Here is a 57,671-nt window from a genome sequence, read left to right on the forward strand (position 1 = left end):
GCCGCTCCGGGAGTAGACCGCCACGTAGTCGACGAGCATCGGCCGGCCGGACACGGTCGACGCGGTCGGCGTGGCGGAGCCGGCGACGCCGTTCGGGAAGCCGCCGCCCATCGCCACGTTGAGCAGCAGGAAGTAGCCGGCGTGACTGGTCATCTGGGTCCAGTACGGCTCACCGACCTGGGTCTGGGTGACGGTGTGGAACTGCTGGCCGTCGACGTACCAGCGCAGTTGCTGCGGGCTCACCGAGGTGTCCCACTCGAACCGGTAGGTGTGGAACGCCGACTGGCAGGTGCTCCCGGGGCAGGCCCGGGACGCGCCCCGGCCGTTGAACTCGTCGCACGGGCCGCCCGGCGCGACGCCGCAGTGCAGCACGCCCCAGACCGAGTTGATCCCGTTGACGTTCTCCATCACGTCGAACTCGCCGATGCCGGGCCAGTTCTGGTAGTTGCCCCGGTAGGGCGAGCCGAGCGCCCAGAACGCCGGCCAGTAGCCGGCCGCCGCCGCGCCGGTGACGTTGGGCATCTGGATGCGACCCTCGATCGCCAGCACGCCGCCGCTCGCCGGCTTGAAGTTGCTGCGTACCGTCTCGATCCGGGCCGAGGTCCAGCGCCCGGCACTGTCCTTCAGCGGGGTGATGCGCAGGTTGCCGGCGCCGTCCTGGGACAGGTTGGCGGTGCTGGAGGTGTAGGTCTGGATCTCGCCGGTGCCCCAGTTGGCCGGGCCGCCCGGGTAGCTGGTGCCGGTGTCGACGATCCAGTTGGCGGACGAGGGCAGCGTGCCGGCCGCGCCGGTGAAGTCGTCGCTCCACACCAGGTTCCACCCGGCGGGTGGGGACGGCACGGCCGCCTGGGCGGTCATCTGGACGCCGGCGAGCGCGGTGGTGGCGGCGACCACGGTCGCGGCCAGCACGAGCCGGCGGCGGGACCGGGGCACGGTGGTGGGGGCGGCCGGGGCCGCCGGAATCGGGTTCATCGGGGTGCCTCTCTGCGGGGACGGGGCGGAGAGCGCTCTCTGAGAGCGATTTGTACGCGCCCGCCCCCGCATTTGTCAACAATCTTCAATGAATGCCGGTGCCGGTGACGGTCAGGACGACTCGCGGACCAGCGGGAAGGGCAACGTCTCCCGGATCGAACGGCCGGTCAGCAGCATCACCAGGCGGTCCACGCCGAGCCCCAGCCCACCGGTCGGCGGCATCGCGTACTCCAACGCGGTGAGGAAGTCCTCGTCCAGCTCCATCGCCTCCGGATCGCCGCCGGCCGCCTGCAACGACTGCGCGGTGAGCCGCCGCCGCTGCTCGGTCGGATCGATCAGCTCGGAGTACGCCGTGCCCAGCTCCATCCCGTACGCCACCAGGTCCCAGCGCTCGGCCAACCGGGGATCACGCCGGTGCTGCCGGGTCAACGGCGACACCTCGGTCGGGAAGTCGAGATAGAACGTCGGCGCCTCGGTTCGCGCCTCGACCAGCCGCTCGTACAGCTCCAGCAGCACCGCGCCGGCCGACCAGCGCGGATCGAACGGCACCCCGGCCGCGTCGGCCAGCTTGCGCAACGCGGCCAGCTCGGTGTCGGCGGTGACCTCCTCGCCCAGCGCCGCCGAGACCGCCTCGTGCACCGTGACCGCCCGCCACTCGCCGCCCAGGTCGACCAGCTCGCCGCCGGGCCGGCGGGCCACCGGCGCACCGTGCACCGCGGTCGCCGCCGCCACGACCAGCTCCCGGGCCAGCACCCGCATGTCCTGGTAGTCGGCGTACGCCTGGTATGCCTCCAGCACGGTGAACTCGGGATTGTGGGTGGCGTCCACGCCCTCGTTGCGGAACGCCCGGCCCAACTCGTAGACCCGCTCGATGCCGCCCACGGCGAGCCGCTTCAGATACAGCTCCGGCGCGATCCGCAGACTCAACCGCAGGTCGTACGCGTTGATGTGGGTGACGAACGGGCGGGCGTTCGCGCCACCGTGCACCCGTTGCAGGATCGGCGTCTCCACCTCCAGGAAGTCCCGCCCGGCCAGCCCGGCGCGCAGGCTGTGCAGCGTCGCGCTCCGGGCCCGCACCATCTCCCGGGCCGCCGGGTCCAACGCCAGGTCCAGGTAGCGCTGCCGGACCCGGGCCTCCGGATCGGCCAGCCCGTGGTGCTTGTCCGGCAGCGGGCGCAGGCACTTGGCGGTCAGCTCCCAGCCGGCCACCCGCACCGACACCTCGCCACGTCGGGTCGCGTACACCTCGCCGGTGGCGCCCACGTGGTCACCGATGTCGACGGTCGACCGCCACCGCTCCAGGTCGTGCTCCAGCAGCACCTGAAGATCGCCGCTGCCGTCCCGGATCGTGGCGAACAGGACCCGCCCGTGGTCGCGGACCAGCAGCACCCGGCCGGCCACCGCCACCGTCTCGCCGGCGCCGGTGTCCGGGGCCAGCCCGGCGTGCCGGTCCCGCACCGCCGCGCAGGTCGCGGTGCGCGGATAGCCCACCGGGTACGGGTCGACGCCGGCAGCCCGCAGCCGGTCGAGCTTCGCCACGCGTACCCGGATCTGCTCCGGCCGGCGCGCGGCGGGCGGCTCCGGCGGGACGGCCCGGACCGCCGCGGCGGCCGGTGGCACGTAGCCGATCCCGCCGCCGGCCGGCGGCACCCCGTGCAGCGGCGTGGGCCGCCCACCCGGCAGGGCCAGGAAGCCCTCCGCGGCGACCGCCGCGAGACCCACCCGGGCCAGCTCCCGGCGCTCGGCGAAGCAGAGGTAACGCGGCGTCCAGTGCGGTTGGTACTTCGCGTTGGAGAGGTAGAGCGACTCCAACTGCCACCAGCGGGAGAAGAAGAGCAGCGTGTGCCGCCAGGCCCGGATGATCGGACCGGCGCCGATCCGCGCGCCCTGCTCGAACACCGACCGGAACGCGGCGAAGTTGAGCGACACCCGGTCGACGCCGAGGCGCGGGCCGGCGGCCAGCAGCGCGGCCACCATGAACTCGGTGACGCCGTTCTCGGCGGCGCGGTCCCGGCGCATCAGGTCCAGCGAGACGCCGTGCGTGCCCCACGGGCTGAACGAGAGCAACCCGCGCACCCGGCCCGCGCCGTCGCACGCCTCGACCAGCACGCAGTCACCGTCGGCCGGGTCGCCGAGCCGGCCCAACGCCATCGAGAAGCCGCGCTCGTGGCCGGTGTCCCGCCACGCGGTGGCCAGCCCGGCCACCTCGGCCAGTTCCTCCGGCGGGATCTCGGCGTGGCGGCGGACCCGGGCGGTGTAGCCGGCCCGCTCGACCCGGTGCACCGCCTGCCGGACCGGCCGCATGTCCCGGCCGTCCAGGTCGAACTCCCGGGTGTGCAGGATCGCCTCGTCGCCGAGCTGGAGCACCTTCAGACCGTGCCGGCGGTACGCCCGCGCGCCGGCCTCGCTGGCGCCGAGCACCGCCGGCGTCCACGCGTACGCCCGGGAGTGCTCCAGCCACGCCTCGATGGCCGGCCCCCACGCCTCCGGGTCGCCGACCGGGTCGCCACTGGCCAGGCTGACGCCGTTGACCACCCGGTAGGTGAGCGCGGCCTTGCCGCTGGCCGAGAAGACGGCCGCCTTGTCCCGCCGGGTGGCGAAGTAACCGAGCGAGTCCCGTTCGCCGTGCCGGGCCAGCAGCTCCCGGATCCGCTCCTCCTCACCGGCGTGCAGCACCGCGTTGGCCCGCTGCGAGCGGACCAGCGTGAACAGCGCGGCCAGGAACGCCGTCGCGCCGAACGCGCCGAGCAGCAGGTTGACCCAGCCGGGCGCCTGCCCCCGACGGGTCAGGTCCAGCGTGATCGCGCCACCGAAGACCTTCTCCACCGCGTAGCCCAGTCGGTCCGACCAGGTGTGCAGGCTGCCCGGCTCGACCAGGAGCAGCAGATAGCCCAGGCCGACGAAGACGGCGGCCAGGCCGGCGAGCACACCCAGCGCGCGCCAGGTGCTGCCGGGCCGGACCCGGGCGTAGAACTCCCGCCGCGCGGCCACCAGCAGCGCCACCGCGGCGGCGGCGAACGCGATGCCGACCCAGACGCCGATCGTCTCCAGCGTGCCGAAGAGACGCTGACCGGCGGCGTGGTTCAGCTCGTTGGCGCCCACCATCAGCAGCAGCCCACCGGCGGTGGCCCCGACCACCAGCGTGAGACTGAAGTAGACCAGCAGCACCCACCAGGCCAGCCGCTTGCGCCGCCGCGCGGCGGCGGCCAGGACGCCGAGGAAGACCGCGTACGCGAGGTTCGCCGGCGCGGGGACCAGCAACGCGTCGATCGCGGTGCGGACCGGTTGGACGTCGGCGGCCACCGCGCTGCTCAGCGCCGCCAGCGCGCACACCGCCGCGATCACCGCGAGCAGGATCGCGAAGCCGCGCGGGACCTGGGCGCGAACGCCGGTCACCGTGCGCGACGTGCCGTTCGGAGTCACCACGACCTCCTCCGGCCCGGCGACCGCCCGCCGGGCCGGCTCATCGTAGTCCCGCGTCCCGTCACCCGACGGCCCTCCGGGGCCGGGCGGCGCACGACCGACCGGGCGGATCGGGCCGACACGCCGTCCGACGCGTTTCCGGGCATCGACACGGTGGGTAACAGGGCGTCGACCACGCGGCACGGTGTCGCGGCCGGTCGGAGAGAGACGGTGGTGGCGATGAGCGGCTCAGTGGCGGAGCAGGAACGGCACGCCGCCGAGGGCGGGACGGACCTGCTGACGGTCGGCGTGGAGGAGGAGTTCCTGCTCGCCGATCCACACACCGGAACCGCCGTGCCCGCCGTCGATCTGGTGATGGAGCAGGTGCCGGCCGAGCTGCGCGGGCAGGTGGAACGCGAGTTCCAGACCAGCCAGATCGAGATCGGCAGCCCGCCGGGGCTGGAGCTGTCCTCGATCCGGCACTCGCTGGGCGTGCTCCGCGCCGAGCTGGCCGACGCGGCCGAGCGGGCCGGCGTACGCCTGCTGGCGATCGGCACCGGGCCGGTCGACGGACCGGTGCCGGCGGTGGTGGACAAGCCGCGCTTCGACCGGATGATCGAACGGTTCCGCCTGCTGGTGCCCGGTCCGGGCAACAACGGCATGCACGTGCACGTCGGCGTGCCGGACCCGGACACCGGCGTGCAGGTGCTCAACCACGTCCGGCCCTGGCTGCCGATCCTCCAGGCGGTCACCACCAACTCCCCGTTCTCCCGGGGCGAGGACACCGGGTACGCGAGCTGGCGCTCGATCGAGTGGGAACGCTGGCCGTCCGTGGCGCCCACGCCCTACCTGGAGTCGCACGAGCACTACCAGCGGCTGATCCGGCAGCTCATCGCCAGCGGCGTGATGCTCGACGAGGGAATGCTCTACTGGTACGCCCGGCTCTCCGCCAAGTACCCGACCGTGGAGCTCAGGATCGGCGACGTCTGCCCGTCGGTGGACGACGCGGTGCTGGTGGCGGCGCTGGTCCGGGGCCTGGTCGCGACCGCGCTCGCCGACATCGCGGCCGGCCGGCGGGCCGTCAACACCGACCACCACCTGCTGGTCGCCGCGCACTGGCGGGCCGCCCACGACGGGCTGGAGGGCCAGGGCGTCGACCTGACCGACGGCGAGCTGCGCCCGGCCTGGGAGCTGCTGGAGCGACTCGTCGACCGGCTCCGCCCGGAGCTGGAGCGGCACGGCGACCTCGACCGGGTGACCGAGCTGCTGGACGGGCTGCGCCGGCACGGCAGCGGCGCGGCCCGGCAGCGGGCGGTGTTCGCCAAGACCGGCAAGCTGGTCGACGTGGTCGCGGACGTGGCCCGGCAGACCCGTGGTTGAGCCGCCCCGCGGCCCGGTCGGGGCGTGACAGGATGAGCGGCGTGGCGGAGCGGATGATCGTCGTCGGCGGGGACGCCGCCGGCATGTCGGCGGCCTCCCAGGCGCGGCGTCGCCGCGACCGGGCGGACCTGGAGATCGTCGCGTTCGAGCGGGGACACTTCACGTCCTACTCGGCCTGCGGCATCCCGTACTGGGTCAGCGGCCTGGTGCCGGAACGCGACCAGCTCGTCGCCCGCACCCCGGCCGCGTTCCGCGACGACTTCGACATCGACGTCCGGACCCGGCACGAGGTCACCGCCATCGACCTGGACCGCCGCGAGGTGGTCGCCCGGGACCTCGACGGCGGCGGCGAGGTCCGCGCCGGCTTCGACACCCTGGTGTACGCCACCGGCGCCACCCCGGTGCAGCCGGAGTGGGCCCGCGACGACGTGGCCGGCGTGTTCGGCGTGCAGACGCTCGACGACGGCGCCGCGCTGCTCGACTGGCTCGAACGCGAGCCCCGGCCGCGGCACGCGGTGGTGGTCGGCGGCGGCTACGTCGGCGTCGAGATGGCCGAGGCGCTGGTGCAGCGCGGGCTCACGGTCCACCTGGTCGAGCAGGCCGCGCAGCCGATGGCGACCGTGGACCCGGACATGGGCGAGCTGGTCGCCGAGGCGATGCGCCGGGTCGGCATCGGCATCCGCACCGGGCTGACCGTCACCGGTCTGGAGGAACGGGACGGCCGGATCGCCGCGGTGGTCACCGACGAGGGGCCGATCCCGGCCGACGTCGTGGTGCTGGGTCTCGGCGTACGCCCCAACACCCGGCTCGCCGAGGCCGCCGGCCTGCCGCTCGGGCCGTCCGGCGCGATCCGGGTGGACCGCCGGATGCGGGTGCCCGGCGTGCCCGGCGTGTGGGCGGCCGGCGACTGCGTGGAGAGCCTGCACCGGGTCAGCGGCATGCCGGTGCACGTCCCGCTCGGCACGCACGCCAACAAGCAGGGCCGGGTCGCCGGGATCAACATCGGCGGCGGGTACGCCACGTTCCCCGGCGTGATCGGCACCGCCGTCACCAAGGTCTGCGAGTTGGAGGTCGGGCGCACCGGCCTGCGCGAGCGGGACGCGACCGAGTCCGGGTTCGAGTTCGTCACGGTGACGGCCGAGTCGACGAACCGGGCCGGCTACTACCCGGGCGCGCAGAAGATGACCGTGAAACTGATCGCCGAACGGCCCAGCGGACGGCTGCTCGGGGCGCAGATCGTCGGCTGGACCGAGGCGGCCAAGCGGATCGACGCGTTGGCCGTGGCGCTGTGGAACGGCATGACGGTGGACGAGATGACCGCGCTCGACCTCGGTTACGCGCCCCCGTACGCCCCGGTCTGGGATCCGGTGCTGATCGCCGCCCGCAAGGCCGTCGACGCCCTCGCCGCGACGTAAGGAGGGGCCCCCTTCTCGCTTTCCGTATAGGCGGGGCCCCTTCTTGACGCCTTCCGCCGTTACGGGGCGGACGCGTGGCACCGGGGCGCGGTGGGATCGGCGGGTGCGGGCATCCGGGGACGACGCGTCACGGCTGGAGTGGTTGCTGCTCGGGCAGTCCGGGGTGCTCACCCGGGCCAGGCGACGGAGGTGTTGACGCCGGGCCGGGTGCGACACCTGGTGGCGTGCGGTCGCTGGCACCGGGTGTGCCGGGGCATCGTGTGCGCCGCGCCGGGCGGGCCGTACACCCGGGAGCAGCAGTGGTGGATCGCGGTGCTGGCGGCGGGCGACGGCGCGGTGCTCGCCGGGCTGGCCGCCGCGCGGGCCGGCGGCCTGCGCGGCACCTGGCGGTACGACGCGCTCGACGTCCTGGTGCCGCACGACCGCCGGGCGGCCGACCTGCTGCGCCGGCTGCCGCCGGGCCTGCCGGCGGTGCGGGTCCACCGGGCCCGTCACCTGTCCCCCGCCGACCGCCGGCCGGGCCGACCGCCGCGTACCAGCATGGCCCGCTCGCTGGTGGACGCGGCGGGCTGGGCCGGCACCGACGACGAGGCGCAGGCGATCGTGGCGGCCGGCTGCCAGCAGCGGCGGACCACCCCGGCGGAGCTGGGCGCGGTGCTGGACCGGCTGCCCCGGGCGCGACGGCGCCGCCTGATCCGGCAGACGCTGCACGACGTGGCCGGCGGCGCGGAGGCGCTGTCCGAGATCGACCTGGTACGACTCTGCCGCCGCCACGGCCTCCCCGTGCCCGAGGGACAGGAGCACCGCCGGGACGCGGACGGCCGGCAGCGCTACCTGGACGCGTACTGGCGGCGCTGGCGGCTGCACGTGGAGGTGGACGGCGCGCACCACATGGACGTCCGGCACTGGGCGGCGGACCTGCGCCGGCAGAACCGCGTCTGGATCGAGGGCGACCGCATCCTGCGCTTCACCGCGTTCGACGTGCGGCACCGTCCGGTCGAGGTGGCCGCCCAGCTCCGCGCCGCCCTGACCGCCGCCGGTTGGCGCCCCTGACCTTTGGGTGCACTTGTGGTCGCCCCGACGACAAGTGCACCCACATCGACGGCCGGGCTCGGGGCAGGATGGCCGGATGCGGTGGGAGATCCCGGAAGGGTTGCGGTGGACCGAGCGGACGCCGCTCGGGCGGGCCTGGCTGGCGGCGCTGCCGGATCGATTGGCGGAGTGCGTGGCGCGGTGGGAGCTGACGGCCGTCGGGCCGCCGTTCGCGTACGCGTTCGCCTCGCTGGCCCTGCCGGCCGAGCTGCCGGACGGCACGCGGGCGGTGCTGAAACTCCAGTACCCGGACGACGACAGCGTCCACGAGGGCGCCGCGCTGGCACACTGGGCCGGCCGGGGCGCGATCCGGCTGCTCGCCCACGACGCCGACCGCCGCGCGCTGCTGGTCGAGCGCTGCGACCCGGGCGTACCGCTGCACACGCTGGCGCTCGACGCCGCGCTCGACGCCGCGGTCCGCCTGCTGCCCCGGCTCGCGGTGCCGGCCGGCCCACCCTTCACGCCGCTCGCCGAGGAGGCGGCCGGCTGGGCCGAGCGGATGCCGGCCAACTGGCGGCGGACCAACCGGCCGTACGAGCGGCGGCTGCTCGACGCCGCCCTCGGACTGCTCGCCGAGCTGGCTCCGGACCAGGGCGAACAGGTGCTGGTCAACCAGGATCTGCACGCCGGCAACGTGCTGGCGGCCGGCCGCGAGCCGTGGCTGGTCATCGACCCGAAGCCGCTCGTCGGTGAGCGGGAGTTCGCGGTGGTGCCGCTGGTCCGGGGCGCCGAGCTGGGGCACTCCCCGGCGGCGGTGCGGCACCGGCTCGACCGGCTCAGCGCCGAGCTGGGCCTGGACCGGGCCCGGGTCCGCGGCTGGGCGATCGGCCAGACGCTGGCCTGGAGCGTCGGCGGCGACCAGGTCTTCCCCGGCAACATCGAGGCGGCCCGCTGGCTGCTCGACGAGACATGACCCAGCCTGGAACGAGACGTGGCTCAGCCGGCCTGGCAGGTGGGGCACCAGTAGAGGTTGCGACCGGCAAGCGTGCCCCGGCTCACCGGGGTGCCGCAGACGTGGCAGGGCTCGCCCGGGCGGCGGTAGACGTACACCTCGCCGCCGTGCCGGTCGACGCGCGGCGCCCGCCCGGTGGCCTCCGGCAGGTCCGCGTCGCGCACGGTGTCGATCCGGCCGCGCCCGACCGCGCGGGTCATCAGCATGACCAGGTCCGCCCAGAGTTCCGCCCAGCCGGCCGGGGTCAGCTCCCGTCCGGGCAACAGCGGCGGCAGCCCGGCGCGGAACAGCGCCTCGGTCACGAAGATCAGCCCGGTGCCGGCCACCACGGACTGGTCCAGCAGCAACGCGGCGAGCGGGGTGGGGCTGCGCCGGATCCGCGCGTACGCCCGGTCCGGGTCGGCGTCGGCGCGCAGCGGGTCCGGGCCGAGCCGGCCGCGCAGCGCCGCCACCTCGGGCGGGGTGAGCAGCTCGCAGGCGGCGGGGCCGCGCAGCTCCAACCAGTTGCGGTCGCTGTGCAGGCGTAGCCGGAGCTGGCCGACCGGGGCCGGCGGCTCCCCCGGCCCGTCGGCGAACCTGCCGTACAGCCCGAGGTGCACGTGCAGCGTCAACTCGCCAACGTAGTGGTGTAGCAGGTGCTTGCCGTACGCCTCGGTGCCGTCCAGGACGGTGCCGGTGAGCCGGGCCGCGCCCTCGGCGAAGCGCCCCTGCGGGCTGTCGGCGTGCACCTTGTCGCCGGCGAACAGCTCGGCGTGACGCGCGGCGAGTCGGTGGATGGAGTGTCCCTCTGGCACAGGTGCCAAGCGTAGTCAGCGGTGCTCACCGCTGCCGGCTGACCGCCGCCAGGTCGAGCAGGTGGGCCAGGCGGTACCGCAGCACCCCGCGAGCGCGTGCGGCAGATCCTCCGCTCCCACGGCATCGCGCCCGACTAGTCCACACTCCTCGCAGCCGCGACCACGGCACGGGACGCCATTGAATCGACGTCTGTCGAATGCCAGACTGGCTCCGGTCGCGCTCGGGAGCCGGTGCGAGCCGCTCGATCCAGCAGGAGAGTGACGCGCGGGGTGGTGCGCCACCCGGCGCCGGGCAGTCCTCTCCGGCAGTCCGCCGTGCCACCGTCGCGCCGCCGGGCCGGTTGAACGCCACCACCGCCGACCGCGCCACGGGGGCCGCAGCTCAGCTCAGGAGCGCAGATGATTCGTACCCTCGGCGCGGCTCTGGCCGCCGCCCTCACGCTGACCGGCCTGGCCGCCTCGACCGGCGCCGCCCGGCCACCCGCCTCCGCCATGACGACGCCCGCGCCCACTCCGACGGTGGCGTGCCCGCCGGCGCTGCCGGTCAGCGGACAGGTGACCGGCACCACCGCCACCAGTCTCACCATCACCTACTCGATGCTGCTCAGCCCGCCCTGCGGCTACGACCCGCCGATGGTCGTCACGCTCTTCACCAGCCGCGAGGACGCCACCGGTTGGCGCAACCCGGCGGCCGAGGCCGTCTCCGGGCCGGAGCGGTACGGGACGGTGGTCATCAACGGGCTGACGCCCGACACCGACTACTGGTTCCGGTTCAGCGACACCCACGGCACCCGCGACCCGTACATCATCGGTGGGCCGGCGCGGACGCAGCCGGCGTCGACGTGCACCGCGACGACCACCATCGACAGCCGGTGGTACGGCGGCTTCATCGCCACGGTCACCGTGCGCAACACCGGGACCCAGTCCACCAGCGGCTGGGTCGTCTCGTGGCGGTGGACCGGCGACGAGCGCATCGAGTCGATCTGGGGCGGGGTGGCGGAACGCGTCGGCGAGAACGTCACGGTCCGCAACGCCTCCTGGAACGGGACGCTGGCGCCGGGCGGCTCGACCACGTTCGGCGTGCTGGTGGCCGCCAGCAGCGCGTCCGCCGGCATCTCGCCGGTCTGCGGTCGGTGACCGGCATGCGGTCGACGGATCGGGCGGTCCGCCACGGGCGGAACGACCGGACGAGCCGGGGCGGACGACTCGGAGCGGCCCTGGCGGCGCTCACCGTGGCCGTCGCGGCGGTGCTCGTCGGCCCGGCCACGGGCGCGCAGGCGGCGCCGGTGACGGTCGCCAACGGCACGCAGTTCACCGACACGAGCGGCGCGGTGGTGCACGCCCACGGCGGCGGCGTCCTCAAGGTCGACAACTACTACTACTGGTTCGGCGAGAACCGGAACCCGGACAACACGTTCCGGGCGGTCTCCGTTTACCGCTCCACCGACCTGCGCACCTGGGAGTTCCGCAACAACGTGCTGACCCAGGCGTCGGCGACCGAACTCCAGCGGGCCAACATCGAACGGCCGAAGGTCATCTACAACGCCGGCACCGGCCGGTTCGTGATGTGGATGCACAAGGAGAACGGGTCCGACTACACCGAGGCGCGGGCCGCCGTCGCGTCGTCGGCCACGGTGGACGGCACCTACACGTACCACGGCAGTTTCCGGCCGCTCGGGCAGCACATGTCCCGGGACATCACGCTCTACAACGACAACGGCACGGCGTACATGATCTCGGCCGCGAACGAGAACCGCGACCTGCACATCTACCGGCTCACCTCGGACTACCTCAACGTCGCGAGTCTGGTGGGCAACTTCTGGGCCGGCGCGACCCGCGAGGCGCCCGCGATGTTCAAACGGGGCGGCACGTACTTCCTGCTGACCTCCGCCGCGACGGGCTGGAGCCCGAACCAGGCCCGGTACGCCACCGCGCCGAGCATCTCCGGTCCGTGGAGCGGCTGGACCGACGTGGGCAACGGCACCACGTTCAACTCCCAGCCCGCCTTCGTGCTGCCCATCCAGGGCACCGCCACCACCAGCTACCTCTACCTGGGTGACCGGTGGGCGGGGGCGTGGGGCGGGCCGGTCAACGACTCGCAGTACGTGTGGCTGCCGATCTCCTTCCCGACCAGCACCAGCATGAGCCTGACCTGGTACCCGTCGGTCACCATCGACACGGCCGCGGGGACGGTCACCGGCGACACGCCGGTCTCGTACCGGGTCACCGCCCGGCACAGCGGTCGGGTGCTGGACGTGATCGGCAACTCCACCGCGAACAACGCCGAGGTCAAGCAGTGGGCGTGGAACGGCGGCGGGAACCAGCGGTGGGAGTTCCAGGACGCCGGCGGCGGCTGGTTCCGCCTGGTGAACGCCAACAGCGGCAAGTGTCTCGACGTCGCCGACGCGTCCACCGCCGACGGCGCGAACATCATCCAGTACACCTGCGGCGGCGGCGCGAACCAGCAGTGGCAGTGGGCCGCGGTCGGCGGCTGGTTCCAGCTCCGGGCCCGGCACAGCGGCAAGTGCCTGGACGTGGTCAACGCCGGCACCGGCGACGGCGCGGACGTCCAGCAGCTCACCTGCGGCGGGGGCACCAACCAGCAGTGGTCGCGCACCCAGTCCTGACGACGACGCCCGCGTGACGGTGACCGGGCCCGCCCCGGCCGGCACGACGCCGGCCGGGGTGGGGCCCGGTTCCGTCGTCGGGTGTCGATTTGCGCACGCCTGGGTACCTCCTTCCTGTCATGCGCGGCCTCCGCGCCTGCATCAGGAGGTACCAAGGTGAACATCTTGTCCCGCCGGAACTCTCCGGCGCGCAGTACCGATGTGAACGGCGACGGCGTCGTGGACGCCCGCGACGAGATCCCGGCCGCCGACGGAACCCCGGTCGCGGACGAAACTGCCGGCCGACCGGTGGTGACCGACCGCGACGCGGCACGGACCACGTACCGCAGCGGCGCGACCGCCACCGAGGCGGAGCGGGCCGCCGACACCGGACCGGTCGCCGACGCCGGACCGGCCGCCGACGCCGGACCGGTCACCGGCCCCGGACCGGTCACCGACGCCGCACGCGTCGAGACCGCGCCCCGCACCGGTGAGGCGGAGCGGCGGGCGGCGCAGCGGGCCGCCTCGGCCCGGGCGGCGACCAGCCGGCCGCTGGGTCGGAGCACGCGGACCGTCGACCCGGAACCCACCCGGGAGCAGACCGTCGACCTGAACGGGGACGGCCGCCCCGACCGTGCCGTCGACGTGGACGGCGACGGTCGCCCGGACCGTGCCGTCGACCTGGATCGGGACGGCCGCCCGGACCGTCCCGTGGACCTGGACGGCGACGGCCGTCCCGACCGGGAAATCGATCCGGAGCTGACGAAGAAGCCGCGGGCCAGCATGCTCGCCACGCTCGGTCTGATCGTGTCCGTGGTCGGCGCGCTCTTCGTGCTCTCCGGCACGCTGGCCGGCTACGGCATCGGGCTCGGCGCGGTCGGCGCGGTGCTCGCGGTGCTGGGTCTGATCGCCACCCGACGCCGGCACGTGGCCGGGAAGACCGACGCGCTGATCGGCATCCTGGTCGGCCTGGCCGCCGTGGTGCTCGGCATCGTGGCGATGACCGGCCAGTTCGACTGGCCGACCACGGACGGCGAGTGGGTCGGCCGGTTCCGCGAGTGGCTTGATTCACAGTTTGTCGATCGATTCTGAGGGCACTATCCCGATCGCCGGCAGCGACCGGCAGCCCGACAAAGCTCCGGTGGTTCACCGGGCAGCTCCGGTGGTTCACCGGCAGGGCAACACCCTTTCGGGGGGCGGCGATTCGCCGCCCCCCGAAGTGTTTTCACGGTCGGGAAGCGCGTGGACGCAACAATCAGCCGATGAAGCGCCGCTAGACGCAACGATTAGCTGCTCGACGCACGGTTTCGTGGTGGAAGTCGACGCACCGGGCCGCATACGGTTGACCCACGGCGCCAGCCCGTGGGCCGACCGTGGCCGGGCGCGCCCGACCCTGGGAGCACCACATGACGATGGACGTTACCCGCCAGCGCTTTCTGATGTGCCGGCCGACGTACTTCGCCGTCGACTACGCGATCAACCCGTGGATGGACCCCACCGCCCCGGTCGACGCCGACCTGGCGATCCGGCAGTGGGAGCAGCTCCACCAGACGTACCTCGACCTGGGCCACGAGGTCGAGCTGATCGACCCGGTCGCCGGCCTGCCGGACATGGTGTTCGCGGCCAACGGCGGCACCGTGATCGACGACAAGGCCATGGCGGTGCAGTTCCGCGACCCGCAGCGCGCCGACGAGGCGCCCGCGTACCGGGCCTGGTTCGAGGCCGCCGGCTTCGAGATGTACGACCCGAAGCACCTCAACGAGGGCGAGGGCGACGTCCTGCTGGTCGGCGACCACCTGCTCGCCGGCACCGGGTTCCGCACCGCGCACGCGTCGCACGCGCAGCTCCAGGAGGTCTTCGGCTACCCGGTGGTCACCATGCAGTTGGTGGACGCCCGCTTCTACCACCTGGACACCGCGCTGACCGTGCTCGACGAGCGGACCGTGGCGTACCTGCCGGAGGCGTTCTCGCCGGGCAGCCAGGCGGTGCTGCGCCGGCTCTTCCCGGACGCGATCCACGCGACCATGGCCGACGCCGAGGTGCTGGGCCTGAACGCGGTCAGCGACGGCCGCCACGTGGTGCTGCCGGCGCAGGCCACCGACCTGGCCGCGAAGCTGCGCGACCGGGGCTACGAGACCATCGGGATCGACCTGTCCGAGCTTCGCAAGGCCGGCGGCGGACCGAAGTGCTGCACGTTGCGACTCCGTCAGGGAAAGGCGATCAAGTGATCATCGACGACATGCTGCGGACACCCTCCGCGGTCCGGGACGCGGAGCGCCACACGGCGCACAACTACCACCCGCTGCCCGTGGTGATCTCCTCGGCGGAGGGCGCCTGGCTGACCGACGTGGACGGCCGCCGCTACCTGGACTGCCTGGCCGGCTACTCGGCGCTGAACTTCGGCCACCGGCACCCGAAGCTGATCGAGGCGGCGCACGCCCAGCTCGACCGGCTCACGCTGACCAGCCGCGCGTTCATCCACGACCAGTTCGCCGACTTCTGCCGGGAGCTGGCCGCGCTCTGCCGCAAGGATCTGGTGCTGCCGATGAACACCGGCGCCGAGGCGGTGGAGACCGGCATCAAGGTGGCCCGCAAGTGGGGTTACCAGGTCAAGGGCGTCACGCCGGGCCAGGCCAACATCGTGGTGGCGGAGGGCAACTTCCACGGCCGGACGACCACCATCGTCAGCTTCTCCACCGACGAGGACGCGCGGGCCGGCTTCGGGCCGTACACGCCGGGCTTCACCGTGGTCCCCTACGGCGACCTGGCCGCGCTGAGCGCGGCGATCGACGAGAACACGGTGGCCGTGCTGCTGGAGCCGATCCAGGGCGAGCAGGGCGTCGTGGTGCCGCCGGAGGGCTACCTGCCCGGCGTCCGCGAGGTCTGCACCGAGCGCAACGTGCTGTTCATCGCCGACGAGATCCAGTCCGGGCTGGGGCGCACCGGCGCCACGTTCGCCTGCGACCTGGAGGGCGTCGTCCCGGACATGTACCTGCTGGGCAAGGCGCTCGGCGGCGGCATCGTGCCGGTCTCCGCGGTGGCCGCGAACGCCGACGTGCTGGGTGTGCTCCAGCCGGGTCAGCACGGCTCCACGTTCGGCGGCAACCCGCTGGCCTGCGCGGTCGCCACCGAGGTGGTCCGGCTGCTCGCCACCGGCGAGTTCCAGCGCCGCTCGGCCGAGCTGGGCGAGCGGCTGAAGGCCGGCCTGGAGGCGCTGCTCGGCAAGGGTCTGGTCGCCGTCCGGGTGCGCGGTCTCTGGGCCGGCGTCGACATCGACCCGGCGCTGATGAGCGGCCGGCAGGCGTGCGAGCGGCTGATGGAGCGCGGGGTGCTGGCCAAGGACACCCACGGCTCGACCATCCGGCTCGCCCCGCCGCTGGTGATCACCGCCGACGAGATCGACCACGCGGTGGCGCAGCTCGCCGCCGTGCTGGCCGGCTGACGGCGTACGCGAAGAAGGGCGCCGGGACCACGACGGTCCCGGCGCCCTTCGCGTTCGTGGGTCAGGGACGCGGCAGCCGCATCGCCATGGTCGGCGCCTCGGCCATCACCGAGTTCGGCGTGTACGTCGCGTCGCTGGCCGTCTCGGCGGCCCGCCCGATCTGCACGCCCGGGTACAGCTCGATCAGGTCGCCCTCGCCCAACGCCCGGGACTGCTGGGGCGGCAGCGGGATCCGCTCCGTCTCGACCATCGACCCGCCCGGCCGGACGCCGGAGCCGTTGGTGCTGGTGTCGGTGACCACCACCTCGCCACCGCGCCCCAGGTCGAACCGGACGTGGCTGCGGCTGATCCAGCGGCGGGCCTCGTCGTTGAGCCACTGGCCGAGCGTCACGTTGCCCGGGCCGTCCGGGGCCCGGCCGACCGCCACCGGCTCGGCCTCGCTGAGCACGAACCGTTTCCGCACCAACCCGCCGATCCGCACCGCCAGCACCTCGCTGCGCGGGCGCTGCCCGGCGTCGGAGAGGCGGCTGCCGTGCCGGGGGCAGGTCGGCGCGCCGGTGCGCAACGTGGGCGGCGGCTGCTCGGACGGGGCCCGGTCGATCGCGGCCAGGTCGGCGAAGGCGCCGCCACCCCCGCCGCCACCGAACAGCGCGCAGCCCGGCTCGGGGCAGCGCCACTGCCGGGAGAGCAGCTTGACGCCGGCCGGCGAGCGGGTGCCGGTGACCGGGTCCTGGCCGCCGCCGACGTGCGCGATGAACACCGGCCCGCCGGCGCCGGGCACCGGCGCGAGCACCCGGCCGGCCTGGCCGACCCACGGGTAACGGCCGATGACCCCGTCCAGCCGGGCGCGGGTGAGCACCGGCAGGCCGAGCAGGTCGGCCACCTCCAGCATCCGGTCGCCGGGCTGGTCGAGCACCTCCACCAGGCCGTCGTCGGCCCAGCGGCGGACCACCATCCGCTCGTTGGAGGTCAGGTCGGCGTCGGACAGCAGCGCCCGGTGCACGATCGCGTAGACCTGGACGCTGTCCTCGCCGATCTGCCGGGACAACGCGTCGATCACCATCCCGAGCCGCAGCAGGCTGGCCGGCCGCCCGCCGTCCAGGTTCTGCCAGCGGATCACCTCGGCCAGGTCGACCACGGCCCGCGCCAGCAACGGGTCGGTGCAGACCCGTCCCTCGATGGCGTCCAGCACCTTGCTGATCTCGAATCTCATGCCGCGCTCCGCACCATGTCGTCGCTTGACCCGGCCGGGGCCGGTCGCCCACCGGGCCGCGCGTCACCCCGGCGACGCGCCGTCCCACCACTGCGACGACCCTACCGGCCGCGTCCGACGGCGGCGTTCCCCCGCACGCCGGAAGCGGCGCACGCCACCGGCCGGGCCGGGCGGGGGCACCCCCTCGACGCCCCTGCCCGGCCGCCCGACTCAGCCCGCGCGCAGCGGTCGCCCCACGTCGTGCAGGTGCGCCAACCCCTGCCGGTACGACTCGACCAGCCCGGCCTCCGCGTACGGGATGCCCTGCTCGGCGCAGTACGCCCGGACCAGCGGGCGGGCCCGGCGCAGGTTGGCGCGCGGCAGGTTCGGGAACAGGTGGTGCTCGATCTGGTGGTTGAGGCCGCCCAACGCCAGGTCGACGAACCGGCCGCCGCGCACGTTGCGGGCCGTGAGCACCTGCTTGCGCAGGTAGTCAAGGTCGTCGTCGGCGGTGGGCATCGGCATGCCCTTGTGGTTCGGGGCGAACGCGCACCCCATGTAGAGCCCCCAGAGTCCCTGGTGCACGGCGGCGAAAAGCAGCGCCTTGCCCGGTGACATCACCGCCAGCAGCAGGCCGACGTAGCCGGAGGTGTGTGCCGCGAGCAGCGTCGCCTCCACGGCCCGGTGCCGCACCGGGACGCGCCACCGGCCGTCCGGCTGCCGACCGGCCAGCGCCCGGATGCTCGCCACGTGCAGCGCCAGCCCCTCCAGCAGCAGCATCGGGAAGAACAGCCACGCCTGCCGCCGGGCCAGCCACCGGCTCAGTCCCCGGGTCGCCTGCGCCTGCTCGTACGTCCAGACCAACGCGCCCGCGCCGACGTCCGGGTCCTCGTCGGCGTGGTTCGGGTTGGCGTGGTGCCGGTTGTGCTTCTCCACCCACCAGCCGTAACTCAGCCCCACGGCGAGGTTCCCGGCGACCAGGCCGGCCACCTCGCTGGGCCCGCGCCGGCGGAACATCTGCCGGTGCCCGGCGTCGTGCCCGAGGAACGCCACCTGGGTGGTGGCCACCGCCATGACGGCCGCCAGCGGCAGTTGCCACCAGGAGTCGCCGACGGCCGCCACCACCGCCCAGCCGGCCAGGAACGCGCCCAGGGTGAGCGCGATGCGGACCGCGTACCGGCCCGGCCGCCGCTCGAACAACCCGGCCTCGGCGACCCGGCGGGACAGCCGCGCGTAGTCGCTGCCCCGCCGGCCCTCGGATGCCGCCACCGTCGAAGTCGTCATCCGCCATCGCCCCCGCCCTGCCATGGGCCACATCCAGTCGTGACCCTCGGTGACCAGCCTGTCGAATTTCGTGGCCCTGGGTAATCCCGCCATCCCCCGAACCGCAGGTGGTGCTGTCCCCACCCCGGCGACGGGACCGGTCAGGTCAGGCGGGTGACGGCGGCACGCAGGCGGGCCAGGTCACGCCGGCGTCGCTCGTACGTGGCGGCCAGACCGATCAGCGCCAGGCCGCCCAGCGCGAGAAAGACCCAGCGGGGCAGCAGGTCCCAGCTCCGGGCCAGTTCGTGCAGCGCCAACGGCACCAGCGTGGCCGCGCCCAGCAGGACCGGCGCCTGCCAGCGCCGGACCGCGCCGCCGAGCACCGCGCCGAGCGCCACCACGCCCAGCGCCAGCCGGCGCAGCGGTTGCGGGTCCGGCGCCGCCAGCACCGAGACCAGGCTGGGCAGCAGCGCCGCGCCGAGCCCCGGGCCGAGCGCCAGCCAGCTCGTCAGTCCGGGCCGGCGCCGCAGCGCGAGCAGGCCCGCGCCGAGGGCGAGCGCCGCCGCCGGCACCGTGTACGCCTCCAGCACCGCCACCCCGCCGGCCGCCAGCAGCAGCCAGCCGCCGAGCAGCTCGCTGCCGCCCGCGACCGCCGCGAGAGCGGCACGCCGGGCCGGCGTCTCACCACGGCGCAGCACCCGGACCGCCACGACCACGCCCCAGAGCGCGCAGACCGCCGCCGCGTACCGCAGCGCGCCGCCGGTGAGCAGCAGCGCGAGCAGCGCCACCGCCTGCGCCACCCCCTCCAGCACCGCACTCGCCCCCACCGTCGCCGCCGCCCCCACCGTCCACAGCGTCGATCTTGGAGTTGTGGCGCCCGCGATGTCGGGATCACGCCTTTTGCGAACGACCACAAGTCCAAGATCGACGATCCGAGGGGTGGCCCCCAACGCTGGCGCCGCGTGCAGGGTCACCGCCGCGACGGCCAGCACCGCGAACCCGGCGGTACGCAACGGCAGGCCGCCGGCCAACGGCGCGGTGACCGCGAAGCCGGTGGCCGCGGCCACCGCGCCCAGCCAACCGGCGAGCCGGACCGCGCCCGACCACCCGGCCCGGCCCACCACCACGCCGGCCACCACCAGCGCCCCCAGCCCGGCCAACGTCCCCGCCCGGGTGGCGACCAGCCCGCCGAACCCGAACCCGCCGAGCAGCGCCCCCGACAGCACCAGCACCGGCAACCACCAGCCCGGAGCCGACGCCGGACCCGCCCCCACCGGGTTCGCCGTCGGCGCCGGACGCGCCCCCGCCAGGCCCGGGGCCGACGTCGGAACCGCCGGATTCGCCCCCGCCAGGCCCGGGGCCGACGTCGGAACCGCCCCCACCGGGGCGACGCCGCCGGCACCCACCGTCGACACCGGACGCCCGCCCACCGGGGCGGCCGGCCCCGGACCCACCGCGAACGTCGAAGCGTCGCCCACCGGGGCGGCCGGGCCCGGACCCGCTGCGGCGGCGGTCAGCAGCGCGGCCAGGCCGGTGCCGAACGCCACCGCCGGCACCACCGGCCAGGGCGCGTCGGCCGCCGCGAGCAGCACCGGCAGGGCCACCGCGCCGAACGGCAGCGCCGCCCGCACGCGCCGGCCGACCGGCGTCCCGATCCGGGCGTACGCCGCCGCGGCGACGCCCAGCAGCAGCAGGGTCAACCCGGCCCGGGCCGCCTCCGCCGGAGCCGCCGTGCCGGCCGGCGCCCCGGACCAGGGCCGGACCGACAGCTCCCCCAGCACCGCCAGCGCGCCCGGCGCGGCGGCCAGCCCCGCCAGCCCGGCCAGCGCCGCGCCGACCACCCGCGGGGCGTACGCCGGCCGGGTCGTCCCGCCACCGGCGGCCAGTGCCAGCAGCACTCCCGCCGCGGCGTAGAGCGCCACCGGTTCCCGGCCCGGCACGACCAGCGGCCCGAGGCCGAGTGCGGCGAGCGCGACCGCGAGCGCCGTCGAGGCGTACCCGGTCAGGTCGGGCCACCGGCGGCGGACCGCCGGCACGGCGACCACCGGCACCACGACGGCGACCGCCCCGCCCCGCAGTTGCCACCAGGTCGGCGCGTCCAGGCCGAGCAGCGCGACGGCCACCGCCGCCGGTACGGCGAGCAGCGCCACGGCCAGCGCCAGCCCGGCGACGACCGGCTGGGCGCCCGCACCGCGCCGGCCGAGCGCCGCCACCGCCACGCCGAGCACTGCCGTCACCGCGAGCACCGCGACGGCACCGGCCGGCGCGGCGCAGCCGACCAGCAGCGCATGCCCGACCAGCACCGCGCCGGTCGACGCGGCGACTCCGACGACGACCCGGCCCCGGCGCGGCCGAGCCACCGCGCCCAGCAGCAGCGCGGCGGCGACCGTGAGGTCGGCGACCAGCACCGCCGGCCACGGCGTGCCCACCACGGCCGGCGCGGCGAGGACGGTCAACCCGGCGGTCACGACCCCGACCAGCGGCCGGGCGGCCCGGGGCGTCAGCAGCGCCACCGCGCCGGCGACGAGCAGCAACGCGGGCGGCAACTGCCAGCCCCAGGAGGGAACGGACCCGACCGGCCGGTCCCGGAGCGCGGCGACCGCGACCGCCGCGGCCGTCACCCCGGTCAGCACGACGGTGGCCTGTCCCAGCCCGGCGGCCACCACGAGCGCACCGATCCGCGGCCCGGTCCGCAGCCGCGCCGGAAGCGCCCGGACCGCGCCGGCCAGCACCGCCACCGTGAGCCCGGCCGCGAGCAGCAGCAGCCCGGGACGCTCGGCGGCGACCGGACGCACCAGCGCGGCGGCCAGCACCGGCACCAGCAGCCCGGCGGCCACCGCGCGCCACGTCCGGCCACCGGCCGCGTACGCGCCCGCGACCAGGGCGAGCGCCACCACCAGCAGCGGACCGCCGGCCAGCAGCGGGGTGCCGGCCGCGCGGCCGACCGCCAGCGGCACCAGCGCGAAGCCGGCGGCCAGGGCCAGCGCCGCGCCGTGCCCGAGCCAGCCCAGCACCTGCCCGGCCCACACCGCCCCGCCGGCCGGGCCCGTGCCGGCGCCGCTCCCCAGGCGCGCGCCGCCGGCACGGGCGGTCCGGCGGCGCAGGGCGACCACCACCGCCAGGTCACCGAGCGCCAGCACGGTCAGGGCCAACGCCCAACCGGCCGCCGCCGGCCGGGCCCCCGCCACCGCCAGCGGCAGCACCGGCTGGGCCGCCAGCCACGCCGCGAACCACGGCGCGGTCAGGCGGCTGAGTCGCCCGTAGCCGGCCGCCACGGCAGCGCTGACGGCCGCGACCAGGGCGGCGTACCGGCTGCCCGGCCAGCCGGCCACCCCGAACAGGTCCACCGACCACGCGGCGTACCCGTCCAGGAGCACCAGCAGCAGTCCCACCGCGGCGATCGTCTCGGCGGTGCCGCGCAGCCCGCGCGCCCGGGCCAGCAACGGCGCGGCGAGCGCCAGCACGGTGACGGCGAGCAGAATCAGCGCCCGGCCGGCCACCCCGAACGCGGCCCAGGCGACCGCGGTGAAGACGATCGCGGCGGTGCCGAGCAGCAGCCCACCGAGCACGAAGAGCAGACCCTGCACCGCCCGGCCGGACGTCTCCGCGCCACCGGCGCGGGCCGGCCCGGCGACGGGCGGCACCGGCCGCACCGGCCGCACCGGCCGCACCGGCTGCGGCGGCGTCCCGGCGGTGATCGGCGTCCCGGCGGTGATCGGCGTCCCGGCGGTGATCGGCGTCCCGGCGGTGATCGGCGTCCCGGCGGTGATCGGACGGGGCGCGGGGATCTCCAGGCGGATCCGGGCGGCCAGCGCCGCCCGTCGCTGCCGGACCGTGGACAGCCGGCCGGCCAGCTCCTGGTACGCGACCCGGGCCGCGTCCACCCGTGGGGTCAGCGCGACGATCTCCCGGTCCAGCCGGACCACCTCGGCGGCGGGCGGGTAGGGCGGGCGACCGCAGGCGCGGCAGCCGGCGACGAGGTCGGCCGGTGCGCCGCATCCGGGGCAGGGGTAGCCGGTGTTCTCCACCCGGTCAGCCTCGCCGGTGGCGGGGCGGGCGGACAGAGTAGGGGTACCTAGGGACGGGTGTGTTCGCGTACCCAGGCGGTGTAGTCCGGGTTGCCGCTGTCCTCCCGGGCGACCAGGATCTCCGGCACCTCGTACGGGTGGCTGGCCCGGATCTGGTCGACGAGCGCGTCCACCCGGTCCGGCGTGGTCTTGAAACGCACCGACCACTCGGCGGTGGTCTGGATCGCCGACTGCCACCAGTAGGTGCTGTCCACCGGGCCGCCGACCTGGGCACACGCCGCCAGACGGCCGGCGACGGCCGCAGCCGCCAACACGTCCGCCACCCGGCGGGCATCCACCACCGTCGTCACCACGCAGATCTGCTCCACCAGCGCACCCTACGCGGCGTCCGGGCCGCGCCGCCGCAACCGGGCGCGAAAGCCGCTCAGGCGTCGGCCGTGCCGTCCCGGGTGGCGGCGATCCATTTGTCGATCCGGGCCCACCAGTCGAACAGCCAGTCGATGCGCTCCTGCTCACCGGCGGGGATCTCCTCCGGCGGCACGGACCAGAACCGCATCACGATCCGCTTGTCCATCGGCAGCTCACGCCACACGTCCGCGACCGTGAGCAACTGGTCCAGGCCGGTGTGCGCCACGAAGATCACCCCGGCGTCCGGCGCGGCGTCCAGCGCGGCCAGCAGTCCACCGGGCTGCGGGGCGAGCACGTGCTGCATCCGCTCGGCCCGCAGCGCCATCCGCTCCAGCCCGAGCGACCGCAGCCGGGCGATCGCCCGCAGTCGGCGCGACGGGGTGAAGTTGCCGCCCTCCGGGAAGATCACGAAGGCGTCGTCGTCGTCGAGGCCGGTGGCCAGGTGGCTGATCTGCCGTACCGCCGAGTCCCGGCCGTCCGCGCCGGGCGCGATGAACCGGTTGGGCAGCCGGTTGAGCAGCACGTCGATCGCCGGGTCCCACTGGAGGCTCTCCTTGAGCACGATCCGGGGCTCCCGGTGGAACCAGTTCACCAGCGCGTGGATCAGGATGAACGAGTCACCCGGCCCGGCGTGCCGGCAGAGCACCAGCTCGGGACGGCCGGGCAGCGCGGTGTCCGGATCGGTGCCGACCACGTCGATGCTCAGCCGCAGTGTCCACCGGGCCTGCCAGAACAACACCCGCAGGAAGCGGCCGGCGACCACGTAGTGGGCCCGCTGGAACGCCGGCGACCGCTTGTACCGGCCGAACCCGGCGGCCAGCCAGAGCACGAAGAGGGTGAGCAGCGCGGCGGCGTCCCAGACCAGGTAGACGGTGCCGATCCAGAGCAGCCGCAGCGGGCGCAGCCGCCCCGGCACCAGCGGCGACGCGGCCAACGCCAGCAGCGCCCAACCGGGCAGCGTGGTGACCACGACGACGGCGAGCAGCACGACGCCGGGCGCGAACAGCAGCCGGCGTAACCAGCGGGGTGGCAGCGGCATCAACGCTCCAGCGCGGTGTCCAGGTAACGGCGGGAGGCGGTGTACGCCCGGCTGATCCGCCGCCCCACGGCCGCCATGTCCCGGTACGCCCACGGGCTGTCGTCGCGCGGATCCAGGCCGCCGGTCGGCAGCACGTGCACCTCGACGCCGTCGGGCAGCGCCGCCATCTCCCGGGCGAACCGGTGCCGGCGGGCGATCTCGAACGCGACCTGGGCGACCTCCCACGGCCGACGCGGCGGGCTCAGCTCACGCTCGATCCGGCCCACCTGGAGCACGAAGATCCGCGTCGCGCCGGCCGCCACCGCCTCGCCGACCGGGATCGAGTTGACCACCCCGCCGTCGATGTAGTGCTGGCCGGCGATCTGGGCGGGTGGCAGCAGCCCGGGCACCGAGGCGGACGCGAGCACCGCCGGCACCACCGGCCCGTCGGAGAACCAGTACTCGGCGGCGCGCTCGATGTTCGCCGCGCAGCACCGGAACGGCACGGCCAGGTCGGCGAAGGTGGTCGCCTCACCCAGTTCGCTCTCCAGCAGGCGGCGCAGCGGGCGGGGCGAGTGCAGGTGGGTCCGCGCGGCGAAGCGGCGTAGCTGCCGGGCGACCGAGTCGCCGTACACCTCGCTCGCCTCCGGGGAGGCCCAGAGCCGGACCAGCCGGTCGGTGACCGCCTCGGTCGGGTCGGCGGCGACCAGGGCGCCGTTGACCGCGCCGATCGAGGTGCCGAGCACCAGGTCGGGCCGGATCCGGGCGCGGAACAGAGCGCGCAGCATGCCGACCTCGACCGCCCCCAGCACTCCCCCGCCGCCGAGCACGAACGCCACCGGACCGCCTGCCATGCCGTTCATCCTGGCACGGGGCGCACGGTCCGGCCCGGCGTGCCCGGCCGGGCACGGTGCGCCACGGTCGACGCGCGGATCGTGACGGGCTTCCGGACGCCCGTTGACAGGCCGGACACATTCCCGCAACCTGGTAGCGCTCCCGAGCCCAGGCAGGTGCGAGGTGAAGGCGACACTCCAAGCCGGCCGTCTGCTGGCCCGGCGGTACCGGCTCATCGACCGGATCGGCGCCGGCGGCATGTCGGTGATCTGGCGGGCCCGCGACGAGGTGCTCGACCGGGTGGTGGCGGTGAAGGTGCTCGCCCCCTCGCTCGCCGCCGACGCCCGGTTCCGCGACATGGTGCGCGAGGAGGCCCGCTCGGCCGCGCAGCTCGACCACCCGCACGTCACCGCCGTGCACGACTACGGCGAGACGGTCGCGCCGGACGGCTCGATCACCTCGTTCGTGGTGATGGAGCTGCTCAGCGGCGAGGAGTTGGAGCACCGGCTGACCGAGGGGCCACTGCCCTGGGCGGCGGCGGTGGAGACGGGCGCGCAGGTGGCCGAGGCGCTGGCCGCGGCGCACCGGCTCGGCATCGTGCACCGCGACGTCACCCCGGCCAACGTGATGATGACCGGCGTCGGGGCGAAGGTGCTCGACTTCGGCATCGCCACCCGGGTCGGGGCACCGGACGAGGACGAGGACGGCGGCACGTTCGGCACCCCGGCGTACGTCGCGCCGGAACGGCTGGACGGGGCGCCGGCCCAGCCCGCCACCGACGTCTACTCGCTGGGCGTGCTGCTCTTCGAGACGCTGACCGGCCAGCCGCCGTACCCGGCGGACACCTGGGAGCAGCTCAGCGCCGCGTTGGCGGAGCACGCGCCGCCCACGCTGGACGGCGTACCCGGACTGCCCCGGCCGGTTGCGGAGATCTGCCTGCGCTGCCTGGCCCGCGATCCGCGGGACCGGCCCACCGCGCACCGGGTGGCGGCGGTGCTCCGCGACCAGTTGCTTCCCGCCGATCCGCAGGCCGCCACCATGCTGGCGCCGACCATGACGCTGCCCGCGCTGAGCCGGGCGGCGGCCCCGCCGACCCAGCCGGTCCCCGTCCCGCCCGCCCCGGCGGCCCGGCCCGGCCCGGCGGGCGGACCCGGTCCGGCGGCCCAGCCCGGTTCGGCGGCCCAGCCCGGTTCGGCGGCCCAGCCCGGTTCGGCGGACGGACCGGCGCCGGTCGGAGGGCCGGGCCGACGCCGTGTCCTCGCGCTGACGGGGGCCGGGGTGGTGCTGGTGGCCGCCGCCGCGTTGCTGGTGCCGGCGCTGACGCCGGACCGGCCGGTCGAGCCCCGGGTGCTGCCGACCGCCGGGCCGGTGGAGACACCCACCGGCGTGCCGACCGGTGACGGGAACCCGGCCACCACGCCGCCGCCCGAGCCGACCCGTGCGCCGGCCAGCACCGTCCCGGCCGCGCCGACCGACGAGCCGGCGGACGCGGCCGAGCGGGTGGACGGTCTGATCGAGGCCGGGCTGACCGACGGTCAGATCCGCAGCGACGTCGGGGTGGACCTGCGCAACCTGCTGCGCAACGCGGTGGCCGCGAGCGGCGAGGACGAGGTGACCGCCGCGGTGGAGCGACTCCGCGGCAAGATCGCCGAGCGTCGGCGCGAGGGCAGCATCACCCCCGGGTACGCGCGGCAACTCGACGCCGCGGCGGCGGCGCTCGTGGTCGGGCGCGCCTGACCGGTCAACCGGCGACGAGCGGTGCGACCGCCCGCGGGCCGCCGGTCGTCGCCCGCCCGGCCAGGAAGCTGCGGTACACCGCCTCGTAGCCGGCGGCCATCCGCTCCACCGAGAAGCTCTCGGCGACGTGCGCGACGCAGTCGGCCGGGTCCAGGTCGACTACCGCGCGCAGCGCCGCCGGCAACTCGTCGGCGTGGTCGCACACCAGCCCGGTGACCCCGGACCGGACCAGTTCCGGCACCGCGCCCCGGCGCAACGCCACCACCGGCGTACCGGTCGCCATGGCCTCCACCATCACCATGCCGAACGGCTCCGCCCACTGGATCGGCATGATCAGGCACCGCGCGTCGAGCAGCAGCCGCAGCACCGCCTCGCGCTCGGCGTTCACCACAAGCGTGACGTCCTCGCCCAGCAACGGCTCCACCACCTGCTCCAGGTAGCGGCGCTCGGTCGGCTCGTTGCACTTGCCGGCCAGGGTGAGCGGCAGCCCGGCCGCCCGGCAGGCCCGGATCGCCACGTCGGGGCCCTTGTCCGGGCTGAACCGGGCGAGCCAGAGCACCGGCCCGGCCCCCGGCGCGCGCTTGTGCGGGAAGTCCCGCAGCGGCATCGCGTTGTGCACCGTGCCGACCCACGGCAGGCCCGGATTCGCCCGGCGCTGGGCGTGCGAGATCGCGATCAGACCCACCCCCCGGTCGGTGTTGCTGAGCACGGTGCCGTACTCGCCGACCGGGTTGCCGTGCACGGTCGCCACGGTCGGCACCCGACGGCGGCCGGCCACCATCGGGCCGATGGTGCTGTGGTCGTGCACCAGGTCGAAGTCGGCCGGGTCGACCAGGTGGTCGACGTGCGCCAGGTGGGCCAGCTCGGGCAGCGACTCACCCAACCGGTCGAACTGCAGCTCGGCGCAGGTGGAGACGAACTCGGCGGCGGTGCCGTGCTCGGTGCCGGCGCCGAACAGCGTCACCGCGTGCCCGCGCTCGACGAGCGCGTCGACCAGCCCGGCCACCAGGGTCTCCAACCCGCCGTAGCCGGGCGGCGGCACCGACAGCCACGGCGGGACCACCATCGCGATCCGGAGCGGCCCGGCCCGCACCCGGCCAGGCGGTGGCTGGTCGACGGCCACGAGTCCCTCCCCCGCTGGTCCCCGGCGTACCCGATCGGCGGCGGGTTCCCGACGCGGCACGCGGTAAACGGCGGTTGCGCCCGGACCGGTCACCGGGCCGGTGACCGGCTCACCCGGACCGGGTGAGGCACGAGGAGGGGGGGGGGGGGGGGGGGGGGGGGGGGGGGGGGGGGGGGGGGGGGGGCGCGGGGCGCGCGCCCCCGCCCCCCCCCGCGGCGGGGGGGGGGGGGGGGGGGGCGGCGCGCCCCCCCCCCCCCCCCCCCCCCCCCCCCCCCCCCCCCCCCCCCCCCCCCCCCCCCCCGGGAGGGAGGTAGGTCTTGCGGACTATGACGTTTCGGCGAGCGTTACGGTTGCCGTCTCGTCGGATCCGTTTCGCTTGAACTGAAGTTCGACCCGGTCGCCGACCTTGCCGGCCTGCACGGCGCCGACCAGATCGTTGGAATCGTTGATCACCTTGTCACCGAACTTGGTGATCACGTCACCCCGCTGGATCCCGGCCTTCTCGGCGGCGCTGCCCGGGGTGACCGCGGCGACCATCGCGCCACCGTCCTCCGCGGCGTTCACGCTGACCCCGAGCGACGGGTGGCTGATCTTCTCGCCGCGCTGGAGCTTCTCGGCCACGTCCTTGGCCTTGTTGCTCGGGATGGCGAAGCCGACCCCGATGTTGCCGTTGCTGCCCTGGCCGGCGGTGGCGATCGCGGTGTTGATGCCGATCACCTCGCCCCGGGTGTTGACCAGCGCGCCGCCGGAGTTGCCCGGGTTGATCGGGGCGTCGGTCTGCAACAGGCCGGAGATCGAGCTGGCCCCCTGCTGCGGGGTCTGCTGCTGGCCGCCCTCACCGGCGGAGATGGTGCGGTCGCGGGCGCTGAGGATGCCGGCGGTCACCGAGCCCTGGAGGCCGAGCGGGCTGCCCAGCGCGAGCACCTGGTCACCGACCTGCATGCCGTCGCTGTCGCCGAACTTCGCCGCCTTCAGGTCGCTCACGCCGCTGGCCTTGACCACCGCGAGGTCGGTCTTCGGATCCGTGCCGACGATCTTCGCCGAGGCGGTCTTGCCGTTGGCGAAGACCACCTTCACCGTGTCGCCGCCGGCGGAGGCGACCACGTGGTTGTTGGTCAGCACGAACCCGTCGGCGCTGAGGATCACCCCGGAGCCCTCACCGCTGTCCGTCATGATCGTGACGATGCTGTCCTGCACGGCAGCCGCGATCTTGGGCAGGTCGGCGCTGTTGATCACCGGGGCGGCGGAGTAGGTGCGGGTGACGCCGCCGCCGTCGTCGAGCGCGAGGGCCAGCGCGCCGCCGGCCACGCCCGAGCCCAGCATCAGGGCCAGCGCCAACGCGCCGGCGCCGACGAACTTGCCGGCCCGACTGGGCCGCGCCGGCTGCTGCTGGCCCCACGGCGGGACCGGCTGCCCGGCCTGGTGCGGCTGGTGCGGGGGGTACGGCTGCGCCTGGTACGTCGGAACGGGTCCCCCGGTGTGCGACGACGGGTAGCCGGAGCCGCCCTGCTGCGCCCACCCGCTCTGCTGCGGCGAGCCGTACCAGTTCTGCGGTTGCCCCGAGGCGGGGTACGGCGGCGCGGAGGGCTGGGCGTACGGGCTGCCGGACGGCTGGGCGTACGCGCCACCCGGCGCGTACGGGCTGGCCGGCGCGGCGGAGGACGGCGCGTACGGATTGGCCGGCGCGTCGGACGACGGCGCGTACGGGTTCGCCGGCGCGTCGGACGACGGCGCGTACGGGTTCGCCGGCGCGTCGGACGACGGCGCGTACGGGTTCGCCGGCGCGTCGGACGACGGCGCGTACGGGTTCGCCGGCGCGTCGGCGTGGGCGGTGGTTCCGGCGGCCGGGGAGTCGGCCGGAACCGACGCGGCGGCCGGAGTGGAGTCCGATGTCCCGCTCTCGACGCGGGGCAGCTCGGCGGTGTGGTGCGACGGCTGGGCGTCGGCAGGTGCCGGCGACCGCTGCGGCTCGGTCTCGTGGTCGGTCATGCCTACAGCTTTCCCCGTGGCACTGTCACCAGCCTGGAATCCGCCTGAATGTTTTCTGTAAGTCACTCGCCCGACTCCGGCGTCTCCGGCAGCAGCGGCAGTTTCACCCGGAACGTGGCCCCGCCGCCCGGCGTGGCGACCGCCTCGACGGTGCCGTGGTGCGCCGCCACCAGCGCGGCGACGATGGCCAGGCCGAGGCCGGTGCTGGTCGGTCCGGCGGCCCGGCGGGTCCGTGCGGCGTCCACCCGGTAGAACCGCTCGAAGACCCGCTCGGCCTGCTCCGGGGTCAAGCCGGGCCCGGTGTCCGCCACCTCCACCACCGCGACGTTCCCCGCCTCGGCCCGCAGCCGCAGCGTGACCGCGGCGTCCGGCGGGGTGTGGGTGAGCGCGTTGGTCATCAGGTTGCCGATCACCTGCCGCAGCCGGGCGTCGTCACCGAGCACCACCAGCGGGCCCGCGCCCGGTTCCAGCTCCAACTCGATCCGCCGTTCCGGGTCGACCACCCGGGCCGCCTCCACCGCGTCCGAGGCCAGCACCGGCAGCTCCACCGGGGCCAACGCGATCGGCCGTTCCCGGTCCATCCGCGCCAGCAGCAGCAGGTCCTCCACCAGCAGCCCCATCCGGGACGCCTCGTCCTCGATGCGGCGCAGCAGGTCGGCGGTCTGCTCCGGGGCCCGCGCCGCGCCCTGCCGGTACAGCTCGGCGAAACCCCGGATGGTGGTCAGCGGGGTCCGCAGTTCGTGCGACGCGTCCGCGATGAACTGCCGCATCCGCTCCTCGGACCGGCGGGCCCGCGCCTCGGACGCCTGCGCCAGGGCGGCGGCGTCCCGGGCGCCCGTCTCGGCGCTGCGCGCCGCCGCCTCGGAGGCGGCCCGCGCGGTGAACGCGGCCTCGATCTGGGCCAGCATCGTGTTCAACGCCCGGGAGAGCCGCCCCAGCTCGGAGGTGGGGCAGGCCCGCCCCTCCTCCGGGTCGGGCACCCGCCGGGTCAGGTCGCCGCCGGCGATGGCCCCCGCGGTCCGCTCGATCTCCACGAGCGGCTTGAGACTGGTACGCACGATGCCCGCCCCCACCGACGCCAGGATGATCAGCACCGCGCCGCCCACCAGCAGGTCTATCCAGATGAGCTGCCGGACGGCCTGGTCGACGTCGGTCAGGTGCTCGCCGATCAGCGCCATCTGCCCGTTCGGGAGCTGGGTGTAGAGCACCCGCCACCGCACCGAGCTGTCCCGAGCCCGCACGGTGGACGGGTCGCCGACCCGCTCCTGGAAACCGGCCGCGTTCGCCGGCCACAGGGGCAGGTCCCGTTCCTGGAAGCGACCGTCGTCGAAGGAGTATTTCGCGATCTCGCCGGTGTCGAGGTCGGTCAGCACTACGAGGTAGTCGCTCGGCAGCGTGATGCTGCCGCCGCTCGACGGGAGCGACTGCACCCGGTTCACCGAGTTCCGCAACTCGGCGTCGATCTGCCCGACCAGGTAGCTGTGCAGGAAGTAGGCGGTGGAGACGCTGATCACCAGCAGCGCCGCCGCGACCAGCGCCAGGACGGAGGTGACCAGCTTGAGCCGGAGCGGGATCCCGCGCAGCCAGCTCTTCGCGTCGTGGACGGCGCTCACGCCGCCGGCTTGCGTAGCACGTACCCCACCCCACGCAGCGTGTGGATCAGCCGGGGCTGGGTGTTGTCGACCTTGCGTCGCAGGTAGGAGATGTACGACTCGACGATGTTGTCGTCGCCGCGGAAGTCGTAGTTCCAGACGTGGTCGAGGATCTGCGCCTTGCTGAGCACCCGGTTGGCGTTGAGCATCAGGTAGCGCAGCAGCTTGAACTCGGTCGGCGAGAGCTGCACCCGCTGGCCGGCCCGGTGCACCTCGTGGGTCTCCTCGTCCAGCTCCAGGTCGGCGAACGTGAGCCGGGACGGCGCCTGCTCGCCGGTCGCGGTGCGCCGCAGCACGGCCCGGATGCGGGCGGTCAACTCCTCCAGGCTGAACGGCTTCGTGACGTAGTCGTCGCCGCCCAGCGTCAGCCCGCGGATCTTGTCGTCGGTGGCGTCCCGTGCGGTCAGGAACACCACCGGGGTACGCGTACCGCCCTCGCGGAGCATCCGGATGACCTCGAAGCCGTCGAGGTCGGGCAGCATCACGTCGAGCACGACCAGGTCGGGCCGGTGGTCCTTGGCGGCGTGCAGCGCCGCGCTGCCACTGGTCGCGGTCGCCACGTCGAAGCCCGCGAAGCGCAGGCTCGCGGAGAGCAGTTCGAGGATGTTGGGATCGTCCTCGACGACGAGCAGTCGAGCCTCGGTGTGGGTAGCCGCCATGGCCCCATCATCCGTGCTCCGGCTGCGGTCGCGCTGGGTGGTGGCTGGAAACAACCTGTGAGCTCAGCGGAGCAGTCGCCGCAGCCCGTCGAGCGCGCCGTCGAGCAGCCGGATCGCGGTCCGGAGCTGGTTGTCGCTGAGCCGCCCGGCCCGCACCAGCGCGCCGACCTCGACGGTGAACGCGGCCAGCCGCTCGTCGAACTCGACGAGCAGTGGCGCCTCCGCCGGTCGGGCCGCCCCGTCGTGGTCGCCGGGCCGGGTGGCCGGTGGCGGCGTCCAGCGGCCCTGCCGGGTCTGCCGGGTCACCTCGCGCAGCTCCCGCTTCAGGTCGCGCGCCGAGCCGCGGACCTCGGTGCGGATCTCGCCGGCCAGCGCGGAGAGGTCCTCGACGGAGGCGCTGATGTCGGCCTCCAGCGTGGCCAACTCGTCGGCGCGTTGGCGCAGCTCGGCGCGGCCCGCCTCGGTGATCTCGTAGACCTTGCGCCCGCCCACCGCGGTGTGCGTGACCAACTCCTCCACCTCCAGCCGTTGCAGGCGGGGGTAGATGGTGCCGGCGCTGGGCGCGTACAGGCCGAGGAACCGCTCCTCCAGCAGGCGGATCAGCTCGTAGCCGTGCTTCGGCCCGTCGTCGAGGAGCTTGAGCAGGTAGAGCCGGAGCCGCCCGTGGGTGAACACGGCGGTCACGGCAGGTCCTCCACGTCGTCGGCGTCCGCCACCGGGCGGGCCAGCAGCGCGATGCTGCCGGACGTCGCGGACGCCCAGAGCTTACCCGCGCCCCCGCCCAGCACGCCGTGACTGTCCTTGACCGCGCCGAACCCGTGCTGGCCGCCGCAGATCTGCGGAAAGCCGCTGGTGATCCGGCCGGAGGTGGTGTGCAGGTGCACGCTGAGGTCGCTGTCCTCGCGGACCCGGACGGTGATGCTGCCGGAGATGGCGCTGAGCCGGATCTCGCTGCCCCGCGGATTGTCCAGGTCGCAGGTGATCGAACCGGAGACCGCGTGGGCCCGCACCCGTTCGGGCGCGCTGTCGGCCAGGATCAGCTCCCCGGAGACCGTCTCCAGGTCGAGGTCGCCGCCGATGCCGAGCGCCTCCACCGGACCGGAGACCACCTTGGCGGTGGTGCGTCCGCGCAGCCCCATCAGGGTGACCTGGCCCGAGGTGACGTCGACCCGGGTGTCCCGGCGTAGCCCGGAGGCGACCAGCGCGCCGTCGATCAGGTGCAGGTCGGCGAGCGCCTGGGCCGGCACGGCGACCGACACCTCGGCGCGGAACCGGCGGCGGAGCTGACCGAGCCACCAGAGCACGCCCGGCCAGCGGGGCATCCGCTCGTGCCGGACGGTCAGCCGACCCTCGCGCAGCTCGACCACGACCGGCCGACGGCTGATCCGGGTGACGTCGACCCGGGCCGGACCGTCGGTGGCCACCACGTTGAGCCGGCCGCTGACCAGCCGCACGTCCAGCCGGGTGACCGGCTCGTCGAGCGTGAGCCGGCGCGGACTGTCGACAGTCCAACTGGCCATGGCGTCCTCCCCTCGCCGACGTGCCGGACGACACGTCGCGTGATGGGAGAAGCATAACGCGATACATCGCGACTGAACAAGACTGTGTCGCGTCCCCGACCGGCCACGCCCGGGTGGGTGCACCTGATGTCGCTCCAGCGACCACCAACGCACCCGAAGGTCGCGCGGGGCGGCTCAGGCGGCCAGGCCGAGCCCCGGCGGCACGGGCAGCGCCGCCGGCGAAGGGCGTACCACAGGCGCGGGACGGGGTGCACGCGCGCCGCGGGGCCGGGCCGGATGGATGGCGGCCTCGGCGGCGCGGGCCAACAGCCGCCGGTCCGCCCCGTCGGCCGGGTGCAGCGCGGCGGCCACGGTCACCGACACGGTGAGGTCCCGGGCCGCCAGCACCCGCCGCAGCGACGCCCAGAGCGTCTCCGCGCCGAGGAAGGCGGGCAGCGTGCTCGCGTCACCGGCGTGCCGGTAGCCGATGCCCAGCGGCACCACCGGCGCCCCGGCCACCACCGCGGCCTCGAACATCGCCGGCCGGAAGCCGCGCGTCGGGCGGCAGCCGGACGGCGCGCCGCACCAGGTGGTGCCCTCCGGGAACAGCGCCACCGGATGCCCGGCGCGCAGCGCGTCGGCCACCCGGGCGACGGCGGCCGGCAACGCGCGGGGACGGGACCGGTCCACGAAGAGCGTGCCGGCCGCCGCGGCCAGCACGCCCAGCACCGGCCAGCGGCGCACCTCCCGCTTGGCCAGCATCCGGGCCGGCGACACCGCGAGCACGGCGAGGATGTCCAGCCAGGAGACGTGGTTGGCGACCAGCAGGGCGCGGCGGCGCGGCGGCCGGCCCCGGACCACCAGCCGCACGCCGAGGGCGCGCAGCGTCGTCCGGGCCCAGGCGCGCAGCGCGGCCCGTCGGTCGGCCGCCGGCAGCAGCGGCAGCAGCGCGGCGAGGCCGGCCCCGACCACGAGCATGCCGAGTACGCCGAGCAGCCGGCCGCCCCGGCGGAGCGCGGAGACGTCCGGGGCGGCGGCGTGGGGCAGGCACCGTGGTCCGCAGCCGGACGCGGGGCGCCACAGGTCCTCGCCGAGCGGTGTCACGACGCCACCTCGCCGAGGAAGTGGCGCAGGTGACGCGGGTTCATCCGGTCCAGCGAGAAGAGCACGTAGAAGTCGGCGCAGCCGAAGTCCGGGTCGTACGCCGGCTCGCCGCCGATCCACGCGCCGAGCCGCAGGTAGCCGCGGAGCAGCGGTGGGACCAGCGCCCGGCGCTCGGCCGGGGTGAGCGCCGCCGGCGCGGGTGCCACCGGCGCCTCGGCGAACCAGGGCCGGCGCGGGGTCACCCGCAGCGGCGGCGGGGCGAGGTGCCGCTCGGTGACCTGCGCCCACACCTCGGCGGCGGCGGTCCCGCCGTCGGCGACCGGCACCGAGGCGCAGCCGCCCAGCCAGCGGGAGCCGCGCAGGTGCAGGTAGCGGCAGATGCCGGCCCACATCAGGTTGATCACGGCGCCGGTGCGGTGGTCGGGATGCACGCAGGAGCGGCCCGCCTCGACCAGGTCGTCGTGCAGCGGGGCCAGTGGGGTCAGGTCGAACTCGCCGTCGGCGTACCGGCGGTCGGTGCGGCCGGGCGGCAGCAGGCGGTAGGTGCCGACCACCTCGCCGGTGTCCTCGCGCAGCACCACCAGGTGGTCGCAGTGGGCGTCGAACCCGTCGGTGTCGAGCCCGGCCGCGTCGGGCGGCAGGGCGGCGCCGAGGAACACCTCGTGGCGCAGCCGTTGCGCGGCGGCGACCAGAGTCGGGTCGTCGGCGATCAGCAGGGTGTAACCGCTGGTCGTGATGGGTGCGCCAGCGGCGTGCAGAACAGCCATGGGTCCTGTGTAGGGGCTACGGGTTGCCGGGCCCGGGGTGAGGGGTGTCGATCCGGTGAACGCCGGTCGGCGGCGGCGTGCGGACCCGGGCCGGCGGGTGTGCGAGGCTGCCGGGCGACCACCGGCGACGACGCCGGCGGACCATCATCCGGAGGTGCACGTGCTGGTCGAGGCCCGTTTCCACGGCCCGGACGGTTCCGGCAACGGCGGCTGGAGCGCCGGGATCTTCGCCGCGCTGATCGACGACCGGGGGCCGGTGCAGGTCACCCTGCGCCGGCCGCCGCCGCTGGACACCCCGCTGACCGCCGCCGACGGCGGCATCCACGACCCGGCGGGCCGGCTGGTCGCCGAGGTAAGCCGGGTCGAGCCGGTGGACGCGGTGGTGCCGGCGGTGGACCCGGCCACGGCCGAGGCCGCCGCGCGGGCGTACCCCGGTCTGGTGGACCACCCGTTTCCGCGCTGCTACGTCTGCGGCCCGGACCACCCGGACGGCCTGCGGATCTTTCCCGGCCGGCTGCCGGACGGGCGGACCGCCGCGCCGTTCCGCGCACCGGCCGACGTGGTGCCCGCGACGGTCTGGGCGGCGCTGGACTGCCCGGGCGGCTGGGCGGTGCTCTCCGCCGGCCGCCCGTACGTGCTGGGCCGGATCGCCGCGCAGGTCACCGCGCTGCCCCGGCCGGGCGACGCGTGCGTGGTGACCGGGCTCGCGGTCGGCGGCGAGGGGCGCAAGGCCGAGGTGCGCACCAGCCTGTACGGTCCGGACGGCGCGCTGCTCGGTCGGGCGCGCGCCACCTGGATCGCGCTCCCGGCCGGCTGATCTCCTCCCTGAGGAGGACGGCGCGTACACATCCCGCCTGATTGACCCGGTTGCACCGGGTTGGAAGGCTGAGCGGGGCGCCTCCGCAACGGCGTCCCACCGGCGTGCGTCCAGCGCGCCGGGGCAGGAGAGGAGAATGATGTCCGACGGGCAGCCACGCCCCAGTGCCGCGACCGGCCAGATCATCGTGTCCGGCTTGACCAAGCAGTACAAGAACGTCCGCGCGGTCGACAACCTGTCGTTCACGGTCGAGCCGGGTCGGGTCACCGGCTTCCTCGGCCCGAACGGCGCCGGTAAGACGACCACGCTGCGCATGTTGCTCAACCTGGTCACGCCGACCGCCGGCACGGCCACCATCGGCGGCCACCGGTACGCCGACCTGACCGACCCGCTGCGTACAGTCGGCGCGGTGCTGGAGGCGTCCAGCGCGCACAAGGGCCGCACCGGCATCAACCACCTGCGGGTGATCTGCGCGGCGGCCGGCCTGCCGAAGTCGCGGGCGGACGAGGCGTTGGCCCTGGTCGGGCTCTCCCCGGCGGCGAAGCGCAAGTTCAAGGGCTACTCGCTGGGCATGAAGCAGCGGCTCGGGATCGCCGCCGCGATGCTCGGCAACCCGCAGGTGCTGATCCTGGACGAGCCGGCCAACGGCCTGGACCCGGAGGGCATCCGCTGGATGCGGGGCTTCCTCAAGGGCCTGGCCGCCGAGGGCCGGACGGTGCTGGTCTCCAGCCACCTGCTCTCCGAGATGCAGCTCCTCGCCGACGACGTGGTGATCATCGCGGCCGGCAAGCTGGTCCGGCAGGGCCCGGTCGAGCAGGTGATGGGCTCGATGACGCACGGCGCCCGGATCCGGGTGCGCACCCCGCAGGCGGACGAGCTGGCCGCGGCGCTGCGCGAGCAGTCCGCCACGGTCGACGCCGACCCGAACGGCGCGCTGCTGGTCAGCGGCGTGGACGCGCCGACCGTGGGCCGGGTCGCGCTGGCCGCGAAGGTGGAGCTGCACGAGCTGACCACCGAACGTCCCGACCTCGAAGGGGTCTTCCTGGAGCTGACGGCCGGAAAGGCGGAGATCCGATGACGCTGGTCCGATCCGAACTGCTCAAGATCCGTACCACCAGCACCTGGTGGATCTTCGGGTTGATCACCCTCCCGCTGTGGGGGCTCGCGCTGTTCTTCAACTACCTGCAGACCGACGCCCTGGCCAACGGCAACTTCGGCGAGACCGCCGGTGAGCAGGCCGACCAGCTCCAGGCGGCCGGGGCGGCCGACAACCTGGCCGCCAACCTCTACACCAACGGCCAGTTCTTCGGCCTGCTCATCGTGATGCTCCTCGGCATCGTGGTGGTGACCAGCGAGTTCTTCCACCAGACGGTGACCACCACGTTCCTCACCGCGCCGCACCGCACGGCGGTGATGCTGGCCAAGCTGGCCGCGGCCGGCGTGCTGGCGCTGCTGTTCTGGGTCGTCACCACGGCGCTCAACCTGATCTTCGCGCCGTTGATCCTGAACGCGGTGGGCGTCGACTCGCAGCTCGGCAGCGGCGTGGTCTGGCGCGCGATCGCGCTCAACGGGCTGGCCTACCTGCTCTGGTCCGTGCTCGGCGTCGGCCTCGGCGTGCTGATCCGCAGCCAGATCGGCGCCACCGTGACCGGCATCCTGCTCTACCTGGGCGGCACCATCGGCGCGGCCATCGCGATCGGCCTGCTGGCGGAGCGGTTCGGCGACTGGATCAGCAAGCTCCAGCTTCTGGTGCCGTCGCTGGCGTCCAGCCTGATGGTGGGCGGCGACACGGACATCCCGGGGAACCCACCGCAGTGGGCGGGCGCGGCGGTGCTGATCGGGTACGCGGTGGTGACCGGCGTGATCGGTGTGCTGACCATCCGGCGGCGCGACATCTCCTGACCCGTCGTTCGGATTCGGTCCCGGCCGGTGACCCCGTGTCACCGGCCGGGACCGTCGTCGTCTAGCAGGAGTCGGAACGACACGCAGCGTTTGCCGAACTTCTGGCATCTTCTGTGAAACGGGCCACCAGCCGGAGGCGAGAATGCCGGTGGCAATCGCACGGCGTAGCCTGGGTTCCGTCCCCTGTGCGCCGGAGTGCCGGGCACGGGGCCCCACCGCGTGACATTCACAACCGCGTGAAAGAGGCGATTAGCGGCCGTGTCGACCCAGCAGACATCGCAGGAGAACCCACTGGCGGGTTTCGGCCCGAACGAGTGGATCGTCGAGGAGATGTACCAGCGCTACCTCGCCGACCCGTCGAGCGTCGACTCGGCCTGGCACGACTTCTTCGCCGACTACCGGCCGGCGCCGGGCGCCGCCACCCCGCGCCCGGACGGCCAGGCCAAGCCCGCCGCCAAGCCGGAGCCCGCCGAGCAGCAGGAGGCCGTCGCCACGGTCACCGAGCAGCCGGCCCCGGCCAAGTCCGCGCCCGCCAAGCCGGCCGAGAAGCCCGCCGCCAAGCCGGCGGCGAAGACGCCCGAGCCGGCCCCGGCGAAGAAGGCCGCCCCGGCCAAGCCCGCCGCCAAGGCGCCGGCCGCGAGCGCCGCCGGCACCACCCCGCTGCGCGGCGTCGCCGCCAAGATCGTCCAGAACATGGACGCGTCGCTCGCCGTCCCGACCGCCACCAGCGTGCGCGCGGTCCCGGCGAAGCTGCTCGTCGACAACCGCATCGTGATCAACAACCACCTGGCCCGGGGCCGCGGTGGCAAGGTCAGCTTCACCCACCTGATCGGGTACGCGATGGTCCGGGCGCTGATCGAGCACCCCGAGATGAACAACTCCTTCGCCGAGGTCGACGGCAAGCCGGCGATGCTCCGGCCGGAGCACGTCAACCTGGGCATCGCCATCGACCTGGCCAAGCCGGACGGCTCCCGCAACCTGGTCGTGCCGTCCATCAAGGCCTGCGAGCAGATGGACTTCCGGCAGTTCTGGCAGGCGTACGAGGACGTGGTCCGGCGCGCCCGCCGCAACGAGCTGACCATGGAGGACTACTCCGGCACCACCATCTCGCTGACCAACCCGGGCGGCATCGGCACGGTGCACTCGATCCCGCGTCTGATGCAGGGGCAGAGCGCCATCATCGGCGTCGGCGCGATGGAGTACCCGGCCCCCTACCAGGGCATGAGCGAGGCCACCCTGGCCGACCTCGCGGTCAGCAAGGTCATCACGCTGACCAGCACGTACGACCACCGGATCATCCAGGGCGCGCAGTCCGGCGAGTTCCTGAAGGTGATGCACGAGCTGCTGCTCGGCGAGCACGGCTTCTACGACGAGATCTTCACCTCGCTGCGCATCCCGTACGAGCCGGTGCGCTGGATGCGCGACGTGGCCGTCGACAGTGAAGGCCAGATCAACAAGACCGCGCGGGTGCACGAGCTGATCCACGCGTACCGGGTGCGCGGTCACCTGATGGCCGACACCGACCCGCTCGAATTCAAGATCCGCAAGCACCCGGACCTGGACGTGCTCCAGCACGGGCTCACGCTGTGGGACCTGGACCGCGTCTTCCCGGTCAACGGTTTCGCCGGCAAGCAGCGGATGAAGCTGCGTTCGATCCTCGGCGTGCTGCGGGACTCCTACTGCCGCCGGGTCGGCATCGAGTACATGCACATCCAGGACCCGGAGGAGCGGCGCTGGATCCAGGAGCGGGTCGAGCGCAAGTACGAGAAGCCCAGCTCCGACGAGCAGAAGCACGTGCTCAACCGGCTCAACGCGGCCGAGGCGTTCGAGACGTTCCTCCAGACCAAGTACGTCGGCCAGAAGCGCTTCTCGCTGGAGGGCGGCGAGTCGCTGATCCCGCTGCTCGGCGAGGTGCTGGAGTCCTCCGCCGAGGCCGGGCTGGACGAGGTCGTCATCGGCATGGCCCACCGCGGCCGGCTCAACGTGCTGGCCAACATCGTCGGCAAGCCGTACGAGAAGATCTTCTCCGAGTTCGAGGGGCACCTCGACCCACGGTCCACGCAGGGCTCCGGCGACGTGAAGTACCACCTCGGCCAGAACGGCAAGTTCACCACGCCGGACGGCGACCACGCGGTCAAGGTGTCCGTGGTGGCGAACCCGTCGCACCTGGAAGCCGTCGACCCGGTGCTGGAGGGCATCGTCCGGGCCAAGCAGGACCGGATCGACCTCAAGCTGGAGGGGTACACCGTGCTGCCGCTGGCGGTGCACGGTGACGCCGCCTTCGCCGGCCAGGGCGTGGTCGCCGAGACGCTCAACCTGTCCCAGCTGCGCGGCTACCGCACCGGCGGCACCGTGCACGTGGTGGTCAACAACCAGGTCGGTTTCACCACCGCCCCGGAGTACAGCCGGTCCAGCCTCTACAGCACCGACGTGGCCCGGATGATCCAGGCGCCGATCTTCCACGTCAACGGCGACGACCCCGAGGCCGTGGTCCGGGTCGCCCGGCTGGCCTTCGAGTACCGGCAGGCGTTCAACAAGGACGTCGTGATCGACCTGGTCTGCTACCGCCGGCGCGGGCACAACGAGGGTGACGACCCGTCGATGTCCAACCCGCAGATGTACAAGATCATTGACTCGAAGCGGTCGGTCCGGAAGCTCTACACCGAGGAGCTGATCGGGCGCGGAGACATCACCGTGGAGGACGCCGAGGAGCTGCTGCGGGACTACCAGGCGCAGCTCGAACGCGTCTTCAAGGCCACCCGGGACGCGGCCACCACGCCGCGCCAGCTCAGCCGCCCGAAGCGGGAGGAGGAGCCGGAGCCGCAGGTCGACACCGCGACCGACGCCTCCGTGGTCAAGGCGATCGGCGAGGCGCACGTCAACCTGCCGGAGGGCTTCACCCCGCACAAGCGCATCCAGCAGCTCCTGGAGCGGCGCCGGAAGATGTCCGTCGAGGGCGCCATCGACTGGGGCTTCGGCGAGATCATCGCGTTCGGCGCGCTGCTGCACGACGGCGTCACCGTCCGGCTCGCCGGGCAGGACTCGCGTCGCGGCACGTTCGTCCAGCGGCACGCCTCGATCGTCGACGCCCGCACCGGCGGCGACTACCTGCCGCTGAAGACGTTCACCGCCGACGGCGAGCGGTCCCGCTTCTTCGTGCACGACTCGCTGCTCTCCGAGTACGCCGCGATGGGCTTCGAGTACGGCTACTCGGTGGAGAACGTCAACGCGCTGGTGGCCTGGGAGGCCCAGTTCGGTGACTTCGTCAACGGCGCCCAGTCGGTGATCGACGAGTTCATCTCCTCCGGCGAGGTGAAGTGGGGCCAGCGCTCCGCGGTCACCCTGCTGCTGCCGCACGGCCACGAGGGCCAGGGGCCGGACCACACCTCCGGCCGCCCGGAGCGCTTCCTCCAGCTCTGCGCCGAGGACAACATGCGGGTGGCCATCCCGACCACGCCGGCGAGCTACTTCCACCTGCTGCGGCGGCAGGCGCTGTCGCCCAAGCGCAAGCCGCTCGTGGTGTTCACGCCGAAGTCCCTGCTGCGGCACAAGCTGTGCGTGTCGCCGGTGGAGGACTTCACCACGGGCACGTTCCAGCCCGTGCTGGCCGACACCGCCGCCCCGGCGCCGGAGCAGGTCAAGCGCGTGCTGCTCTGCTCGGGCAAGGTCTACTACGACCTGTTCCAGGCACGGCAGGAGCGCGGCGTCACCGACACCGTGATCCTCCGGATGGAGCAGCTCTACCCGCTGCCGGTCGACGAGGTCCGGGCCGCGCTCGCGCAGTACCCGAACGCGGAGGACTTCGCCTGGGTCCAGGAGGAGCCGGCCAACCAGGGCGCCTGGTCGTTCGTGGCGCTCAACCTGCTGGAGCACCTGCCCGAGGTCCGGCTGCGCCGCATCTCCCGGCCGTCCGCCGCCGCCCCGGCGGTCGGCTCGGCGAAGATGCACGAGGTCGAGCAGAACGCGCTGATCGAGGCGGCCCTGCCCCGCCCGTGACACCCCACCGCACGCGGCCCGTCCCTCCACCGGGGCGGGCCGCTGCCGTACGACGAGAGGACGACCGTGTACTTCACCGACCGTGGCATCGAGGAGCTGGTCGAGCGCCGGGGCGACGAGCAGGTCAGCCTGGAGTGGCTGGGCGAGCGCCTACGCGACTTCGTGGACCTGAACCCGGAGTTTGAGACGCCCATCGAGCGGTTCGCCACCTGGCTGGCCCGCCTGAACGACGAGGACGACGAGTGACAGTTCGCATTTGACTGATGCCGCTGCGTGACGTCCACTGTTGAGGTATGGAACCCGGGAACCGCAGGCCGCCGCAGGACGCGGTGACCGTACGCCACCTGCGCCTCGGCATCGGATCGGTGGGCCTCGCGCTGCCGGTCGTGCTGGTGGTCGGCCACGTCGCCGCCACCCGACGCCTCACCCTGCTGGACTCGCTCAGCGGGTACTACCACTCCGAGATGCGGGACGTCTTCGTCGGCGCGATGTGCGCCGTCGGCGTCTTCCTGATCAGCTACCGGTACCGCCGGCCGGAGGACCTGCTGGGCACCTGCGCCGGCGTACTGGCGATCGTGGTGGCCCTCTTCCCCACCGCGACGGGCGTCCCGGCCGCCACTGTCGACGGCGTCGACCGGACGGCCGGCGTGGTGCACCAGGTCGCCGCCGCTGGCCTCTTCGCCCTGCTCGCGGTCTTCTGCCTGGTTCTCTTCGTCCGCCCGGACCGGGCCGGGGTGCCGCCCCGGCGCGCGGCGCAGGTCTTCTACCGGGCCTGCGGCGGGCTCATCCTGCTCGCCGTCGCGCTCGCGCTGGCCAGCACGCGGCTCCCGGCCGACGTCCGGCACACGCTCAAGCCGGTGCTGTGGTGCGAGACGCTGGCCGTCTTCGCCTTCGGCGCGGCCTGGGTGGCGAAGAGCGACGCGCTGCTGCGCGCCGCCGAGCCGGCCGGCGACCCCGACGTCCCCGAGCCCCGGACGACCACGCCGGCGTGACCGACACTCAGTCCCATCGAGATTCCCGGTACCCCTAGACGCCCCCCACCCCTCCCCCGCGCGATCTTGCAGTTTCCGCCCCGGCAAAGGCCGCTTTCCGGTCGCACGAGGGGCCGCAACCGCAAGATCGGCGGGAGGAGGAGACGGGGACAAGGACCCGGGCGGGGGGATGGGCGATCTTGTAGCGTGAGGTCGTGGCGCGCAGCGTGTACCTGACCGGCGTGGGGTCCGGCGGAGGAAAGTCGACGGTGGCGCTCGGCCTGGCCGAGCTGCTGTCCCGGCAGGTCGAGCGGATCGGCGCGTTCCGGCCGCTGGTCGCCGGCGGTGACACCCCGGACCCGATCCTGACCCTGCTCACCGAGCGCTACCGGGTGGACCTGCCGGTCGACGAGCTGCACGGCGCGACGTACGCCGAGGCCACCGCGCTGGTCACGAACGGCCGGCGGGAGGAGCTGATCTCGGCGATCGTGGCCCGCTACCGGGAGGTGGAGCGACGCTGCCCCGCCGTCGTGGTGGTCGGCAGCGACTTCGCCGACGGGGACGGCACCGGCCCCCGCGAGCTGGCCTTCAACGCCCGCCTGGCGATCGAGTTCGGCAGCGTCGTGGTCCCCGTGGTGGACGGGTTCGACCAGCCGCCCGAGGCCGTCGCGGCGGCGATGCGCGGCGCGTACCACGATCTGGCCGACCTCGGCGCGACGGTGGTGGCGGTGGTCGCCAACCGGGTGCCCGGCCCGATGACGCTGCCCGAGCTGCCGGTCCCCGCGTACGCGATCCCGGAGGTGCCGACCGTCTCCGCCCCGACGGTGGCCGAGGTGGCGACCGCGCTCGACGCCACCCGGCTCGCCGGCGACCGGGCCGCGTTGGACCGCGACGTGCTCGACTACGTGGTCGGCGCGGCGCACGTGCCGACGCTGCTGGACCACCTCACCGACGGCGCGCTGGTGATCACCCCGGGCGACCGGGCCGACCTGCTGGTCGCCGCCGGCGCCGCCCACGTGGCCGGGCAGGTGTCGCTGGCCGGGCTGGTGCTCACGCTCGGCGAGCAGCCCGACCCGCGCGCCATGCGGCTGGTCGAGCGGATGAACACCGGGCTCGCGGTGCTGTCGGTGGCCAGCGACAGCTACGACACGGTCGAGGCGTCCAGCCGGATCGAGGGCCGCCCCAGCACCGCCAACCCGCGCAAGGTCGAGGCGGCCCTGGGCGCGTTCGAGCGCTGCGTGGACACCGACGACCTGGCCGCCCGGCTCCGGGTCACCCGCTCCGCGCGGGTCACCCCGCTGATGTTCGAGAACGACCTCATCGACCGGGCGCGGGCCCGACGCCGCCGGCTGGTGCTGCCCGAGGGCGCCGAACCGCGGATCCTGCGCGCGGCGGAGGTGCTGCTGCGCCGCGGCGTCGCCGAGCTGACGCTGCTCGGGCGGCCGGACGAGATCGCCCGGCGGACCCGCGAGCTGGGCGTCGACGTCGGCGACGCGCAGCTCGTCGACCCGGCGACCAGCGAGTGGCGCGACGAGTTCGCCGCCGCGTACGCGAAGCTGCGCGCCCACCGCGGCATGACGCCGGAGCTGGCGCACGACATCGTGGCGCAGCCCAACTACTTCGGCACCATGATGGTGCAGGCCGGCCGCGCCGACGGGATGGTCTCCGGCGCCACCCACACCACGGCCGCCACCATCCGGCCGGCCTTCGAGATCATCCGGACCGTGCCCGGCGTCTCGGTCGCGTCGAGCGTCTTCTTCATGCTGCTCGCCGACCGGGTGCTGGTCTACGGGGACTGCGCGGTCAACCCCGACCCGGACGCCGCCCAGCTCGCCGACATCGCCATCTCCTCGGCCGACACCGCGGCCCGGTTCGGCATCGAACCGCGGGTGGCGATGCTGTCGTACTCCACCGGCAGCTCCGGTGCCGGCGCGGACGTGGAGAAGGTCGCGGCGGCCACCGAGCTGGTCCGGAAACGACGGCCGGAACTGCTTGTCGAGGGGCCGATCCAGTACGACGCGGCGATCGACCCGCAGGTGGCCGCCACCAAGCTGCCGGAGAGCCCGGTGGCGGGCCGGGCCACCGTGTTCATCTTCCCGGACCTGAACACCGGCAACAACACGTACAAGGCGGTGCAGCGCTCGGCCGGCGCGGTGGCGGTCGGCCCGGTCATGCAGGGCCTGCGCCGGCCGGTCAACGACCTGTCCCGGGGCGCGACCGTGCCGGACATCGTCAACACGGTGGCGATCACCGCCATCCAGGCCGCCACGGAGGCGTCGGAGTGAGCCGCATCCTGGTCCTCAACAGCGGATCCTCGTCGGTCAAGTACCGGCTGTACGACGGCGACGAGGTGCTCGACAAGGGCACCGTGGAGCGGGTCGGCGAGCCCGGCGGCGGGCCGGCCGACCACGAGAGCGCGGTCCGGGAGATCATCGAGCGGCTCGACCTCGACGGGCTGGCCGGCGTCGGGCACCGGGTGGTGCACGGCGGACGGCGGTTCAGCGCCCCGGTGCTGATCGACGACGCGGTCGTCGCCGGGATCGAGGACCTCGTCCCGCTGGCCCCGCTGCACAACCCGGCCAACCTGGCCGGCATCCGGGTCGCCCGGGAGGCGCTGCCGGACACCCCGCAGGTGGCCGTCTTCGACACCGCGTTCCACCACACGCTCCCCGAGGCCGCCGCCACGTACGCGATCGACCGGGCCACCGCCGAGCGGTACGACATCCGCCGCTACGGTTTCCACGGCACCTCGCACGCGTACGTGTCGCGGCGGGCCGCCGAACTGCTCGACCGGCCGTACGCCGAGCTGAACACCATCACGCTGCACCTGGGCAACGGGGCGAGCGCGTGCGCGGTGCGGGGCGGTCGCAGCGTGGCCACCTCGATGGGCATGTCCCCGCTGGAGGGCCTGGTGATGGGCACCCGCAGCGGCGACCTCGACCCGACAGTCATCTTCCACCTGCGCCGCGAGGCGGGGATGGGCGTTGACGAGATCGACGACCTGCTCAACCACCGCAGCGGCCTGCTCGGGCTGACCGGTGTCAACGACATGCGGGAGGTGCTGGCCCGCCGGGACGCCGACGACCCGGCCGCGGCGCTGGCGTTCGACGTGTACTGCCGGCGGATCACCGGCTACGTGGGCGCGTACTACGCGCTGCTCGGGCGCGTCGACGCGGTCGCGTTCACCGCCGGGGTCGGCGAGCACGCCGCCGGAGTGCGGGCCGCGTCGCTGGCCGGCCTGGAGCGGCTCGGCATCGCCGTCGACCCGGCGCGCAACGACGGCACCGGTGACCGGCTGATCTCGCCGACCGGCGCCGAGGTCGCGGTGCTCGTGGTCGGCACCGACGAGGAGCGGGAGATCGCCCGGGAGACCCGCGAGGTGCTCGCCACCTGATCGCGGTCGACGCCACCGCGCCACCGCGTCGAGGTCCGTCGTCCCGGCGCGTTCCGACGCCACGCCGCCATCCCGGCGCGTTCCGACGCCACGCCGCCATCCCGGCGCGTTCCGACGCCACGCCGCCATCCGGCGAGGACAGCGCCACGGCGTGCCGGCCCGCGGGGCCGGGTCAGCCCAGGGCGATCCAGGCGACCAGGGCGACGACCACCACGGCGGCGACGGCGAGACCGGCGATCAACGGCAACCGGGACGGCGCGGGCGCCGCCGCAGCCGGCTCGGGCGTGTCCACGAACGCGCGGAACTGCGCGGTGTTGCCGCTGGGGTCGGTGTAGTTCTCAGCCATGCGGGTGACCCTAGCGAAGCCCACCGCCCACCCGCGCCCCGCCGGCCGGAGTCGGCCCGCCCGGGCAGCCGGGACGGACAAACCCCGGCCGGGTGGTGGAGGCGTGGCCCGGCCGGGTGGCGGGGGCAGCCGCCCGGACGGCGGGCGCGGTCGGCCCGCTCGGCTGCCTACCGTGCAGGCATGACGGGGCGGCGGCTGGTGGCCGTGTTGACGACGGCGCTGCTCGCCGGCTGCGGGTCGGCGGTCGCCACCACCGGCCCGGTCCCGGCCGGCGTCCGGACCGCGCCGGAGCACCCGTACGCGGTGGGAATGCGGCAGTTCACCATCGACCCGGACGGCCCTCGTCCCCTGCCGGTCACCGTCTGGTACCCGGTGGACCCGGCCGCCTTCCCCGAGCCGGTCGCCATCCTCCCCGCCACGCCGCACCCCGCCGACACCCCGGGACCGCACTCCCCCGTACCGCGCTCCGCCGATCCCTCCGGAGCACGCTCCCCCGCCCCCTCCGGAGCACGCTCCGCCGACCCCTTCGGACGGGACCGGGGGGCCGTTCCACCGAGCCCCGGCACGGAGGCCGGGCCGGTGGTGCGGACGCGGGCGCCGGTGGCCGCCGGGCGGTTCCCGGTGGTCGTCTTCAGCCACGGACTGCGCAGCCTGCCCGCGCTGCACGCGCGGCTGACCACCCGCTGGGCCGCCGCCGGTTTCGTGGTGGCGGCACCCACCTACCCCCGCACCAACCTGCGCGCCCGCGCCTTCACCCGCGACGACGTCCGCAACCAGCCGGCCGACGCCCGGCGACTGGTCCGTCACCTGGTCCGCTTGGGCGCCCGCCCCGGCGACGCGCTCGGCGCGCACCTGGCCGTGGACCGGTTCGCCGCGGCCGGGCACTCGGCCGGTGGCCACACCACCCTCGGCATGTTCGTCGCCGGGCGACGGTCCCCGCTACGGGCCGGGATCGTGATCGCCGGTGGCCGGCCGGTCGCCGGTATCGCGCGTCCGTCGACGCCGATGCTGTTCGTGCACGGCGCCGCCGACCGGATCGTGCCGGAGTCGATCGGCCGGGCCGCGTACGCCCGCTGTCTCGGGCCGGCCGCCTTCCTCAGCCTGCCCGGTCAGGGCCACGGCGAGTACCTGAACCCGGGCCGCCCCGGCTTCACCGAGGTGCTCAAGACCACCACGGACTTCCTCCGCTGGACGCTCTACGCCGACCGGGCGGCGCTGCGCCGCCTCCCCGCCGACGCCACCACCCCCGGCATCACCACGTTCACCACCCGCGCCCTCCCCACCTGACCTCCCCTCCCCTCCTCCTCCCGACCACCTCGGTTGATCAAGGAGTTGGCGTCACCCGGGCTGGCGATCGCGGACGTTAACTCCTTGATCACCGGGGCGAGGCGGTCGGGACGGTGGGAAGAGGCGGGGCGGGGGTAGGTTCGGGCGGTGGACGGGCTGGTGGAGCGGCAACTGGGCGCGATCCGCGAGGTGGTCGAGCTCGCGGGCCCGGCCGGGATCGAGGTGTGGCTGCGCGGTGGCTGGGCGATGGACTTCCACCTCGGCGCCGTGAGCCGACCGCACGTCGACGTCGACTGGTACTGCTGGCGGCGCGACGCCGACCGACTGGCCGTCCGGCTCGGCGGGCAGGGCTGGCGAGCCGACCCGCGGATGCCGGCCGCGCAGCAGCTCGACCTGCTCCGGGGCGACGTCGAGCTGAGCTTCGCGTACCTGGAACGGGACGCGGCGGGCCGGGTGGTGGTCGGCGGCGGGCCGTGGGCGGGCACGCCCCTGCCGGCGGGAATGCTCGACGCGCCGGCCGGCCGGATCGGGTCGCTCACCGCACCGGTGATCAGTGTCACCGCGCAGATCGAGTTCAAGGAGATGTTCCCGGTCTGGATGCCGGAGCGGCCCCGCCGCGCGAAGGACGCCGCCGACCTGACCCGCCTCCGGGCCTCGGTCGGCGACCGTCCGGCGGACTGACCCCGGCCGCAGTCCGCCGCCCGTCCAAGGTGTTGAACGGGGGCCCTCCTCTACCGCAGGCGTTAACCGGGGGCGCCCCTCCTTACCCGGCCCGGTGGTGCGTGCACGCGAGGCACAATCGAGGTCATGCGCCGTCGTCCCGTCGCCCTGGCCACCGCCGTCGCCCTGCTCGGCGCCGGTCTGGCCGGCTGCTCGGAACCGACCGCCCCGACCGGGCGGCCCGCCCCCGACACGTCCCCGAAGAGTGCCACCCCGACCCCGCGCGTACCCGCCGGCAAGGCGCCCGCGACGAGCTTCGCGGTCGGCGTACGCCAACTGAAGCTGAACCGCGACGGTGATCGACCGTTGCCGGTGTCGCTCTGGTATCCGGCGGCGGGCCCGGCCGGCGGCGCGGCGAAACGGGCGGTCCCGGCGGCGGCCGGGCGGTTCCCGGTGGTGGTGTTCAGCCACGGGCTGGGCGCCCGGCCGGAGGACTACCAGGTGTTGCTGACGCGCTGGGCGGCGGCCGGGTTCGTGGTGGCCGCGCCGCGCTTCCCGCACACCGGGCGGGGCGGCGACGGCAACCCGCTCGACGTGCTCAACCAGCCGGCCGACGTGTCGTACGTGCTGACCCGGGTGCTCGCGCTCGACGCGACGGCGGGCGATCCGTTGCGCGGCCGGCTGGACCCGGACCGGGTGGCCGCGACCGGGCACAGCGCCGGCGGGGTGACCACCATCGGGTTGTTCACCACCGGCCGGGACGAGCGGCTGGACGCGGGCATCGTCTTCGCCGGCACCGCGCTCGGCGTGGGCACCGCGTTCGCCGGCGCCGCCGCACCGCAGTTGTTCGTGCACGGCGAGGCGGACGAGGTGGTGTCGTACGCGGCGGGCAAGGCGGTCTTCGACGCGGTGCCGTGGCCGAAGGCGATGCTCAGCCTGCCGAAGGGCGACCACGGCCGGGCGCTGCTCGGGGACGGCAAGGCGCTGCGGGTGGTCGCCGACACCACAGTCGAGTTCCTGCGCTGGACGCTCTACGGCGACCCCACCGCAAAAACCCGCCTGCCGGCCGACGCCACCCGAGGCAACCTGGCCACCCTCGACGACCGGTTGTAAGGAAGGGCCCCCGGTTAACGCCTCCGGTAGCGGAGGGGGCCCCGCCCAACAACTCAGGCCGTGTGGTCGACGACCACCTTGCCGAAGACCTCGCCGGAGTGCAGCCGGGCGAACGCGTCGGAGATGTCCCTGAACGGCACCACCCGGTCCACCACCGGCCGGACCCCGTGCTCGGCGCAGAACGCGAGCAGCTCGGTCAGCTCGTCCGGGGTGCCCATGGAGGTGCCGAGGATCTCCAGTTGCATGGCGAAGACGCGGCGCAGGTTGACGGTGGGCTCGTGCCCGGCGGTCGCGCCGGAGACCACGATCCGGGCCATCGGCGCGGCCGACTTCAGCGAGTGGTCGAACGTGGCCGCGCCGACCGTCTCGATCACCACGTCGACCCGCTCCGGCAGGCGTGCGCCGGGCTCCAGCGCGGTGGCGCCCAGCTCGGTGATCCGCTCCCGCTTGGCCGCGTCGCGGCTGGTCGCGTACACCCGCTTGCCGAGCGCGACGGCGAGCGCGACCGCCGCGGTGGCCACGCCCCCGCCGGCGCCCTGGACCAGCACCGACTCGCCGTCGGCGACGCGGCCCTTGGTGGTGAGCATCCGCCACGCGGTGAGCCAGGCCGTGGGCAGGCACGCCGCGTCGGTCGCCGCCAGGCCGTCGGGCAGCGGCAGCAGGTTCATCCGGGGTATGGCGACCAGCTCGGCGAACGTGCCGGGGAAGTGCTCGGAGAGGATGGAGACACCGCGCGGGTCGCCCGGGGTGGGCACCACCGGGTAGATGACCACCTCGTTGCCGTCCGGGTCGGTGCCGACCGCGTCGCAGCCGAGGATCATCGGGAGCTGGTCCGCGGTGAGACCCACGCCACGCAGCGACCAGAGATCGTGGTGGTTGAGCGAGCTGGCCCGCACCCGCACGGTGACCCAGTCGTCCTGCGGGTGGACCGGCTCGGGACGGTCGCCGACGGCGAGCGCGGCGAGCGGGTTGTCGGCGTCGAAGGCCGAGGCATAGGCGGCACGCATGATCGGCACGGTAACAAGCTGAGCGGGCGTTAAGAAGGGCCCCTTCCTGTGCGAAAGGCGATAAGAAGGGGCCCCTCCTTACACCTCAGCGGCGGGCGACGCCGTCGCGGCGCGCGGCTTCGGCGACCGCGTCGGCCACCGCCGGGGCGACGCGCGGGTCCAGCGGGGACGGCACGATCGCGTCCGCGGTCAGCGACTCGGCCACCACGCCCGCGATGGCGTCGGCGGCGGCCACCTTCATCCCGTCGGTGACCCGGGTGGCCCCGGCGTCCAGCGCGCCCCGGAACACGCCCGGGAAGGCGAGCACGTTGTTGATCTGGTTGGGATAGTCGCTGCGCCCGGTGGCCACCACCGCGACGTGCCGGGCGGCCACCTCGGGGTGCACCTCCGGCGTGGGGTTGGCCAGCGCGAAGACGATGCCGCCGGGGGCCATGCCGGCCACCGCCGCCTCCGGGATCTGCCCACCGGAGACGCCGACCAGCACGTCCGCGCCGCGCAGCGCCTCGGTGACGTCGCCCCGGCGGCCCTCGGCGTTGGTCAGCTCGGCCAGCTCGGCCTTGGTGCCGGTCAGCTCGCGGTGCCGGCCGATGATGCCGCGCGAGTCGCAGACCACCACCCGGGCCGGGTCGACGCCGCCGGCGATCAGCATCTTCGTCACCGCCACGCCGGCCGCGCCGGCGCCGCTGACCGCCACCCGCAGGTCACCGAGCTTGCGGTTGAGCAGCGTCGCCGCGTTGCGCAGCGCGGCCAGCACCACGATCGCGGTGCCGTGCTGGTCGTCGTGGAAGACCGGGATGTCGAGCGCCTCGTCCAGCCGGCGCTCCACCTCGAAGCAGCGAGGCGCGCTGATGTCCTCCAGGTTGATGCCGCCGAACGAGGGCGCGAGCGCCTTGACCGTCGCCACGATCTCGTCCACGTCCTGGGTGTCCAGGCAGACCGGTACCGCGTCCACGCCGCCGAACTGCTTGAACAGCACCGCCTTGCCCTCCATCACGGGCAGCGCGGCGCGTGGGCCGATGTTGCCCAGGCCGAGCACGGCGGAACCGTCGGTGACCACGGCGACGGTGTGCGACACCCAGGTGTAGGTGTCGGCGAGCGCGGGGTCGGCGGCGATCGCCTCGCAGACCCGGGCGACCCCCGGGGTGTACGCGAGGGAGAGGTCCTCGCGGCTGGTCAGCGGCACGGTGGAGGCGACGGCCATCTTGCCGCCGAGGTGGAGCCGGAAGACGGGATCAGCGGGGTCCGGGGTGGACGCAGACATGGTGACTCCAGGATCTGTCGAGCAGACGGACCGGCCGGCGCGGTCAGCGGTGGTCAGCGACCGGCGGGGCGGCGGTGCGGGGGTCACCCGGGCACGTTCCGAGCATAGCCACGCACCGGCTCCCAGGATGTGAGCGGGGTCATATCCATGGCTACCCCTGCCGGCCCCTGATCCGTCCCGGACGCGGCCACCACCGGGCCACCACCCGGCCCCGGACGTCGGCCACCCCGTACGCCCGGGAGTCGTCGGTGACCAGGGCGTTGTCGCCGCGCAGCCACCAGCCACCGTCCCGTGGCTCGACCGCGCGCTTCACCACCAGCAGGTCCGGTCGGCTGCGGAAGACCGCGACCACCACGTCGCCGGCGCGGACCGGCCGGCCACCGGTGCGGACCAGCACCGCGTCGCCGTGGCGCAGCGTCGGGGACATGGACGGGCCGGTGATCAGCACGGGCAGCACGGGTTTCACCTCCCGCCCGCTGGAAAGCATCTCCAGGAGTAATGTCGTCTTGGATCATCGCAAACATCCCATGGAGGACCCTGATGCGCCTTCCCCGCATCCTCACGCCCCGGGTGACCGCCAGTGCCCACTGTGACCTGCCCTGCGGCGTCTACGACCCGGCCCAGGCCCGGATCGAGGCCGAATCGGTCAAAATGATCTGCGAGAAGTACCAGGCGAACACCGACCCGGAGTTCCGGACCCGCGCCATCCTGATCAAGGAGCAGCGGGCCGACCTGGTCAAGCACCACCTGTGGGTGCTCTGGACCGACTACTTCAAGCCGCCGCACTTCGAGAAGTACCCGCACCTGCACCAGCTCTTCAACGAGGCCACCAAGCTGGCCGGCGCGGCCGGCGCCAAGGGCGGCACCGACCCGGCCAAGGCCGACGAGCTGCTCTCGAAGATCGACGAGATCTCCAAGATCTTCTGGGAGACCAAGCAGGCGTGACCTCGCCTGGCACGGCACCGACGATCCGGCCGGTACGTCCCCAGGACGTACCGGCCGTCGTCGCGATGGTGCACGAACTCGCCGCGTACGAGCGCGCCCCGGAGCAGTGCCACCTCACCGTCGAGCAGCTCCACGCGGCGCTCTTCCCGAGCGCTCCGGCGCTGTTCGGGCACGTCGCGGTGGACGCGACGGACGCACCGGTGGGCTTCGCGCTCTGGTTCCTCAACTTCTCCACCTGGGCCGGTGTGCACGGCATCTATCTGGAGGACCTCTACGTCCGCCCGGATGCCCGGGGCACCGGCGCCGGCCGGCAACTGCTGGCCACGTTGGCGGCGATCTGTGTGGAGCGCGGCTACCAGCGGCTCGACTGGTGGATGATCGACTGGAATCCGGCGGCCCGCTTCTACGCGTCCATCGGGGCCACCCCGATGGACGAGTGGACGCCGTACCGGCTGGCCGGGGCCGCGTTGCGCGACCTCGCCGCGCTGGCGACGCCCGCGCCCACGCGCCCGGCCGCCCGACCGGGTAGAGTCCCGCACCGGGGGGATGAGGCGTGACTCAACTGACCGGGCAGCCGACGACGGACGACGACGTCGTGCACCTCACCGTGCCCGCCGACGGCGGTTACCTCGGCGTGCTCCGCACCGCCACGGCCGGGCTCGCGGCCCGGCTCCAGTTCGCCCTCGACGAGATCGAGGATCTGCGCATCGCGGTGGACGAGGCGTGCGCCATGCTGCTCGCCATCGCCACCCGCGACGCCGAGCTGGAGTGCCGCTTCGCGGTCACCGAGGACGCGCTCACCGTCGAGGTGACCGTGCCGACCGTGCGGGGCGCCACGCTGCCGTCCGAGTCGTCCTTCGCGTGGAAGGTGCTCACCGCGCTGACCACCGGGGCCGGCGCCACGGCGGTCGACGGGCGCGCCACCATCTCGCTGCTGACCCGTCGCGCCGGCGGCTACTGAGCGTCCGGCCGCGCGCCGAAGCCGAGCGCCCGGTTGGTGGGGCCGCTCACCAGCAGCGCGACCATGCCGATCCCGAGCGCCATCAGCGGCAGTCCGAGCCAGCCCAACCCGCCGGAGATCATGTACCACCCGATCGGCAGCAGCATGAGCTGGAGCACGATGGCCGGTGCGCGGGCGCCGGACCGACGCCGGGCCAACCCGCTCCCGAGCGCCCAGAGCGCGACGGCCCCGGCCACCGCGAACGCCGTGATCAGCAGCGCGGAGGTGAGGTCCGTGGTGCGGGCGGTGAGGTCGGACCAGATCAGCCACACCGCGATCAGCCCGAGCGCCACCGCCTCGACGCGCAGCAGGAGCACCGCCGCGCGGAGCGGGCCGGGGACCGGGTCCGAGTCGATCGTCACGGCCGCCACGATACCGGTGGGTAGTCGCGGTAAGGTGCCGCCCATGCGGGCCGTCCTGGTGGTCAATCCGAAGGCCACCACCACGAGTGAGCGCAGCCGGGACGTACTGGTCCGGGCGTTGCGCAGTGAAGTCGACCTGTCGGTGCGCTACACCCGCCGGCGGGGCCACGCCATGGACCTGGCCCGGGAGGCCGCCCAGGAGGGCGTCGACCTGGTGGTCACGCTCGGCGGTGACGGCACCGTCAACGAGGTGGTCAACGGGTTGATGGCGGCGGAGCCGCCGACGTTCCGCACCGGGCCGACCTCGGCCGAGCGGCTGCCGGCGCTGGCCACCGTGCCGGGTGGTTCGACGAACGTCTTCGCCCGCGCGCTCGGGCTGCCGCGGGAGTGGCCGGACGGCACCAGCATGATCCTGGAGGGGTTGCGCCTGGGTCGGTCCCGCACGATCGGGCTGGGCCGGGCGGACGACCGCTACTTCACGTTCTGCGCGGGCTTCGGGTTGGACGCGGCGGTCATCCGCCGGGTGGAGCAGGCCCGCAAACGGGGCCGGGTGTCCACCCCGGCGCTCTACTTCCGGTCCACGGCGAGCCAGTACTTCGTCGGCTCGGACCGCCGCCACCCGTCGATCACGTTGGAGCGTCCGGGTGAGGCGCCGACGACGGAGCTGTCCACCGCCATCATCCAGAACACCGCGCCGTGGACGTACCTCGGCGACCGGGAGATCAACCCGAACCCGGAGGCGTCGTTCGACCTCGGGCTGGATGTGCTCGCGCTACGACAGCTCAAGGTGGCCAGTACGGCACGGACAGTGACGCAGTTCTTCTCCCGGCAACCCGATCCGCACGGCAAGCAGGTGCTCCGTCTGCACGACCTGTCGGAGTTCACACTGCTCACGGCGCGTCCGCTGCCGTTCCAGTTGGACGGGGACTACCTCGGCGAGCGGGAAAAAGTCAGATTCACCTCCGTACCCGCCGCACTGAGAGTAATCTGCTAGGCCTCGGGTATCCCCGTCGGTTGACGCGGACCGCACCGCGAGGGTGAGGGCCGCCACGCCGAGGAAGGGATGCCGGAAATGTCAGCAACGTCACGCAGACCGTACTATATTGATCCTCGACTGTGGCACGCCGGGTAACGAGAGCCCTCGCAAACCGGGACAAACGGGTGGTGAGGCCGCTCACTGTTCGGAGTTTTTCCGAGCGTCACCCTTGACATCGCTGTAGTTCGTGAAAGTATTCACAAGCGAACTCGTGTTACCGGGACATTGCCTGGATATGCTCGTCAGGTTGAGCTGTTCCAGCAGGTCCAGGGGCCCGCAGCCTGCTCACGCAGAGCCGAATTGACGGATGCTGACCGTCACCGATCGGTAATGCGGATGCATATAGGAATAGCAACGAAGCGTTATCTGGCCACCCACTAAGAATGAGGAGTGTTGCCGCCATGGACTGGCGCCACGATTCGGTCTGCCGCGACGAGGACCCGGAGCTGTTCTTCCCGATCGGGACGTCCGGCCCGGCTCTCCTGCAGGTGGAGCAGGCCAAGGCCGTCTGCCGGCGCTGCCCCGTGACCGACCAGTGCCTGCAGTGGGCGCTGGAGTCCGGTCAGGACGCCGGCGTCTGGGGCGGGATGAGCGAGGAGGAGCGCCGCGCGGTCAAGCGCCGCGGCGGTCTCCGGGTGCTGCGCGCTCACTCCGCCTGACCCACTCACGCCGCACGCCCCGGCCGGGATCCCGGCCGGGGCGTTCTGCTGTTCCGAGCAGCCGGTCGGGCCGGGGGCGGCTGCGCTCCGGGCCGCTCGACGGGTGCCACTCGACGGGTGTGCCGACGACGCGCGCCGGTCAGGCCGCCGCCGTCACCCGCCGCCACACCAGTTCGGCAAGCTCCGGGAGGTCGGCGAGCGGGTCGGCGACCGCCACCGCACCGGCCGAGCGGGCCGCCGCGCGTACCCCGTCGTGGAACCGGCCCGGCGCCAGGAAGTAGGCGGCCACGGCGACCCGGCGGGCGCCCGCCGAGCGCAACCGCCGTACCGCGCCTCCCACCTCCGGAGGCGCCGCCGAGGCGTACGACACCCGGCAGGGCACGCCCAGCCCGGTGCCGAGCGCCGCGGCGACCCGGCCCACCGAGGCCCGCGCGGCGGGATCCCGGGTGCCGGCCGCGGCCAGCACCACCGCGTCCGCGTCCGCCCCGGCGGCCTCGCCCAGCCGACGCCGCAGGCCGGCCAGCAGCCGACCGTCGACCACGCCGCCGGTCGGCCCCAGCACCTCGGTCACCCGCACGTCGAGGCCCGCGCCGGCCGCCGCGACCGCCGCCGGGATGTCCACCTTCCGGTGGTACGCGGCGGTCAGCAGCAACGGCACCAGGACCACCCGGGAGTGCCCGTCGGCGGCCAGTCGCCGCAGCACGTCGGCCGGCCCGGGATCGGTGTGGTCGAGCCAGGCCGGCAGCACCGGCCGGCCGGGACAGCCGGCGCCCACCGCCCGGGCCAGCGCCCGCGTCGCCTCCGCCGCACGCGGGTCACGGCTGCCGTGCGCCACCAGCACCACCGGGGACGCGTCGGTCAGGTGTGCAGGCCGCACTCGGTCTTCTCGAACATCGCCCAGCGCCCGGCCCGCGGGTCCTCCCCCGCCTTCAGGCGACGGGTGCACGGCCAGCAGCCGATCGAGCCGTAGCCCTTGGCGAACAGCTCGTTCACCGGGATGTCGTGGCGGGCCACGTACGCGTCCACATCACGCTGCGTCCAGGCGGCGATCGGGTTCACCTTGACCTTGCCGCGACGCGGGTCGAACCCCACCACCGGCGTGTTCGCGCGGGTCGGCGACTCGTCCCGGCGCAGCCCGGCGGCCCAGGCGTCGTACCCGGCCAGCGCCCGCTCCAACGGCTCCACCTTGCGCAACTGGCAGCAGTCGTCCGGGGACCTGTTGAACAGCCGGGGCCCGTACTGGCCGTCCTGCTGGCCGACGGTCATCCGGGGACGGATCGAGCGGACCCGCACCGGCATCCGCCGGGCCACCTCGTCCCGCACCCGGAGCGTCTCCGGGAAGTGCAGCCCGGTGTCGAGGAACACCACGTCCACGCCGGGCGCGACCCGGGAGACCAGGTGCGCCAGCACCCCGTCGGCCATCGAGCTGGTCACGCAGAACCGCTCACCGAACGTCTGCACCGCCCAGCGGGCGATCTCCAGCGCGGGCGCGTCCGCCAGCTCCCGCCCGGCCTCCTCGGCCAGCGCGCGCAGCTCCGCCGCGTCCCGCCGCGCCGGGTCGGCCGGCGCGGCGCCGCCGACCAGACC

At 74.4% G+C, this 57,671-nt stretch carries 50 protein-coding genes (2 of these 50 cut by a window edge); 26 read left to right on the forward strand and 24 right to left on the reverse strand.

What is annotated here, in order from left to right:
* Positions 1–972, reverse strand: partial view of a carbohydrate-binding protein gene (locus ACIA6B_RS28090; protein WP_396777847.1) — the 5' portion only. 453 nt of this gene lie to the left of the window's left edge; 972 of the gene's 1,425 nt are visible here — the first part of the coding sequence; the start codon lies at positions 970–972; the stop codon falls past the left edge of the window.
* Positions 973–1,083: 111 nt separating this feature from the next.
* A complete protein-coding gene (lysX, locus tag ACIA6B_RS28095; protein WP_396777849.1) occupies positions 1,084–4,395 on the reverse strand; it encodes a bifunctional lysylphosphatidylglycerol synthetase/lysine--tRNA ligase LysX in 3,312 nt (1,103 codons plus the stop codon).
* A gap of 210 nt (positions 4,396–4,605) precedes the next feature.
* On the opposite strand from lysX, the gene ACIA6B_RS28100 reads away from it, so the two are divergent.
* The 4 genes from ACIA6B_RS28100 to ACIA6B_RS28115 all read left to right on the forward strand — a co-directional run bounded on the left by ACIA6B_RS28100 (position 4,606) and on the right by ACIA6B_RS28115 (position 9,174).
* Positions 4,606–5,754, forward strand: coding sequence for a glutamate--cysteine ligase (locus tag ACIA6B_RS28100; RefSeq protein ID WP_396777851.1), 1,149 nt, complete (start codon positions 4,606–4,608; stop codon positions 5,752–5,754).
* A 41-nt stretch (positions 5,755–5,795) separates the two neighbouring features.
* The gene (locus ACIA6B_RS28105; protein ID WP_396777853.1) at positions 5,796–7,169 is read left to right on the forward strand and encodes an FAD-dependent oxidoreductase; all 1,374 of its coding nucleotides are present in this window, start codon (positions 5,796–5,798) and stop codon (positions 7,167–7,169) included.
* Between the two features lie 207 nt (positions 7,170–7,376).
* Entirely contained in the window at positions 7,377–8,222 is an 846-nt protein-coding gene (locus ACIA6B_RS28110) for an endonuclease domain-containing protein (protein ID WP_396777855.1), read from the forward strand.
* Positions 8,223–8,298: 76 nt separating this feature from the next.
* Positions 8,299–9,174 carry an aminoglycoside phosphotransferase family protein gene (locus tag ACIA6B_RS28115; protein WP_396777857.1) on the forward strand — a complete coding sequence of 292 codons (876 nt, stop codon included), beginning with the start codon at positions 8,299–8,301 and terminating at the stop codon, positions 9,172–9,174.
* Between the two features lie 23 nt (positions 9,175–9,197).
* Here ACIA6B_RS28115 and ACIA6B_RS28120 read toward each other — a convergent pair whose 3' ends face one another.
* On the reverse strand, positions 9,198–10,007 hold the full coding sequence (locus ACIA6B_RS28120; protein ID WP_396777858.1) for an Fpg/Nei family DNA glycosylase: 810 nt from the start codon (positions 10,005–10,007) through the stop codon (positions 9,198–9,200).
* 399 nt (positions 10,008–10,406) lie between these two features.
* Between ACIA6B_RS28120 and ACIA6B_RS28125 the strand changes: the two genes are divergently transcribed.
* From ACIA6B_RS28125 to rocD, 5 genes are all read left to right on the forward strand, one after another.
* A complete protein-coding gene (locus ACIA6B_RS28125; protein WP_396777860.1) occupies positions 10,407–11,144 on the forward strand; it encodes a cellulose binding domain-containing protein in 738 nt (245 codons plus the stop codon).
* 5 nt (positions 11,145–11,149) lie between these two features.
* A complete protein-coding gene (locus ACIA6B_RS28130; RefSeq protein ID WP_396777862.1) occupies positions 11,150–12,634 on the forward strand; it encodes an RICIN domain-containing protein in 1,485 nt (494 codons plus the stop codon).
* Positions 12,635–12,835: 201 nt separating this feature from the next.
* A complete protein-coding gene (locus ACIA6B_RS28135; RefSeq protein WP_396777864.1) occupies positions 12,836–13,705 on the forward strand; it encodes a thrombospondin in 870 nt (289 codons plus the stop codon).
* A gap of 320 nt (positions 13,706–14,025) precedes the next feature.
* A complete protein-coding gene (gene ddaH / locus ACIA6B_RS28140; protein WP_281938580.1) occupies positions 14,026–14,841 on the forward strand; it encodes a dimethylargininase in 816 nt (271 codons plus the stop codon).
* Positions 14,841–16,055, forward strand: coding sequence for an ornithine--oxo-acid transaminase (gene rocD / locus ACIA6B_RS28145; protein ID WP_396777997.1), 1,215 nt, complete (start codon positions 14,841–14,843; stop codon positions 16,053–16,055). The genes ddaH and rocD overlap by 1 nt, the downstream gene beginning before the upstream one ends.
* A 61-nt stretch (positions 16,056–16,116) precedes the next feature.
* Here rocD and ACIA6B_RS28150 read toward each other — a convergent pair whose 3' ends face one another.
* The 6 genes from ACIA6B_RS28150 to ACIA6B_RS28175 all read right to left on the reverse strand — a co-directional run bounded on the left by ACIA6B_RS28150 (position 16,117) and on the right by ACIA6B_RS28175 (position 24,818).
* A complete protein-coding gene (locus tag ACIA6B_RS28150) occupies positions 16,117–17,268 on the reverse strand; it encodes an FHA domain-containing protein (protein WP_396777866.1) in 1,152 nt (383 codons plus the stop codon).
* 210 nt (positions 17,269–17,478) lie between these two features.
* The gene (locus tag ACIA6B_RS28155; RefSeq protein ID WP_396777868.1) at positions 17,479–18,531 is read right to left on the reverse strand and encodes a fatty acid desaturase family protein; all 1,053 of its coding nucleotides are present in this window, start codon (positions 18,529–18,531) and stop codon (positions 17,479–17,481) included.
* 140 nt (positions 18,532–18,671) lie between these two features.
* Positions 18,672–22,538: an SCO7613 C-terminal domain-containing membrane protein gene (locus ACIA6B_RS28160; RefSeq protein WP_396777870.1), complete on the reverse strand. Its 3,867-nt coding sequence runs from the start codon at positions 22,536–22,538 to the stop codon at positions 18,672–18,674.
* Between the two features lie 47 nt (positions 22,539–22,585).
* Positions 22,586–22,906: a divalent-cation tolerance protein CutA gene (gene cutA / locus ACIA6B_RS28165; protein ID WP_396777872.1), complete on the reverse strand. Its 321-nt coding sequence runs from the start codon at positions 22,904–22,906 to the stop codon at positions 22,586–22,588.
* A 56-nt stretch (positions 22,907–22,962) separates the two neighbouring features.
* A complete protein-coding gene (locus ACIA6B_RS28170) occupies positions 22,963–23,985 on the reverse strand; it encodes a 1-acyl-sn-glycerol-3-phosphate acyltransferase (RefSeq protein ID WP_396777874.1) in 1,023 nt (340 codons plus the stop codon).
* Positions 23,985–24,818 carry a patatin-like phospholipase family protein gene (locus tag ACIA6B_RS28175; protein ID WP_396777876.1) on the reverse strand — a complete coding sequence of 278 codons (834 nt, stop codon included), beginning with the start codon at positions 24,816–24,818 and terminating at the stop codon, positions 23,985–23,987. Before ACIA6B_RS28175 ends, ACIA6B_RS28170 begins: the two co-directional genes overlap by 1 nt.
* A gap of 163 nt (positions 24,819–24,981) precedes the next feature.
* Between ACIA6B_RS28175 and ACIA6B_RS28180 the strand changes: the two genes are divergently transcribed.
* Positions 24,982–26,535 carry a serine/threonine-protein kinase gene (locus tag ACIA6B_RS28180; RefSeq protein ID WP_396777878.1) on the forward strand — a complete coding sequence of 518 codons (1,554 nt, stop codon included), beginning with the start codon at positions 24,982–24,984 and terminating at the stop codon, positions 26,533–26,535.
* Between the two features lie 4 nt (positions 26,536–26,539).
* Here ACIA6B_RS28180 and ACIA6B_RS28185 read toward each other — a convergent pair whose 3' ends face one another.
* The 8 genes from ACIA6B_RS28185 to ACIA6B_RS28220 form a co-directional block, all read right to left on the reverse strand.
* Positions 26,540–27,601 carry a glycosyltransferase family 4 protein gene (locus ACIA6B_RS28185; protein ID WP_396777999.1) on the reverse strand — a complete coding sequence of 354 codons (1,062 nt, stop codon included), beginning with the start codon at positions 27,599–27,601 and terminating at the stop codon, positions 26,540–26,542.
* Positions 27,602–27,982: 381 nt separating this feature from the next.
* Positions 27,983–29,647 carry a trypsin-like peptidase domain-containing protein gene (locus ACIA6B_RS28190; RefSeq protein WP_396777880.1) on the reverse strand — a complete coding sequence of 555 codons (1,665 nt, stop codon included), beginning with the start codon at positions 29,645–29,647 and terminating at the stop codon, positions 27,983–27,985.
* Positions 29,648–29,709: 62 nt separating this feature from the next.
* Entirely contained in the window at positions 29,710–31,260 is a 1,551-nt protein-coding gene (locus tag ACIA6B_RS28195) for a sensor histidine kinase (RefSeq protein ID WP_396777882.1), read from the reverse strand.
* A complete protein-coding gene (locus ACIA6B_RS28200; RefSeq protein ID WP_107160940.1) occupies positions 31,257–31,958 on the reverse strand; it encodes a response regulator transcription factor in 702 nt (233 codons plus the stop codon). Before ACIA6B_RS28200 ends, ACIA6B_RS28195 begins: the two co-directional genes overlap by 4 nt.
* 63 nt (positions 31,959–32,021) lie before the next feature.
* Positions 32,022–32,642 (reverse strand): PadR family transcriptional regulator, encoded by a 621-nt coding sequence (locus ACIA6B_RS28205; protein WP_396777884.1) that lies wholly within the window; start codon positions 32,640–32,642, stop codon positions 32,022–32,024.
* Positions 32,639–33,478 (reverse strand): DUF4097 family beta strand repeat-containing protein, encoded by an 840-nt coding sequence (locus ACIA6B_RS28210; RefSeq protein WP_396777886.1) that lies wholly within the window; start codon positions 33,476–33,478, stop codon positions 32,639–32,641. Before ACIA6B_RS28210 ends, ACIA6B_RS28205 begins: the two co-directional genes overlap by 4 nt.
* Before the next feature lie 174 nt (positions 33,479–33,652).
* Positions 33,653–34,561, reverse strand: a complete 909-nt coding sequence (locus ACIA6B_RS28215; protein WP_396777888.1) for a lysophospholipid acyltransferase family protein — start codon at positions 34,559–34,561, stop codon at positions 33,653–33,655.
* A complete protein-coding gene (locus tag ACIA6B_RS28220) occupies positions 34,558–35,328 on the reverse strand; it encodes a GNAT family N-acetyltransferase (protein ID WP_396777890.1) in 771 nt (256 codons plus the stop codon). Before ACIA6B_RS28220 ends, ACIA6B_RS28215 begins: the two co-directional genes overlap by 4 nt.
* Positions 35,329–35,488: 160 nt before the next feature.
* Here ACIA6B_RS28220 and ACIA6B_RS28225 point away from each other — a divergent pair, with 160 nt between their 5' ends.
* The 8 genes from ACIA6B_RS28225 (at position 35,489) to ACIA6B_RS28260 (ending at position 46,408) form a co-directional block, all read left to right on the forward strand.
* Positions 35,489–36,145, forward strand: a complete 657-nt coding sequence (locus ACIA6B_RS28225) for a hypothetical protein (protein WP_396778001.1) — start codon at positions 35,489–35,491, stop codon at positions 36,143–36,145.
* 136 nt (positions 36,146–36,281) lie between these two features.
* Positions 36,282–37,223 (forward strand): ABC transporter ATP-binding protein, encoded by a 942-nt coding sequence (locus ACIA6B_RS28230; protein WP_396777892.1) that lies wholly within the window; start codon positions 36,282–36,284, stop codon positions 37,221–37,223.
* Entirely contained in the window at positions 37,220–38,047 is an 828-nt protein-coding gene (locus ACIA6B_RS28235) for an ABC transporter permease (RefSeq protein WP_396777894.1), read from the forward strand. Before ACIA6B_RS28230 ends, ACIA6B_RS28235 begins: the two co-directional genes overlap by 4 nt.
* 258 nt (positions 38,048–38,305) lie before the next feature.
* The gene (locus ACIA6B_RS28240; RefSeq protein ID WP_396777896.1) at positions 38,306–42,043 is read left to right on the forward strand and encodes a multifunctional oxoglutarate decarboxylase/oxoglutarate dehydrogenase thiamine pyrophosphate-binding subunit/dihydrolipoyllysine-residue succinyltransferase subunit; all 3,738 of its coding nucleotides are present in this window, start codon (positions 38,306–38,308) and stop codon (positions 42,041–42,043) included.
* A 66-nt stretch (positions 42,044–42,109) separates the two neighbouring features.
* A complete protein-coding gene (locus tag ACIA6B_RS28245; protein ID WP_396777898.1) occupies positions 42,110–42,289 on the forward strand; it encodes a DUF6104 family protein in 180 nt (59 codons plus the stop codon).
* A gap of 47 nt (positions 42,290–42,336) precedes the next feature.
* Complete coding sequence (locus ACIA6B_RS28250; RefSeq protein WP_396777900.1) at positions 42,337–43,035, forward strand: DUF998 domain-containing protein; 699 nt, start codon at positions 42,337–42,339, stop codon at positions 43,033–43,035.
* Between the two features lie 194 nt (positions 43,036–43,229).
* Entirely contained in the window at positions 43,230–45,299 is a 2,070-nt protein-coding gene (gene pta / locus ACIA6B_RS28255; protein WP_396777901.1) for a phosphate acetyltransferase, read from the forward strand.
* Positions 45,296–46,408 carry an acetate/propionate family kinase gene (locus tag ACIA6B_RS28260; RefSeq protein ID WP_396777903.1) on the forward strand — a complete coding sequence of 371 codons (1,113 nt, stop codon included), beginning with the start codon at positions 45,296–45,298 and terminating at the stop codon, positions 46,406–46,408. Before pta ends, ACIA6B_RS28260 begins: the two co-directional genes overlap by 4 nt.
* Positions 46,409–46,580: 172 nt before the next feature.
* Here the strand turns inward: ACIA6B_RS28260 and ACIA6B_RS28265 are convergent, their stop codons facing one another.
* Positions 46,581–46,754, reverse strand: a complete 174-nt coding sequence (locus ACIA6B_RS28265) for a hypothetical protein (protein WP_396777904.1) — start codon at positions 46,752–46,754, stop codon at positions 46,581–46,583.
* Between the two features lie 180 nt (positions 46,755–46,934).
* Here ACIA6B_RS28265 and ACIA6B_RS28270 point away from each other — a divergent pair, with 180 nt between their 5' ends.
* The 3 genes from ACIA6B_RS28270 to ACIA6B_RS28280 all read left to right on the forward strand — a co-directional run bounded on the left by ACIA6B_RS28270 (position 46,935) and on the right by ACIA6B_RS28280 (position 49,814).
* Positions 46,935–48,041, forward strand: coding sequence for an alpha/beta hydrolase (locus ACIA6B_RS28270; protein WP_396777906.1), 1,107 nt, complete (start codon positions 46,935–46,937; stop codon positions 48,039–48,041).
* Between the two features lie 147 nt (positions 48,042–48,188).
* The gene (locus tag ACIA6B_RS28275; RefSeq protein ID WP_396777908.1) at positions 48,189–48,722 is read left to right on the forward strand and encodes a nucleotidyltransferase domain-containing protein; all 534 of its coding nucleotides are present in this window, start codon (positions 48,189–48,191) and stop codon (positions 48,720–48,722) included.
* A gap of 126 nt (positions 48,723–48,848) precedes the next feature.
* On the forward strand, positions 48,849–49,814 hold the full coding sequence (locus tag ACIA6B_RS28280) for an alpha/beta hydrolase family protein (RefSeq protein WP_396777910.1): 966 nt from the start codon (positions 48,849–48,851) through the stop codon (positions 49,812–49,814).
* 53 nt (positions 49,815–49,867) lie between these two features.
* Here the strand turns inward: ACIA6B_RS28280 and ACIA6B_RS28285 are convergent, their stop codons facing one another.
* The 3 genes from ACIA6B_RS28285 to ACIA6B_RS28295 all read right to left on the reverse strand — a co-directional run bounded on the left by ACIA6B_RS28285 (position 49,868) and on the right by ACIA6B_RS28295 (position 52,569).
* Complete coding sequence (locus ACIA6B_RS28285; RefSeq protein ID WP_396777912.1) at positions 49,868–50,830, reverse strand: zinc-binding dehydrogenase; 963 nt, start codon at positions 50,828–50,830, stop codon at positions 49,868–49,870.
* A gap of 76 nt (positions 50,831–50,906) precedes the next feature.
* Positions 50,907–52,082 carry an NADP-dependent malic enzyme gene (locus tag ACIA6B_RS28290; RefSeq protein WP_396777914.1) on the reverse strand — a complete coding sequence of 392 codons (1,176 nt, stop codon included), beginning with the start codon at positions 52,080–52,082 and terminating at the stop codon, positions 50,907–50,909.
* Positions 52,083–52,233: 151 nt separating this feature from the next.
* Positions 52,234–52,569, reverse strand: coding sequence for a S26 family signal peptidase (locus tag ACIA6B_RS28295; RefSeq protein WP_396777916.1), 336 nt, complete (start codon positions 52,567–52,569; stop codon positions 52,234–52,236).
* Positions 52,570–52,622: 53 nt separating this feature from the next.
* Between ACIA6B_RS28295 and sodN the strand changes: the two genes are divergently transcribed.
* The 3 genes from sodN to ACIA6B_RS28310 are packed head-to-tail and all read left to right on the forward strand — an operon-like array spanning position 52,623 to position 53,988.
* Positions 52,623–53,027 (forward strand): superoxide dismutase, Ni, encoded by a 405-nt coding sequence (gene sodN, locus ACIA6B_RS28300; RefSeq protein ID WP_396777918.1) that lies wholly within the window; start codon positions 52,623–52,625, stop codon positions 53,025–53,027.
* Entirely contained in the window at positions 53,024–53,584 is a 561-nt protein-coding gene (locus ACIA6B_RS28305) for a GNAT family N-acetyltransferase (protein ID WP_396777920.1), read from the forward strand. Before sodN ends, ACIA6B_RS28305 begins: the two co-directional genes overlap by 4 nt.
* Complete coding sequence (locus tag ACIA6B_RS28310; RefSeq protein WP_396777922.1) at positions 53,581–53,988, forward strand: ATP-binding protein; 408 nt, start codon at positions 53,581–53,583, stop codon at positions 53,986–53,988. Before ACIA6B_RS28305 ends, ACIA6B_RS28310 begins: the two co-directional genes overlap by 4 nt.
* Here ACIA6B_RS28310 and ACIA6B_RS28315 read toward each other — a convergent pair.
* Positions 53,982–54,389 carry a hypothetical protein gene (locus ACIA6B_RS28315; protein WP_396777924.1) on the reverse strand — a complete coding sequence of 136 codons (408 nt, stop codon included), beginning with the start codon at positions 54,387–54,389 and terminating at the stop codon, positions 53,982–53,984. The two genes, ACIA6B_RS28310 and ACIA6B_RS28315, sit on opposite strands and share 7 nt — an antisense overlap.
* A 43-nt stretch (positions 54,390–54,432) precedes the next feature.
* Here ACIA6B_RS28315 and ACIA6B_RS28320 point away from each other — a divergent pair, with 43 nt between their 5' ends.
* Both ACIA6B_RS28320 and ACIA6B_RS28325 read left to right on the forward strand, forming a co-directional pair.
* Complete coding sequence (locus tag ACIA6B_RS28320) at positions 54,433–55,383, forward strand: diacylglycerol/lipid kinase family protein (RefSeq protein ID WP_396777926.1); 951 nt, start codon at positions 54,433–54,435, stop codon at positions 55,381–55,383.
* Positions 55,384–55,826: 443 nt separating this feature from the next.
* Positions 55,827–56,084 carry a WhiB family transcriptional regulator gene (locus ACIA6B_RS28325; RefSeq protein WP_013288358.1) on the forward strand — a complete coding sequence of 86 codons (258 nt, stop codon included), beginning with the start codon at positions 55,827–55,829 and terminating at the stop codon, positions 56,082–56,084.
* A 139-nt stretch (positions 56,085–56,223) separates the two neighbouring features.
* Here ACIA6B_RS28325 and ACIA6B_RS28330 read toward each other — a convergent pair whose 3' ends face one another.
* Both ACIA6B_RS28330 and ACIA6B_RS28335 read right to left on the reverse strand, forming a co-directional pair.
* The gene (locus tag ACIA6B_RS28330) at positions 56,224–56,961 is read right to left on the reverse strand and encodes a sirohydrochlorin chelatase (RefSeq protein WP_396777928.1); all 738 of its coding nucleotides are present in this window, start codon (positions 56,959–56,961) and stop codon (positions 56,224–56,226) included.
* On the reverse strand, positions 56,943–57,671 hold the 3' portion of the coding sequence (locus tag ACIA6B_RS28335; protein ID WP_396777930.1) for a phosphoadenylyl-sulfate reductase. Its footprint extends 30 nt past the window's final position; only the last 729 of its 759 coding nucleotides appear in the window; its start codon lies off the right edge, out of view; it ends in the stop codon at positions 56,943–56,945. Before ACIA6B_RS28335 ends, ACIA6B_RS28330 begins: the two co-directional genes overlap by 19 nt.

It is taken from the genome of Micromonospora sp. NPDC051141 (genome assembly GCF_044455765.1).
GTDB lineage: Bacteria > Actinomycetota > Actinomycetes > Mycobacteriales > Micromonosporaceae > Micromonospora.

Bases quoted from the DNA above. Each gene is read 5' to 3' on its own strand.
- ACIA6B_RS28190 (WP_396777880.1), bottom strand. From the start codon at position 29,647: ATGACCGACCACGAGACCGAGCCGCAGCGGTCGCCGGCACCTGCCGAC.
- ACIA6B_RS28320 (WP_396777926.1), top strand. From the start codon at position 54,433: ATGCGGGCCGTCCTGGTGGTCAATCCGAAGGCCACCACCACGAGTGAG.
- ddaH (WP_281938580.1), top strand. From the start codon at position 14,026: ATGGACGTTACCCGCCAGCGCTTTCTGATGTGCCGGCCGACGTACTTC.
- ACIA6B_RS28290 (WP_396777914.1), bottom strand. From the start codon at position 52,082: ATGTCTGCGTCCACCCCGGACCCCGCTGATCCCGTCTTCCGGCTCCAC.
- ACIA6B_RS28170 (WP_396777874.1), bottom strand. From the start codon at position 23,985: ATGCCGCTGCCACCCCGCTGGTTACGCCGGCTGCTGTTCGCGCCCGGC.
- ACIA6B_RS28235 (WP_396777894.1), top strand. From the start codon at position 37,220: ATGACGCTGGTCCGATCCGAACTGCTCAAGATCCGTACCACCAGCACC.
- ACIA6B_RS28150 (WP_396777866.1), bottom strand. From the start codon at position 17,268: ATGAGATTCGAGATCAGCAAGGTGCTGGACGCCATCGAGGGACGGGTC.
- ACIA6B_RS28185 (WP_396777999.1), bottom strand. From the start codon at position 27,601: ATGGTGGTCCCGCCGTGGCTGTCGGTGCCGCCGCCCGGCTACGGCGGG.
- ACIA6B_RS28250 (WP_396777900.1), top strand. From the start codon at position 42,337: ATGGAACCCGGGAACCGCAGGCCGCCGCAGGACGCGGTGACCGTACGC.
- ACIA6B_RS28280 (WP_396777910.1), top strand. From the start codon at position 48,849: ATGCGCCGTCGTCCCGTCGCCCTGGCCACCGCCGTCGCCCTGCTCGGC.
- ACIA6B_RS28115 (WP_396777857.1), top strand. From the start codon at position 8,299: ATGCGGTGGGAGATCCCGGAAGGGTTGCGGTGGACCGAGCGGACGCCG.
- ACIA6B_RS28155 (WP_396777868.1), bottom strand. From the start codon at position 18,531: ATGACGACTTCGACGGTGGCGGCATCCGAGGGCCGGCGGGGCAGCGAC.
- ACIA6B_RS28130 (WP_396777862.1), top strand. From the start codon at position 11,150: ATGCGGTCGACGGATCGGGCGGTCCGCCACGGGCGGAACGACCGGACG.
- ACIA6B_RS28175 (WP_396777876.1), bottom strand. From the start codon at position 24,818: ATGGCAGGCGGTCCGGTGGCGTTCGTGCTCGGCGGCGGGGGAGTGCTG.
- ACIA6B_RS28265 (WP_396777904.1), bottom strand. From the start codon at position 46,754: ATGGCTGAGAACTACACCGACCCCAGCGGCAACACCGCGCAGTTCCGC.
- ACIA6B_RS28270 (WP_396777906.1), top strand. From the start codon at position 46,935: ATGACGGGGCGGCGGCTGGTGGCCGTGTTGACGACGGCGCTGCTCGCC.
- ACIA6B_RS28295 (WP_396777916.1), bottom strand. From the start codon at position 52,569: ATGCTTTCCAGCGGGCGGGAGGTGAAACCCGTGCTGCCCGTGCTGATC.
- ACIA6B_RS28230 (WP_396777892.1), top strand. From the start codon at position 36,282: ATGATGTCCGACGGGCAGCCACGCCCCAGTGCCGCGACCGGCCAGATC.
- ACIA6B_RS28200 (WP_107160940.1), bottom strand. From the start codon at position 31,958: ATGGCGGCTACCCACACCGAGGCTCGACTGCTCGTCGTCGAGGACGAT.
- ACIA6B_RS28210 (WP_396777886.1), bottom strand. From the start codon at position 33,478: ATGGCCAGTTGGACTGTCGACAGTCCGCGCCGGCTCACGCTCGACGAG.
- sodN (WP_396777918.1), top strand. From the start codon at position 52,623: ATGCGCCTTCCCCGCATCCTCACGCCCCGGGTGACCGCCAGTGCCCAC.
- ACIA6B_RS28220 (WP_396777890.1), bottom strand. From the start codon at position 35,328: ATGGCTGTTCTGCACGCCGCTGGCGCACCCATCACGACCAGCGGTTAC.
- ACIA6B_RS28125 (WP_396777860.1), top strand. From the start codon at position 10,407: ATGATTCGTACCCTCGGCGCGGCTCTGGCCGCCGCCCTCACGCTGACC.
- ACIA6B_RS28325 (WP_013288358.1), top strand. From the start codon at position 55,827: ATGGACTGGCGCCACGATTCGGTCTGCCGCGACGAGGACCCGGAGCTG.